This is a genomic window from Nostoc sp. 'Peltigera membranacea cyanobiont' 213 (assembly GCF_002245975.1).
GTDB lineage: Bacteria > Cyanobacteriota > Cyanobacteriia > Cyanobacteriales > Nostocaceae > Nostoc.
This window is the reverse complement of the sequence record NZ_NOLI01000053.1, coordinates 1-46,484: the sequence shown is the minus strand read 5'-3', so window position 1 is coordinate 46,484 and position 46,484 is coordinate 1. Positions and strand designations below refer to the sequence as shown.

Genomic DNA, 46,484 nt, shown 5'->3' with positions numbered 1-46,484 from the left:
TGGAGGTGTTTTCGTCGTCGTCCGGCTATCCATCCCCGCCCTGTAGAGGGACGGGGAATTCCGCCGAATCAGTTAAATTCCTGAAGCGCAAAACCCCTATAGAAGTTCCTCAAAGTTGAAAAACCTCTATACCTTTGGGATTTGCAAAAAATAAGTTATTAGAACTTCAGAGCATCTTGCTCGCGTCTTTGATTACAGGCAAAGGAGACGCTGGCGATACTAACGCCGCAAAAGAACCTCCCAGGTAGAGCCACCAACTACACCGTCAGCTTCTAAACCATAGCGCTTTTGTGCAGCTTTCACAGCTGTCTCGGTTGTCTCGCCAAAGTCTCCATCGGCATCGCCTTTCAAAAAACCAAGCTTTTTCAGTTGTTGTTGCAACTTCACAACTTCAGAACCACGTAATCCTATACGCAAAATTGGCATTCCTTCGGAGGTGTATTGAATACCAGGGGTTCGCTTAGTACTTGTGTTTGATGTGTTTGACTGACTTCGAGTAGTTGATGTAGTGCGATTCGGTTTTTTCTGTGTGTTTGAAGTTGTAGTTTTTCTTGGGGTAGCAGGTCTTGGTTCAGGGTTGCTTGCAACTTGTGTTGCAGCTTTCTTTGGACTAGTAGGTTTTGTCGCAACTTGTGTTACGGCTTGTCTGGGGGGGTTGGGGCTGGGATTTGCAACGTTGGTGAGGTTGCTAGCCTGGGTTGGAACAGGAAAATTCGTAGCTGAGTTAAATCTTGGCTGGGATGAAGGAACAGTTGATGCTGCTACTGGTTGATTAGGGAAAAGTCTTTGCCAAGTGCTGGCATCAACAACGCCATCTGGGTTTAAGCCAGCTGCTTGTTTAAACCGGGAAACAGCACTAGCTGTATTCTGACTATATATACCATCTACTGCACCAGAATAAAAACCCAAAAGTTTCAGAGCTGCCTGAAGTTCAGATACGCGTTCGCCTTGGCTACCAACTTTAAGGTTAGGGCGGTTGATGCTATCTCCAGGATTTACTTGAGCAATTTTTTGTGGTGCTGCTATTGATACTACAGATGTTGAGGCAATAAGCAGAGGCGTAGCAGAGTACAAGAGTATTCCAATGGCTGATAAAAATTTAGACCTCTTTGGGCACCAACCCTTTTGCCGTTTTTCCACTTTACAGCGATTTACAGTTGGATCTAGTAATTTTAAGTAACTCAAAATACTTGCTGTCAGGCTGCTTTGCATGGAATTTACTCCCAGAATATTCTCATGCTAATGGTACAGCCGCTTGGTCTAAAAAACAGCTGCTCCATTTACGATCGCACATAATCAATTGCGATCGCGCCTTCGAGAGCAAGACTATGCGATCGCTCGATTAATTGCTTCTTCTTGACCAACTAAAGATAGGTAAGGCTCTTTTAAATATTTACGAGCAGCAGCGATCGCATCTTTGGCACTCACCGCCGCAATCAATTCTTGAAATTTGGTGTCAAAATCAATTCCTAAGCCCAAGATTTCATACCAGCCGTATATCTGAGCAATTTGCCCATTTGTTTGTTTACCCAAGGCGTACTGCCCCAGAATTTTATTTTTAGCAGCTTGGAGGGCGCTTTCAGATACTTCTGTGGTACACAATAAATCTACTTCTGTCCGCAGTCCTTCTAGGGCAATGCTGGTATTTTCGGGTGCTGTACCCATATAAACCACAAATGAAGCCGGAAATAGCCTTGTTGAGTAAAAGGCAGATACTTCGTAAGCTAAACCGCGCTTTTCCCGTAATTCAACAAACAAGCGACTAGAAAGCCCATTTCCCAAGTAGGTACACAGCAATTTCAGTGGGGCGTAGTCAACAGAACTCACCGATGTTCCTAAATAACCGAGCATCACGATTGATTGTTGTGTCTGTACTGGCTTAATTCTTACCTGCGGTTCCACCCTAATTTCAGGTAAATTTAGTATTGGCAGTGCTTGGGCTGGCGCTTGCCAATCAGCAAAAACTTCTTCTACCAACGCGACTGCATCCGTGGATGTGATTCTACCAGCAATACTAATTACTACATTATCTGGACGGAAATAAGTTTGGTGATACTCCACTAAATCCTCACGAGTCAAGCGGCTCATGGTGCTTTCATCTCCCAGCACTGACATGGAGTATGGGTGATTTTGGTACATTACCTGCCGCATTTGCTCAAAAGCAACATTGAACGGTTGCTCTTTTTGGGAACGAATATCTTGGAGTGCTAACCGCCGTTCTAGTTCCACTTGAGTTTCAGGAAAAGTAGGCGATCGCAAAATTCGCCCTGCCAATGCTAAAATTTCCCCAAAATCCGATGTTACCGTCTTGAAAGACAGCAAAAAATAATCAGTGCCAGCATCCGCACTCAAACTTGCCCCTACAGACTCGACAATTTCTGCAATTTCCAAACTAGAAAGTCCATCGCATCCCTTTGTCATCACTGCTGATAGCAAATGTGCTAACCCTGCTTGCTCGCGGTTTTCGTTACAACTACCAGCCCGCACAAAGATTCGCACTGCAATAATGTCCGCAGCCGGATTTTCTGATGCCAACACGACAATCCCATTATTCAATCCGGTGCGATGGATAGGCGATTTTTGCAGCAAGGTTGTCATTTGTTCTTTGTCATTTGTCATTTGTCCTTTGTCCTTTGTCAAAAACTAACAGGGTTTTAAGACAGTAACGGCATAATTTTGTGGTGAGAGATACTGTTTAGCTAATTTTTGCAGTTCTTGGGCATCGAAAGACTGAATCTGCTGGGGATATGTCACAGCTAATTCAGCTTGGGCGATGGTATTGTAATAGCCATAAAGCCCTGTAAGCTGATTTGGTGTTTCGGTAGAAAAGGCATACTCGTTACACAGCAGTCTACGGGCACGGGCAAGTTCTTGTTCGCTAATTCCTTTAGTTTGCAAATCATCCAAATGAGCGCAAATCAAGGATTCAACTTCCTCCAGATTTTCTGGTTCTAACCAGGCAGTAATTGTAAATAAACTTGATTCTCTTTGGAGAGAAAAACTACTGCAAATTCCTTGTACCAATTGCAAATCTTCTCGCAAATCGCGAATTAAACGCGAAGTCCGCCCTTCTGCCAATAACACCGACAATAAATCTAAACCATAGCCAGTACGGATTTGCTCTACTCCTGGTACCAGCCATGCCATCAACAATCGCGCTTGCTCTATACGTGGTAAACACAGTTCTTGACGGTGAATTCCTGCGATCGCTGGCTTTGGCACTTTCTCAAACTGCGGACAATTGGAGCGATCGGCAAAATCAGTAAATGAATGATTTACCATTTCCCAAGCTGGTTGCTGGGCTATACCACCAGCAATTACCACCGTCATGTTTTCCGGCTGATAGTGGGCGTGGTGAAAACAACGCATTGCTTCTGGTGACTGCTGCATCAGTTCTTGCTCAGTACCCAGCACGGAACGTCCGTAAGGGTGATGCGGATAGATGCTTTGAATCAGGGTTTGGAATCCTATCCAGTCGGAATCGTCCTGACAAGAGCGAATTTCCTCTAGCACCACATCCCGTTCGCGGCTAAATTCATCTTCTGGAATTGCCGCATTCAGCAGCAGTTCTCCCAAGTAGGGGAGAGTATCTTTTAAATAAGGAGCAGCTGTGGTGAGTGAATAATGAGCGTAATCATAGCTTGTCGCCGCATTACTCACGCCACCCCGGTTTTCAACTTTGGCATCGAACATTCCAGGCGGTAGCGTCGCCGTACCTTTAAAAATCATGTGTTCTAAAAAGTGCGCCATGCCAAACCACGGTTTTGGCTCTAGGCTGGCTCCAGCACGCACCCAAACATCTGCCACAACAACGGGAGTTGTGGGAATTTCTTGATGAATAAAAGTTAAACCGCTCTCTAGTCGGAAGACTGAGGCTGGAAATAGGGTATTAGTTAGTTTTTGTGACAATTTTTTGTAGCTTTAACCACAATTTAATGCAATTTTGTCATCTTAACTCTGAACGATACCTAATTTAGAATCAAGTTATACAGATTTGTAGAATTATGCTATTGTTGTTCTCCGCACTACTGAAAAGTTAGAAGTGTTATGCATTGAGAGGAAAATCGCAAATTAGTTAAAATACTGGAATCTCAATCACAAATTCTGTTCCTTGACCAACGACAGAATTGCAACTCAACCGTCCATTATGGGTTTCTTCGACGATTTGACTAGCGATCGCTAATCCTAATCCCGTTCCTTTCCCAACCTCTTTTGTTGTAAATAGGTGGTCAAATATCCGCGTTCTAACCTCCTCTGGCATCCCCTGGCCGTTATCTTTGATGCGAATTACCACCATATTTTGCTCGCTAGATACTTCGGTGTGAATCAGTATTTGGTGATGATTGGCTTGGGCTTGGGCAAAAGAAAGCCCCTCGCAGGAAGTATCTAAGGCATCAATTGCGTTAGCGAGGATGTTCATAAATACTTGATTTAGTTGTCCTAAAAAGCACTTAACTGGTGGCAATTTCCCGTATTCGGTGATGACTTCAATTGCTGGACGTTTTTCGTTAGCTTTGAGGCGATACTTCAAAATCAACAGAGTACTCTCAATCCCTTCATGGAGGTTACAAGCAACTTTTTCGGTTGTATCGGCTCTGGAGAAGGTGCGGAGACTGATGCTAATATCTTTGATCCTTTCTGAAGCCACCTTCATTGAGCCTACTAGCTTTGGTAAGTCTTCAGTCAAGAATTCTAGGTCAATTTCTTCGCCATGCTCAATGACTGCGATCGCAGAATTGGGATGATGTTGTTGGTAGCATTGGATATGAGCGAGTAAGTCTTGGATATAATCTTCGGCATTGTTGAGACTGCCTTTGAGAAATCCAATCGGATTATTAATTTCATGTGCCACCCCAGCAACCAAATTACCCAAGGTTGCCATTTTTTCATTTTGCACCATTTGTAATTGGGTATGCTCAAGTTCTTGTAGCGATCGCTCTAGTTGATGGGCATAATTTTGAGATTCTTGATAAAGACGGGCATTTTCTAGAGAGATGGCAGCTTGAGCGCATAACAGTTGGATAACTTCAGTGCGATCGCTTGTAAATGCACCGATTGTCAGCGGATTTTCTAGATATAGCAGCCCAATAAGTTTACCCTGATTTAACATCGGCGTACACAACACACTCTTAGGTTGTTGCTGCATGAAATATGAGTCGCCAATAAAATCTGTTTGTGCTGTTGCATCATCCAGCACAACAGTTTTTAAGCTGCGTTTGACATAGTTTACCAGGGTAATGGGAATGCCTTCGCTGGTTGACAATGGTATAGATACCAGAGTGACTCCTTCGTTGATGCTGGCTATAGCTTCAACCACTAAGTCGCCCTGTTGAAGTACAAGTAAAGCAGCTTTTTGTGCCCCAGCATTTTCCATCACCACTTGCAAAAGGGTAGTGAGCAATTGCTCTAATTTAATTTCACTGGAGAGAACTTGTGAGGCTTTAAAAATGGTGGCAAAATCGAGGGCTTCCGAAATACTGCTGCTAGAAAGGTTTGTGTGGATGGTTTGATGTGGAAATAATGATGCTTCGACGGTTGAACTCAGTTGCAAGCGATGATGCTGTCCTTGTAAGATGGGAGCCAAAAGTTGGGGATAGCGTTTTTCCAAATCCTCAGTTTTGGCTTTAGCACCCCAACGAGCATAGCAGTAATAAGCCTCTTGCATATAAACTTGGGCGATTTTTTCTTTACCCCAGTCGAGGTAGAACTTGGCAGCTAGTTCATTACTTAGGGCTTCTTCTTGGATATATTGGTTTTCTTTCGCCAGATAAATGGCGCGATCGTACAATTCTATTGCTGCTATTTTTTCGCCCAAAACTCGATACCGTTCTGCTTCCACCAAATCAAATTTGTGTTGGAAATTCATCGGTGCAAATTTGGCTCGAAACTGCAATTTTTCCTGATTTTCGCCAACCTTTAAGAGTAATTGTTCCTGTTGAGATGGTTCAGCCGTTGGATAGACAGCCAGCCGAGACAGAGAATCATAGTAGTAGAAAACAGTCACAGATAACATTCCTGCGCCACCGTTGAGGTATTGCTCTCCCTGATTTGCATTCTCAACTGCCGCCGGAAAATTCTCAAACAAATAACTGAGTGTTAACTTACTTAAGAAAAATATATGGAGTGTTAATTCGTCCTTTTCTTGGAGGAGCGCAGATAAGAGTTCTTCTTCTTGACAATCTTCACCAATCAGGGAGTCTGGATAGTCGCTATATTCGGTGATATTTTTAATGGTTTGAGAGACGATATTAGACCAACTTAATAAGCGCTGATTTTGGGCATAATTAGACTCGTAGGCTTTGATATCTGCTAAGAGAATTTCCAAAACTTCTGTGCCACTTAAATAGACATAGAATAACTTAAAAATCATCGATGCCAGCACATGAAAAAAATCGCCTGTTTCTAATCCAAGACTATGGGATTCCTGTAATAACCTAATTGAGGTGCAAATATGTTGTTTATTAAATTGATTCAATGCACCCACCTTAAATAGAGTCATGCTTTGAACAGATTTTGCTTGAAGTCTATCCACAAGCATTAAACCTAGCTGGCCAAATTCGTAGCCTGACTCGAGTTGGTTACAAATATTAAGTACAATTCCAAAATCTGCATATCCTGTTGCAGAAAGTGGTGCATTACCGTATTTAAGAGATAAATTTACCTCTTCGCAGGCAATAATTGGGAACAGATAAGGGGCAGTTTGGTGGATGGCGGGAGCGATGCTAGCCATAATCCGCAAAGCAACCAAAGCTTTGGGATCGTTCATCAATGGCAAATCAACTAAGCCCTCAATACTTCTGCCAGCCAAGGTGGAGAGCGTGTTGACTACAGATTGCTGAATGTCTGGAGGTGTTACTGATTCAGGTAATGTTACCCCAAGTTGAGCGAGAAGTTCGCGCCCAATTGCGATCGCTTTGAATGATTGATTCCGCACCTGATCGGCTTGGAGTTGAACTTCATAAACTTTCACCCGATCCAGTAAGGTGGTTGTTTTTTCAATGACGATCTGGATCAAAGATTCCATCTGGTCAAACTCGTTATTGAGAAAAGCAGCTTCGGCTGCTTCTTCGTATAAACTTCGAGTCAGTTCGTAGGCGATTTCCCAACTATTAATCGGTAGCAACTGCATTCCAGAATAGAAGTAATGAAGTGCAGCACCATAAGCGGTAGCTTCTTTCGCTTTTCGACCAGCGTTCAGATTTAATTGAGCTAATTGTTGACGTTCAGCCAGTTGGGTAATTAGCAATATTCCCCGATTTAACTGACTGACAAGCTCAAAAATTCGCTCCTCTTGCTGTGACTCAGAGGTATTTTGCAAGAGTAATTGACCAATTTTAAGATGGGTAAATTGTTTCTGCTCACCTAGAATCAGAGAGTAAGCCGCTTGTTGCACCCGGTCATGTAAAAATTTATAGATGGGAACTTGGACATTGTAATTTAATGGATTTGAGTCATAATCATGCCCACTATCTTGAAAGAATTTATAAACTTCACTAGTAGGTATAACTAACCCTTCTTGCAAAGCTTTCCATAAAGATGCTGCTGTTTCGGTTTCAGATTGTTCAGAAACAATTGCTAAGGTTAGCAAATCAAACTGGTTGCCAATGCACGCAGCTAATTTCAACACATTTTGCGTTGCTGTTGGCAACTTCTGCAACTGTAACGCTACGAACTCTACCACATCATCAGTGAGAGCAAGTGCCTTTACAGCAGCAATATCACATTGCCAATACCCTCGCTCGAAATTAAAAGTAATCAATCTATCTTCATACAATGCTTTGATGAATTGCGTTGCAAAAAATGGATTTCCCTGAGTTTTTTGATAGACGAGTTGCGTTAGAGGTTGGGCAATTTTACTTGAACAATTTAAGATATCAACTACCAATTGATTTAAACTAGCTTTAGTTAAGGGAGCTAAATTAATGCTGTGAATTGTAGCATTGGCTTTGCGAATCTCCGCTAAAGTCAACATCAATGGATGCGCGGTAGAGACTTCATTATCTCGGTAAGCCCCAATTAAAAGTAAAGATCCATTTCCTGATTCACTCATCAACAACTGGATCAACTTGAGTGATGCAGAATCAGCCCACTGCAAATCATCGAGGAAAATTACCAATGGATGTTCTTTTGTAGTGAATACCTGAATGAACTTTTGGAAGAGTAAATTAAAGCGATTCTGTGCCGCACTTGGTGAAACTTCCGTTGCAGGTGGTTGTTGACCAATAATTTGTTCTAGTTCGGGAATTACCTCAAGAATGACTTGCCCTTGATCCCCCAGCACTTGTAAAATTTTATTTTTCCAAGTTGACAATTGAACATCACTTTCACTGAGCAATTGTCCCATTAAGTCTCGAAACGCCTGTACAAAAGCGGAGAAAGGAATATTCCGATTAAATTGGTCAAATTTTCCTTTGATAAAGTAGCCCCGTTGCCGGACAATGGGTTTGTGAACCTCGTTGATCAAAGCAGTTTTACCAATACCAGAAAAACCAGCCACTAACATTAGTTCCGTCTGATTGTTGCTAACGCGATCAAAGGCTTTTAGCAGAGTTTCAACTTCATGCTTGCGACCATAGAGTTTTTCTGGGATAATAAAGCGATCGCACACATCCCGTTGAGCAATTGGGAAACTTACAATTTTCCCCGTCTCCTTGAGTTGAGCCAAACAATTTTCTAAATCATATTTCAGCCCAAATGCACTCTGATAGCGGTCTTCGGCATTTTTCGCCATCAATTTGCTAACAATAGATGAGAGTACAGGCGCAATTTGCGGATTAATCTCATGTACTAAAAGCGGAAGTTTGGCAATATGACAATGTACCAATTCCATCGGGTCGTGTGATTTAAATGGTAATTCCCCTGTTAATAACTCGTAAAAAGTTACACCTAGAGAATAAAAATCAGTCCGATAGTCAATTCCCCGATTCATTCGTCCAGTTTGCTCTGGTGATAAATAGCCAAGTGTCCCCTCTAACACATTAGGACTCATCAAGATTTGAGTTTCTCGTGGCAACAGAGATGCAATACTAAAGTCTATTAACTTAATTTCTTTAGTTTGGGGATTAATTAAAATATTGGCGGGTTTAATATCTTTGTGAATGACCCGATGACGAATTAGAATATCTAATGTATTGCACAGTGCGATCGCTAAAAGTAAAAAATCTTGTAGAGATGCAATATATCGCGTCTGGTCAGAGGTTAAATAATCTTTGAGAGAAATTCCCCCAAAGTCTTCCATCACTAATGCATAGCCATTCTGATAAGGTTCTAGGCTGTAGGTTTGGATGATTCCAGGTAGATTCAAATTTTTGGCGATGGTGAATTGGTTGCGAAACTGTATCAATTCGCTGAAACTGGGATAAGCAGTTTTCATCAGCTTAATCACCACAGATTTTTGGTCAGTTTCTCGATTAGCGCGATAAACCAAGGTTCGAGAACCATTGTAGAGTTCTTTGCTAACGTGATATCCGGGAATGCTGACCATAGGGCTTAATTCTTGAGACTTTTATATCTAGGTTTCCCAAAAATATGGCAATCTTTACTGTCAGTTCGCTTATTTGAAACTAATCGAAATAATTAAAGCTCCCAAGTTCTAATTGACTTTGGGAGCTAATAATTTTAAGTTCACCGCGACGCCGTTTTACCTAAGTTTATGACCTGGGTTTATCCAGGTGGGAACCTAAATTCCTCGTTTAAAGTTTCCGGGTACATGCCCGGTTTACTGCCACGAGAACAGTTGACTCCCTTGTCATTAAAGGCATAGATCAAAAAACTTGATGGCAGTCACCAACGTCGTAGTGCAACTCACTCATTATAGCTTTTCAAAAGATGTTGTGTGTTCAATATCGAAACTTTCCGATCTATTTACCTGGGATACCAGATAGATTCTACTTTCTGAGCGATCGCATTTGCCGATTCTCGATTTTGATCGTCCAGCAAAACGGTAACATGTCCTAACTTTCGTCCAGGACGTGATTCTGTCTTCCCGTACCAGTGAACATGCGCCTGGGGAATTTCTGCTATTTTTTGACGCTGGCTGTGGTAATCGCTGTGAGAATTTTCATACCCCAGCAGATTAACCATCACAGCGCCAGCGCACTGCAAAGCTGGATTCCCTAAAGGTAAACCACAAACTGCTCTGAGGTGTTGCTCAAACTGAGAAGTTTCGCAAGCGTCAAGAGAAAAATGCCCAGAATTGTGGGTACGGGGCGCAATTTCATTTACCAAAACTTTGCCATCAGCTCTGAGAAATAGCTCAATTCCAAAGATTCCCACTACTTCTAGGCTATTTAATAGAGTATGTGCGATCGCTTGGATTTCTGCTACTTGATTAGGCGTAATATCAGCAGGCGCAATTACCCGCCGACATACTTGTTGTTCTTGTTGAGTTTCTACCACTGGGTAAGTGACAATTTCTCCCTCCACAGAACGCGCTGCAATTATTGCTAGTTCTCTTTCAAAAGGGACAAATTCTTCTAACAAAAAAAGTGATTTATTTAAAGGTTTTATTGTGGTTTCATAACTTAGTTTTTGCTCTAAATTAGCAAAATCCTGAATTATGAAAGTACCCTGACCATCATAGCCGTGGCGGCGGGCTTTGAGAACTGCTGGAAAACCGAGGTATTCTATTTTTGATTGGAGATGTTCTACCTCCTCAAGGGCGAAAAATTGAGGAACTGGTAATCCCAAATCGCGTAAGTAGCAGCGCTGATGATATTTATCTAAAAGAGGAGCTAAAGCTTCTAATCTGGGACGGAAACAAACGCCTTTTTCTGATAAAAGAGATAAAGCTTGCAGGTTAACAAATTCGTTTTCAAAGGTGATGACATCGCATTTTTGAGCTAATATTTCTGTAGCATTTGCGTCATCAACTGGGGCGAAAACAGTCTCTTGAGCGATTGACACGGCCGGATCGTGAACGCTTGGAGTTTGTACTACTAATTCTACTCCTAGCTTCTGTGCTGCATCCGCCATCATCCAGGCAAGTTGTCCGCCACCAATTACACCAACACGTTTCATTGACATCCTAAAGAATCACGAGTTTGCACGCCTGTTTTGGAATTCACACCACTGGCTTTTTGACACAGTTCTTTGATTTGTGCCCGATCCAAAATTGCATCTGTAAAATCTGCACCGTCTATATTTACATCATTAAATATGGCGCGGAGCAAAAGAGCTTCTTTGAAAACTGCATCACTCAAATCGGCCTTAGTCAAGTTTACCTGATCGACCATTGCATTAGTTAAATCCGCTCCGTGGAGATTTGCTTTTGTCATCACAGAAGCACTCATAACTGCTCCCCGCAAATCAGCATTTGAAAAATTAGCCAGTTCCATGTTGGCGTTAGAAAACTCCGCAGCTTGCAAACTTTCACCAGAAAAATCACGTCTTGACAACTCTGCATTACTAAATGACAGTGGATGAGTCCAGCTTACTGCTAGTGCAGGATTAGCCACGCACCATATAATAATTCCAAGTAGGAACGCCAACCATTGCCGCCAAAATATGCTGAGAGTCAATTTGGTGTTTAATTGCTGCATTTAATTACCATATTTGAATATTAGCAGGGCTGACTGATTCTAATTGAGACTCGCAGCCTTGCTACTGGACTTGAGGGATGTGCATTTCCCTTGCTTAATATTTTGTAACGCAAAAAGGACAGATGCGACTCTTAAAATCTCTGCGTTCTCTGTGCCTCTGCGGTTTCAAAGTATTTTATCGAACCACAGAGGCAATAGAGTTGCCAGTGCGTTGCGGGGGTTCCCCCCGTTGTAGCACCTGGCGCAACACAGACAAAAGAGGAATTATTTATGAGTTGTAATTTCTGATGGGAGAGTTATGACTGAATTATTGTATTTGAAGAATTACGAGTTAAAAGACCATCTTCCATTTCTACGATGCGATCGGCTATATCTAAAATGCGGTTGTCGTGTGTAACTAATAAGATCGTGGTTCCCTGATTTTTGGCTAGACTCTGCATTATTTCGACAACATCGCGTCCTGATTGTTTGTCTAATGCGGCTGTTGGTTCGTCTGCTAGTACTAGTGGAGGGCGATTCACTAGGGCGCGGGCGATCGCAATTCTTTGTTTTTGTCCACCAGAAAGATTGTCTGGGTAGTAATCAACTCGTTCTTCTAGACCAACTGACCCCAGCATGGCTTTTGATTTAGCTACTGCTTCTGTTTGAGAAATATTATTGTTCAACTCGACTGCCATTTGCACATTTTGCTTTGCGGTCAAGAACCCTAGCAAATTGTGAGCTTGGAAAATATAACCGATGTTGCGTCGCATCTGTACCAGTTTGTTTTGACTGACACCAACGAGTTCTTCACCTAAAAATTTCAAACTTCCTTCTTGTACAGACCGCAAACCACCAATTAAGCTCAGTAATGTGGTTTTACCTGAACCGGATGGCCCGGTCATAATTACAATTTCGCCTGAATAAATTTCTAGGTTGATGTCAAATAATATCTGTTTTTTCAGCGATCCTTTACCATAGTAGTGATTGAGATTTTTAATGGCAATTACAGGTTCTTTTTCCATCATATTTTTGTAAGTTATAAGTTAGAATTTCCAAAATTGAACTGGAGGTTGAATCAGAAATTAGGTTTTCTTAACCATCAATCATAAGTGGTATTTATTAATGGGAAATTTTAATTAAGATTAAATTAATTAAAAGATATCTGCTGGATCGGCGGAACGTAATTTGCGGACTGCGATCGCACCGGAAATAATACACATTAACATGGTTAAAATCAACACCATTACAGCACGATCGAAACTCATAAAAACTGGTAGTAGTGTTGCATCTCTCGCGCTACTATACATAAATAATGAAAAAATAATTCCAGGGAAATATCCTAAAACTGCTAATAGCAAAGCTTCTTGAAGAATAACCATTAACAAATAATTTTGTGTATAACCTATTGCCTTAAGAGTAGCGTACTCAGCTAAATGATCTGCAACTTCTGTATAAAGAATTTGATAAACAATCACAGTTCCTACAATGAAACCCATGACAGTCCCTAATGTGAAAATAAAGCCAATAGCTGTACTATTTGCCCAATAATTCCGCTCAAATTCAATAAACTCTTGTTTTGTCAAAACATTTACCTCTTTAGGTAAATATTTTCGTAACTCTTGGGTAACAACTTCAGCATCGGCTCCTGGTTTTAATCTAATCAGTCCAATATCAATTAATCCTGGTTGACGATTACTGAATATTCGCAGAAAGTTAACATCACTTGTAATCAAATTTCCATCTGCGCCGAATGATGCACCTAATGTAAATAATCCCCCTACTTTAATTTGCCGCCTTCGTACTTCTGCTGTTACGGTCTTTCCTTGGTCATAAGTAGCAGCAATGGGCCCATATTCTACCCTAGAAGAACGGTCAAATAGAACTACATCAGGCAGTTTAAGTTTATCTAAATTTTCCTGAACGCCAGGTAAGTTAACTATATTAGTTTCTGGGTTCATTCCAAATATCAGGATACTACGAGGACGACCTGTTATAGGATTCTTCCAGATTGTAAAGTCCAAATATATAGGATGTACTGATTGGACTGCGGGTAAATCTAAAGCTTTATATAACCGTCTTTGAGAAAAGCTCCTCATTGCCAAAACAGCACTAGATTGACTGTTAATTAAAACAATATCGCCCTGCAAGCTGCTATGAAATCGAACGTTACTATAATACAAAGCATCTCGAAAGCCGAGTTGCATAAACATCAAGATATCAGCAAAGGCAATTCCTGCCAAAGCTACAGCTAGTCGAGTTTTTTCTCTTGTTAGTTGTAGCCACGACAGAGGTATTTTTTGATTCATTTTATATGCATCCAAGCACAGTTAGAATAATTCGTAATTTGGTTTTGTAGCAGAGATTTAGAAAGAGCCGCAAGAATTGACGCTTCTATCAAATTTATAGAATGTTGAAAATGGATGAAACAGCCTAATTAAGAAGATTACCAATCCAAAATATCAAATCACAAATTGGTAATACTGTTCATCTATAACTTGGTTAATTATTAATTTCGACAACAACTTTAGCGTAAGTTAAACCAGAAACTTTCTGGCTATCTTCTGAAGGCAGAGCAATTTTCACTTCTACTACTCTGGCATCCACATCTGCTGCTGGATCTGTATTCAGCACGTCTTTTTTACCAATTTTTCTGCCAATTTCAGTGACAGTTCCCTTTAATTCGCCGCTAAATGCTCCATTATCGCTGTTGATAGTGGCGTTTTGACCAATCCGCACTTTACCAATACTGTCTTCAGGGACTTCAGCAATCACATACATTTGGCTGGTTTGTCCAATTTCAGCAATACCATTTGCACCTATGGCTTCGCCTGACTTGGTGTAAACCTTTAAAATCTCTCCAGCGATTGGTGCTTGAACGTAGCTTAACCTTAGTTCTGCTTCGGCTTTTCTGACATTTGCGATCGCATTACTAACTTGAGCTTGCGCTACTTGCACATCGGTAGGACTCACATCCATTATTCTGCTCAGTTTGGCCTTTTCTTCATCGATTTGTCTTTGCAAAGTTGCTAAAGTTTTGTCACGGTTAACTTTGGCTTCAATTAGCTGCTGTTGCAAAGTTGCTAAATTTTGTATTTGGTTAGCTCTAGCCTCAGCAAGTTGCTGTCGTACAGTTGCTAATGTCTGCTTGAGGGTAGCTTGGCTTTCAGCCACTTGCTGATTAGCAGTTACTGCACTCAAACGTCTACTATCCCGCTCTTGCTGAGAAATCGCACCTTCTTTGTATAAAAAATCATAGCGTCCAGCATCAACTTGGGCATTGCGCTGTTGGGCTTTAATCCGCGTAAGCGTTGCTCTCAGAGTTTCTCTTTGCCCGCTGAGTTCAGCTTCTAGGCGATTTACTGTAGCTTGTTGGACAAGTTTATCTCCACTTAACTGGGCTGCAATCCGCGCGATCGTTGCTTGTTGACCATCCCTTTCGCCAATAAACTGCGCTTGTAAGCGAGCAACAACTGCTCTTTGAGCTTGAATATCTCTTGGAGATCCAGCCCTGACTTGCGCTAAATTCGCACGAGATTCTTGCACTTTGGCTTTTGCCTCTTCTAGTCCGGCTATTTGGGTATCGCGGTTATCCAAAATTGCCACAATTTGGCCTTGCTTTACCTGTTCACCCTCTCTCACCAGAAGTTGCTGAATTCGTGATGATGGCGCTAATCCCGATGATGGGGCGGATAATTTAACAACTTCGCCTCGCGGTTCCAAACGCCCTACAGCACTAATGCTATTGGTAGATGGCATTACGGGTGCGGGTGTAGAGAGTTTTTTCAGCTGCTCAATTTTCGCTGTACCTAGTATCCCAGCAGCGATTACTACTGGCACAGCTACAGCGATACCCCACCAAATCTTAGGTTGTTCTTGATTAAGTGCCTGCTCAGTTGGCTTTGGCTTTTCAGTCACCCTTGACATAGTATGTTGCCCGTTTACCTGAATTGTGCTGATGGAAGTAAAATAAAAGGGTTTTTAATCAACAGCCAGCTGCTTTAGGACAAACAACAGTGGTTTAAAGCTGGGTATGGCTTAAAATCCATTGCCTAATGGAACGCTCAACACTATGGCTTTACAAAATGGTGTTTTCTATAGCATGTCTTCTTTTGTATGCAACACACTTACCTCTCTGCTTTTAGGAGAGAGGCTTTGAGGCTTACTCCCCAACGCTAGCAGGGAAAGGCTGGAGGGTTAGGTATGTATTGAAACCAAGAAGCGCTATAGTAGCTGGCTATTCAATAACTCTGAGTATTATTGAGACATGAGTGCAATGGGAATTAGCAGAATTCACAAGCACGATGAATCTAGATGTAGAGACGCTATGTATCACATTTCTACACAAAATTCCAAATTGGTATGATGCGGTACTGTACTGCTACATTCACTACGACTACAGTTAGTCACAAAATTGAAAAGAAACATCAAAAATAGACTGTTGCCTTTTTTGGATACAATCTTGTTACAAAAACTAGTCTTCCTTAAGTGAATGAATGATTAACTAACTAAAAAATGTCTGTCAACTTGAGCATTCCTAACATCAGAGTTTCCTTAACTTTCTGGTCAATGAATTAGCAGAGCTAGTTGCTTGCACCTACCAAGACAACAAACCATTTTGTGATATTTGCTTCAAAGACCTGACTATTTTCCCTGTTGCTGTTTTGGGACTCCATTAAACTCTCGTTGAATGAATTCTACATTTATCTGTTATGCGAAAACGTAACAGAACCTACAGATAGGTGAGATGGGAAGATGATTAAGTTGGGAGATCGAATAAAACTGTGGTCATATAATTTTCTGCCCAAGCTGGGCCAAAGGCTTTTTCTAGTACGCGACGGGTTTTATCGTTTTGCTGCTGTTTGGTGCAGTAGTTGTGTTGTCCGGCGAGATTTTGTGTAACTTGTTCAACTGAAACTGGATTAGAAGCGATCGCTTGGGTACAATGAATGTCTAAAAAGTCTCGCACCCGCGACAGAAACATTGCTTCTTCTTCTGGGGAACTAGGGCGCACAAATATGCAGAAATCCGAAAAAATATTTCCCCATTCTGGTAATTCACGGGGTTGGGAAAAGTTAAGCACTTTTAGCTGTGTCAGTGCTGTAGTATAAGATTCTGGTAAGGTGCGCTCTGCTTGGATAGGAGAAAGGTCTGCGATCGCTGCACTAATTTGACCTCTACCCCCTACTAAATCGCAACCAAACATCGGTAGGTTGTATTCTGGACGCGGAAACATGACACAGTGCAAAATATCCAGCATATTTCCGATTTTCGCCAGTTCCAAATGCATTTTCCGAAACTGGGGCGTTTGATAGCAACGGTTTTCAATCGTTAGTTTTTCGCCTTCTAGTCTACCTTCCACATACCCCAACTCATCAGGCAAATGGTAGGGCGATAGATCCAGGTGCTGATGCCAAGCTGCCTCAATACAATCAGCTAGCTGACGAATTAGGGGATGTTGTTGCTCACGCAGCGAGGGCATAGAAGTAAATGACATAAGCTAGTTGGGAATGCGATCTAATGCTCAGTCTACAACCTGTTGTTTGTCATTTGTCATTTGTCATTTGTCATTGGTTAATAACTTTAGACAAGGGACTATTGCCAGAAATCAGTGACATCGTATCCTAATTCTCCTAGCATCTGTCGCAGTAGGGGTAAACTGAGTCCGATTACGTTGCTGTGACAGCCTTCAATTTTTTCGACAAAGAAACTACCAAAACCTTCAATAGCAAAGGCTCCAGCACATTTGAGGGGTTCACCTGTGGCAACATAGGCTTTGATGGCGCGATCGCTCATTTGAGCAAAGTAAACTCTTGTAACTTGAGACTTGACTATTGTGCGGTTTTGGTATGGGTCAATTAAGGCGTGACCTGTGTACAAGTCACCAAAGCTACCTTGCATTATCTGCCAACGAGCGATCGCTTCCGAAATGTCTGCTGGCTTGCCATGAATTTCACCATTCATAAACAAAACTGAATCACAACCCATAATCAAAGCCGATTCAAACTGTGGGGCTACAGTTTCTGCCTTATATTGAGCAAGAGTTTTGACCAATTCTGCTGGTTCGCTTAATTGGATTTGCGACTCATCAAAATCACTAGCTCGAACTATCGGTTCAATACCAACAGTTTGCAGCAAGCGGCGACGGGCTGGCGAAGCTGAAGCAAGTACAAAAGGTGGAATTTTCATAAGTAAAATTTATAAAAAACTTGTTAATTGGGTATGGGGCATAGGTGATTAAATTTCTTCTCTATCCCCCACTCCCTATTCCCCAATTAATAAACAGAAAAAGAATTTACAACCTCATCAATCATTCCTTTAACTCTCTGCCAGCGTTTTTCAGGAATTGAGGCGTTGAGGGTAAAAAGTTTACCACGACTAACAGCGACGCTGGCGATGTTGTGCCGTTCCTGTTTATTGGCGAGTTTAACCTCATACTCTAAAAGGTAATATGTTTTACCGTCTACTTCTCGCTCTGCGGCATTGACTAATTCAGCCGAACGACCAGAGTCAGGAGGCGCAAGGGCAGCTTTTCCTAACTTATATCCTACTTCTGTTGGCGTTCCTAATTCTGACAAAGTTTTGCCTTCTGGAACTGGGCTAATCACAACAGAAACATTTTCAGACACCTCAATCAAATCGTGGAAAACCACATCTGGGCCGTTAGCAACTTTAACTTGCAGCCAGCCGTTAGGATATAAAAACTGATAGCCATCACTAGAGTCTATAAAGCTTTTGAGTCCCGCCGCCGCCGCTACATCAGAATTACTTAGGCTGAAACTCAACACCAATAGCAAAATTAATACAATTCGTTTCCACATTTATACAGATTCCTTTGGGCTGGAGACAACACCAGGCTTGGATAATTTATCGTTATTATTCTCCCACCAACAGGGACGCTTCGGATGAGCCATTAGATGTTGACTAGATGTTGACAAATACTCCCTGGTGTATGAACTTACTGATGAAGCGGTGTGAAATTATCTCCCTTGCCTCTTCTTCAATCCATCTTTCTTGGCTAGAAACTCACTCAGGGTTGCTTCTGTATACACGATAGGATTTAGCGACTTTTGCAAGAGGTCTATTTTCTCAAAAACAGATTTTGTATTGACTTTACTATCATCTTATTTGGGCGAGAAAAGAGAGATGATCGCTAATTGTCCCCAAATACGAAACTCAAATTTACGCTTATATTATTGGCAAAGTTTTCTATGTTTAAACTATTTAGACACATTAGTATTTTTCTGATTACCACCTGTTTACTATTTGCTTGTCACGCTTGGGCACCAACCGAATTCAAACATCCTCCCTTGAAAGTACAATTTGGATCTTTCATTGGGGAGTATCCAGGTATCATTGCTCAAGAGAAAGGATTCTTCAAAGCTCAAGGTGTAGATGTAGAAATGATTTATAAACTATACAACAAATTGGAACAAGCAAACTTCAGTGCAGGTAAGTATGACGGTATTTCATTATCTATAGGAAGTATTATCATCTTGAGTACCACAAATCCAGATATACAAGGTGTGCTAGTTATAGATGAATCAACAGGAGCAGATGTGGTAGTTGCCCAATCACAAATTAAAACCGTCACTGACTTGAAAGGGAAAAAACTAGGCGCAAATCTAGGCGGTTTTAGTGAAGTTTTCGTGACTGAGATGTTTAAAAGTGCCAACTTAACCAGCGATGATGTGAAGTTGGTTAAATTAGAGGCTTTAGAAATTCCTCAAGGACTGAAAAATAATGTTATTCAAGCCGGACACACTTGGGAACCTCATCTTTCTAAAGTTATTAAATTAGGAGGACATATCATATTTACCAGCAAACAAACTCCTGGCTTGATTGTAGATATGATTATTTTTCGCGGTGATACAGTCCGCGATCGCCCCGAAGACATTCGGGCATTTGTGCGAGGATGGCTGCAAGCCTCGGCGTACTGGAAGGCAAATGTTCAAGAAGGAAATGCGATCGTCAGCAAAGCGTTAAAAATTCCTACTAGTACACTTTCTTTAGATGGAGTAAACTTAACTAATTTAGGTGAAAATCAAAAATTATTTCAATCTAGTAACCCTAATTCCATTTACAAAACTGCCAAGATATATGCAGATTTTTTTATTCGTGCTGGAAACGTGACGCGCATTCCTGAGCTAAAAAGTTTGTTTAATTCTTCCTTCTTGAACTCTACTTCCTAATTTAATGCCATGCAGCAATCTCTTTTGGGTAGCATCCGTACAAAGTTGATCGCTTCATTTCTCATTGTTGCTTTGATTCCGTTGCTGTTATTGGCATTTATCAACAAACAGACAACTGAAAAAGCACTAACTGAGAACGCTCAACAAGCCCTATCTGCGGCGGCTAACGAAACCAGTAACAGAATAGATGCTTTTATTGATGCAAATCTCAATGCCGTGCGTGTAGAGGCGCTTTTACCAGGTTTGGCACGCTACCTCAGCCTCACTCCAAAACAGCGAGATGACAGCCCCGAAATGCAATTGGCGATGGAAACATTAATTCGTCTCAGTCGCAAAGATATGCTGAATATTATCTCTTATGCTTTGCTCGACTTAAAGGGGAAAAATGTATTAGATACACGTACACTTGACATTAGCAAAGATGAATCAGTTCAAGATTATTTTAAGAAACCACTGCAAACTCAGTTCTCCTTTGTTTCTAGCATGAAGCGAGCGCCGAAAATTACTGACCTTGTTACTCTCTGTTTTAGCAGTCCGGTTCGCAATGCCAAAGGAGATATATTAGGTGTATTGCGTGTCTCATACAATGCTACTGTTGTTCAACAGTTAGTAAATCGAGAAACTGAACGGTCTGGAAAAAAATCTTTTGCTATTCTTTTAGATGAAAATAATATTTATCTAGCCCATAGTATTGCACCAAAACTGCTTTTTAAATCCATTACGCCTCTGCCTTTGCATGTGGTAACTCAATTACAAAGGGAAGGGCGTTTGTCTAATTCTCCTATCAAGGAATTGGCAACTAATGAGTTAAAACTTCAGCAAGCATTGGATAATGATCAATCGTCTTTAATTGCACCTTTATCAGGAACAGGTAATCAGGTTAATCTGATTGCGATCGCTCGTTTAAAATATCAACCTTGGTCTGTGTTGTTTGCACAGCCTCTTGCTATTGCTTTAGCACCTGTAGAAAAGCAAATTCGTGATGCAATGTTTCTATTTGCATTTATCGCTTCAGCAGTGACAATCATCGCTTTTGCTATTGGGGAACTGCTAACAAAACCAATAATTTATCTTACCAATATAGTTTTCCAGTTTACCGGAGGTAACTTAGATATCCGCGCCAAAATAAGCTCAAAAGACGAAATAGGTCAACTGGCGAAATCGTTTAACAACATGGCACTTCAGTTACAAACATCTTTTGAAACTTTGGAACAACGGGTACAAGAGAGAACAGCAGAGTTAGTAATTGCTAAAGAAAAAGTAGAAGATGCAAATCAGAAATTAGAACAACTGGTAAATCTAGATGGTTTGACTAAGGTGGCTAACCGTCGCTGCTTCGATGCACGACTGCAAGCAGAATGGAAACGCCTTGCACGAGAGCAAAAACCCCTATCACTGATTTTATGCGATGTTGATAAATTCAAACTTTACAACGACTACTATGGACATCTTGGAGGCGATGATTGTCTAATTACGATCGCGCAAACAATGCAAGAGATGGTTCGTCGTCCTGCTGATTTAGTAGCGCGTTACGGAGGAGAAGAATTTTCAGTACTCCTCCCCAATACTGACTTAGTAGGAGCGATCGCAGTAGCAGAAAGTATTCAACAAGCAATTCACAATAAAGCTATTCCCCATGCAAACTCTGATATTAACGATATTGTCACACTTAGTTTAGGTATTAGTTCTATTATACCCACTTGCAACATCAAGCCACATACACTCATCCTTTCCGCCGATCAAGCCCTATACAATGCCAAACATAAGGGGCGCGATCGCTATTGTACTGACTAAATGTATCAAAAAAATAAATTATCCCAATTTCTAGACTTAACACGATTATTCCTCCCCCTGCTCCCTGCCTACAAAGCGATGGGATATTTTTTTAGTTGGAAGTCCCTGAGAAGCTAGCTACTAGATCGCTAAAGTCTTTACAATTCCTTTGTTAGCTCAAAAAGTATTTCTCGACCTATGACGAATCAAGCTCCTATCCCGGTTATTGTCAACGGTGCTGCTGGTAAAATGGGCCGTGAGGTGATTAAGGCGGTGGCACAAGCGCCTGACTTAAACCTAGTGGGTGCAATTGACCACAGTTTGGAACATCAAGATAAAGACGCTGGAGAGTTAGCGGGTTTAAGCGAACCTCTGGAAGTGCCAATTACCAATCAATTGGAACCAATGTTAGGGTATGTAGCTGGCGACAGACACTCTCCTCCAGGGGTGATTGTAGACTTTACTCACCCAGATTCCGTTTATGACAATATTCGTAGTGCGATCGCTTACGGTATTCGTCCAGTAGTTGGCACCACTGGGTTAAGTCCAGAACAAATTCAAGATTTGGCAGACTTTGCCGACAAAGCTAGCACAGGTTGTCTAATTATTCCGAACTTCTCCATTGGCATGGTACTGTTGCAACAAGCCGCGATCGCAGCCTCAAAGTATTTTGACCACGTGGAAATTATCGAACTGCATCACAACCAAAAAGCTGATGCTCCCAGTGGTACTGCCATTCAAACGGCGCAGTTACTAGGAGAATTGGGTAAAACTTTTAACCCTGCTCTTGTAGAAGAAACGGAAAAATTAGCAGGAGCAAGAGGAAGTGTAGCAAATGAAGGGATTAGAATCCATAGCGTGCGCTTGCCAGGATTGATTGCCCATCAAGAAGTTATTTTTGGCGCAGCCGGACAGATTTATACTTTACGACATGATACGAGCGATCGCGCTTGCTATATGCCAGGAGTGCTACTAGCGATTCGCAAAGTCTTAGCGCTAAAGTCGTTAGTATATGGATTAGAAAAGATACTTTAAACATCACTATTCAGCATTCATCACTCAGCACTCATGTTAGTACCACTGACTCGCCAGAAATTTGAACAAGTTATCCCCCTGATTGCCACTGGTTTGCAGTACAAGTACTACTGGGGGAAATTCTCAAATTTTTTGCAACGGCTGTTAATTTCGGTAGTTGCCGTAGTTGCCATCTTGCTTTTAACAGTCGTTTTTAAGCTTCCTTTTGCTTCAATAGTATTTGTGCTGGGCATAGTTAGCGCTTTTTTTTGGTTGTGGTATCCAGTGTTTCAAGCAAGTATGCGGAATTTGCAATGCCGCCGTTACAAGTATGGCGGCTTTTTCCGGGGTCGAGTTCTAGATTGGTGGATTACAGACCAATTGATGGGTAAAACCGAAACAGTCAACAACAAAGGCGAATTGGTGATTATAGAAAACCGAGAAAAACAGATTAACTTAGAGGTGGGTGATGAAACAGGGTTTAGCATTGAATTTGTAGCACCATTACGTCCTGCCCACAAAGTTATTACTCGCGGTCAAATTGCCGAAATGGTAGTGCTGTCAAATCGCGCAGATTTGAGCAGCATTGAACAATTCAGCGATATATACATTCCCAGTCGTGATTTGTGGATTAGCGATTATCCTTATCTGCGGCGGGATTTCTTTAATGAAGTCGGTCGCCGCTTGCGTGAAGACCAACAACAAAAGCCGCGTCGCCGGCGGCGGAGAGTAGAGGAGTAAAAGATTCCCACCTACCCTACCTCACGACTGGGGTGGGAACTTAGTAGTTTTCCTTTACATGAAGTACAAAGTTAAGGGTTTTGAGGCAGATGATAGAAACTTTTTATCTGTGATTTTGAGTCCTACGTTTTGTACCCATTTAAAAACCAAACTGCTGTATGGATAGTTGACCAAACGATGTCCGTATTTTACAGAGAGCATCCCACCTTTATAAGCTTCCCTTTCAAACGATAGGTGACTGTCCCGCAAACAAAACCTGCTGACTTCGGCTCTACATACATCCGTGTTGGCGGGTTTTGTTTATCTAGCCGCGATTTCCAATCGCGAGATGTTTTCTCTAGAGTGGGATACTTTTTTAAGAAATTGGAATCTGCAACAATATCGTGAGGCCCTTTAACACTTATCTTAGAAGTATTGATATAGATATTATAGTCATAAACAACATTTTGATTTTTAGTGTTAACGTTAATATCCTTACCAGGAAAAGCATAGAGAATATTATTTAGAATTCTGACATCAGATGAGGTATGGGCAAATATCTGTCCTCCCTTAATTTCTGGACTCTGATTATTTAAAACAGCCGTGTTATTTACAATATCAATACGATCGCTTAAAAATGAATGAATGCCTGAACCACCATTATTAAATGCAAGATTGTTTTTAACTAAAGTACGCCCTATATATGCATCCAACTTTGAGTCTTGTCGCTCATTCCTGGAACCATCGATAATAATGCCATTACCATCTGTGATCCTACCGACTTCAATCCAAGGGATGTACATGCGATTGTTATAGGTCTTGTTGTTGGTAACAAACATCTTGTATCCCCGGTTGCTGTCAGAATTCCAATTGTGCAACATTGAGATACCACTACCACCATAAACACCATACCAGGCATTATCGAATACAGTATTCTTATCCACCTTCACATAATCAGCCTCAATTACTGCGATACCTGTTCCTCCACAGCCATGCACTTTGTTGTTCACAATATTTATGTGATGAACATGACCATTGGTTCGTCCGTCAATGTTTATGCAGTTTCCGCTTGTAAACCGATTCGATCTATTAGTCTTCTGACTTAATGCATAATCAAGGGTGATGTTGGCATTGTTCCCTATCACCTCCAGCCCATTGAGTTCGATATATGAAGCTCCCTTTGAAATCAGAATACCGTTCCATGTATTATGTTGAATTTTTGGAAAATGACCAGGATATGCTTTATACCTAATCCATGATTTTGCAGTTCCAGAACGTTGAATAGTTACTGCACTCCCAGCTTGAGCGGAATTTGTGTATACTCCGTTCATAATCAATACTGTATCGCCAGGGTTAGTCAGATTTGCTGCCCTTTGAATTGTCCTAAAAGCGGATGAAGTGGAGAGTCCGCTATTTTTGTCGTTTCCATTACCACTAACATAGTATGTTTTCGGACTCGTCTTAGTGCTGATTAGCTCACGACTGGGTAGGATAATTTCCTTGTTAGTGGATACCTGGCGAAGGTTTTCAATTGAAGATACTTTTATCTTGTCTCCCTCAACCAAAAAACTCAACACCACGGGAATTGCAAGATATGCGCTTAATCTGAAACCTTGAATTACCACAAGAAAAGGCTCCTTTCTCGGCACTACTTAACAAAAATATCAGGATCTTCAGTAATTTTAAATACTATTTTCCATAAAGAGTACAATATAATCGACTTTCCTAATTTCCCCGATTTCTATCTTGTCCATAGGCTTGCCAAGCCAAGTCTACCAATCCATCAACGATCGCAGCTGCTACAACTGCATTACCTTTGCGACTCTCAATGGTAATATGAGGCACTAGGGAGTCTTGTAAACGCCCCTTCGCTTCATCAACATCAACAAATCCCACTGGAGTCGCAATTATCAAAGCAGGTCTAATTTCTTCAGCTTCAATTAAATCTACTAGTGCTGTTAGTGCTGTTTGCGCTTGACCTACTACAAAAATGCCCTCTGGATAACGCTTTGCTAAGGTTTCGATTCCCCAAGCTGCCCGAGTTTTTTCTTTTTGAGGTCGTGTCAAAGCTTCCATGCTGCAATACACCGGATTAGCAAAGGTGTTTTGAATTTCGTAGGCAATACCTACTTGTACCATCGGCACATCTACCACAATCGTGGTACGGGCGGCTAGTGCTGCCGCTCCTGCTTGCAAGGCACGCTCAGAGAAACGAATCAAAGACTTATACTCAAAGTCAGCTGTAGAGTATATTACCCGACGCACAATCTCGTATTCTGCGGGTGAAAGAACATGATTTTCAATTTCATTATCAATGATTGCTAAACTTTGAGCATCAGTTACGTGCCATTCCATTTTTGTTGAGCTTCTTAAATATTAGCTTTCAGCTTATCAGCTTCAGGCATTTAGGAGTTAGGAGTTATAAGTTAATTAAAAACTCATAACTTCTAACTCAGCACTCATAACTCATTACTAGAAGAAGGCCGACTGAAAATAGGAGATAGGTAGGCAACCAAAACACCGATAATAAAGCCAGAGATATTGCGAACTAGAGGTAGCCAGTCGCTTGTGCGCGTCACCACTGGCCCAATACCAAAGGCGATAAATAGGATTCCCCACAAAGGTGAGAAAATTAAAGCCCATTGCCAAGCAAAAACTTGTCCTTTCTCGCGGGGTTGGGCTGCAAATCCACAGATTATCCCACCAATGACTGAGGTAATCAAGGTGAGAATCCATTGCTCTCGTGGCAATCCGGGAACAACATTGCAACCACCTTTGAGCAAACAGCCTTTAACGGATTCTAAAGCTTGCAGAATCGCTTGGTCTTCGCCTTGTTCGCGGACAAAGTACAAATTACCGAAGCGGGTTTGCAGTTCTATCCAGAATGTTCTGGGTAAAAATTTATAAACAGCATCACCGACGCTAAAACTGAGGATGTTACCGCCACGAGAATCGGCAACTAGTAGAATGCTTTTGTCATCCAAACCCCAATATTTTATAACTGCCCGACCTGGGGTGCGGTCATACTGGGTCAATACTCGCAGTTTCCAGCCCGTATCGGCTTCAAACTGTTCTAAATCTTTGACAAGCTTTTCTTCTTGCAGCACAGGCAGAGATTTAGCTAAGTCTACAACTGGAGTAAAGGTGTCAGGGAGTAACTCAGGATTGTCATAAGCCAGTGCTGGCGGAGAATGCATCACCCAAATTGACCCAGCCAGGAAAAATACTGCAATAGATACGAGAATTCTTCGCCAAAAACAAGATTGCATGGACGTTTTTATACAAATATCAACGGTAGAAGCGAACAAGTTGTTGTAAAAGAGTACGGGAAAAATGATAGTTCTTTACACTTGTTTACTTTACTCTAATGTAAGGGATCAAAGCAAAGCGTTTTTGGTAATCGGGCATTGGGGATCGCTTATTTCTCCTCGATCTTCCCATTCCCAATGAATTCAATCTTCGTCATCAAAATTGCTTTCCCAGTTAGCAGCGTCGTTGTAACCCTCATGAGTGCGATATAGTTCCGTTTTTATCCGGCGATTTTCTTGCCTGAGCATTTCTCGTTCTCGCAACGTTAGTGGTGGTTGTTCATTGTTTGGCAAGCGATCGCTATTTCGCCTCGTGGGTTTCTGGCGGGTGAAGTTTCTCCAAGCAGCTTTTGCGCCAACAAAGATACTACGTGTGCCTACTTGCAGATTTTGAGCCTGAATCCTTGCACTATCAAGACTTTGATCGACTTGTTTAGCTACTTGACTGGCACTTTTTACACCTTCACTGACATCATCAGTTAAGTCAGTGATTTCCAAACCAGTCACACGAATAGCTTCTAGAGTGGGCGGTAACTCCCGTGAGAGGGTATCAAATAGCTTTTCTGCACTGCGAGCCGCGCGTGCTAACTCTTGCAAAGCCGGTATTGCCGCCACTAAAACCGCAGTCAAGCTTGTGGCGACTAAAAGTAAGGAGAGTCCCAACCAAAACAGGGGGTCAATCACGATAATGTCATTTATGAGCGTTCTAATTGCTGGGGAAGATAATCTGAGTTTTCAGCAGATGTTTGCCGCTTTAAGATTTGGCTTTCCTTCTGAGTGGCATCTACACCTGCTGCGATCGCTTCCCGTAATCGATCTAAAGTCTCATCCCAATTCCTTAGTGCGCTGGCAGAAAGACGATCTGCTTGGATTTGCACACTCGTTGATAAATCTTCTGCTAATTCTGGGATAGCATCAGCAGATTTTTTCAAAATTTTACGCGTTTCGCGCCCTGTGCGTGGAGCCACGAGCAAACCGGTTAACGCACCGATGGTAGCTCCCAGCATAAAACCGCCAATAAATACTCCAGAACGGTTATTAGACATGTTGTTGTTTCTCTCCTTACACCTATTTTAGGTGGGTTTTCTCTCCTTGCAAGACTCCACCGATTTTATTCAGTTAATCTATCGTGACAAAATATCAGCCAAAAATGTTGCTTTTATTCATTAAATATTAAAACCATTAGTTACTTATAATTAAAAACTTCCTGCTTCCCTCCCTATGCCACCCGATCTTTACGCCCTCGTGTCAGACCTAATTATAAATGTTCATGTGAACTTGATATAACTCATTTTGCAACAGTTCTTTTCCCGGATATTAACTGTCGCCTCCGAAAATAACGCTGCCAGATTTGCTGCCCTTGCAAAAGTAGACTGATAATTTGCCGCACTTGTTGGATTTGTATTTGTAGCCCTTGATTTTTCTGCCGGAACTGATAAATATTCTCCTGGCTGAGATAAATATTTTCGGGTGCTTGATTCAAGGCTCTATGGGTACAAATTTCATAGACAGTTAATCTATCTGCTATGTATGCTAGCTGCTGCTTAAGTTGCCACATCCGCCAAGCCACATAGAGTAGTATTAGCGAAATGAGGGTATTAACGAGGATAACTAAAATCACCATTGTTTATCTTCACCAATATCAGCTTTGAGGAATTTTTCTATATACTTGACTACGAATTTTATATTTTAGATTTTTTGGGCATGAATCAAAAAATCGCCAATTCGCAAATTTTGTAACAACTATATGCTCACACCTCACAAAACCACAGCTACAATTGCCTTAGATTCACGACTCGGTTTGCGAAATCAACCCGTATGCTCAATAAGCCCCAGCGTTACTACATTCCATACATTAACTTGATAATCCCAGTCAATTTGCGATCTTTGCGGCAGTAAGCGCAATGGCACAGCCCCTTTAATTTCGGTGAGAGAACAACATTCCACTCCTTACCGGAGGCTTCCCAGCATCGCTTTTATTATTGTGCTATTAGCTCTACCAGTTTTCCAGTCTGTCGCGTGAAATTAACTAACATTTTGCCTATCAAACCGCACTATTGCTTCACTAAGCACAAATTGCTGAATGTGCGCTGGGTAAAAAGAAAGTGTGAAAGGAGAGAGTCTATTAATTCCTCTTCACCTTATACAATTTTCCTAGCCGAAAGCTTGCCCCTCTTGCCTTAAACTTTAACTTCTTCCTTGTTGAAGGCTTACCCCTGATATTTCACTAATCTGTTACTGATAATGATTATTTTTTTATATATCCAGTATGAGGTGAGGATGTCAAAAAAATTACTATCAACTAATTCCTTCAGAGTCATTTTTCTTGCTTTGACGATTGGATTTTTTGGGTGTGGAAATCAAGCTGCAAGAACTACATTTACTCAAACTGATACCCAGGTAAATGAGAATCTTCCCAAAGTCGTAGCAACAACAAGTATATTATGTGACTTAACCAGACAAGTTGCGGGGAATACAGTTAACCTCACCTGCTTAATTGATCCTAGTGCCGATCCTCATGTTTATAAACCAAAGCCGGAAGATCGTAGAGCCATTGAGCAAGCTAATCTTATTCTCTATAGTGGCTATAATTTAGAACCAAATCTCATCAAATTAATTAAAGCGACTAAAAACCCTGTACCCAAAATAGCTGTTGGTCAACTTGCAATGTCTAAACCACAACAATTTCAAAAAGGTATCAAGAATGTAATTGAACCTCATGTTTGGCATAATACCAAGAATGCTATCAGGATGGTAGAGGTAATTAATAGTAACCTGAAAAAACTAGAATCTAGAGATGCTGATACTTATACTAGCAATACTAAAAAAGTCACAAATGAACTAACTCAATTAGATAGTTGGATTAAGTCAAGAATTGCCAGTATTCCTCCCAAAGAACGCAAGTTAGCTACAACCTCTGATGCACTGATTTATTACGCCAAGGCATACGGTATTCCCTTAACAGGGGGATTACAAGGTATTAGTACTGGCGAAAACCTAACAGGTGTAAAAGAGAAAAATTTGGTTACAAATATTCAACAATCTAAAGTCTCAACAATTTTTACTGAAGCAGCAATTCACCCAAATTCACTTAAATCTGTAGCCAGAGAAGCTTCAGTAAAAATTTCTGCTAGAAAGTTATACACTGAGGGACTTGGTGAACCAGGAAGCGAAGCTGAAACTTATCAGAAAATGATGATTGCCAATACACGCACAATTGTAGAAGGGTTAGGAGGGACGTATTTAATGTTTCAAGTGAAAGCGGCTAAGTAGTTATAATCTGCATTGATTCATCTGATAAACCGAAGCCTTTTAGATAACGGAAAATTCGGTTTATCAGTATTTTTTATGAAGACAAAAACTAGAATGCTATTTGTCTTTTAATCTGATATCAATAACAGTTGCATTGAAGTTGTAATTAAAACCTTCTAACTCAAATGGCATTCCAATTTTAACTTTACTGTTACCTATAACTGGGCCATTGTCGGTAAGCTGGGCTTTGCCATCTAAAGTCAAAATAAAATCTGCACTAAAATTATTGATTTTGGGATCTGGTAATTCTTTCACAGTGCCATCAGGTTGGGAAACATTCACTGTTCTAGGTAGCTGTTGAATGGATTTAATTTCAATTTCTCCGTGGGGTTGATTGCGGATAATTACATTAGTTTTTCCGCCTTTTTTTAATCCATTCTTGAATAATTGTTCGGGGTCGCGAACATTCAAACCACGAACTACTAAGTCTACTTCTATGGGTACTGTTTTCGCGCCAACTTGGGCAACAGAACCAGAAGTACCAGGAAAGATAAAGATGCCAAATATAACTAGCAAAATTACTAGTGCAGCACCTAAATCTAGGAGATTAATTTTGCCGAACAAACGACCTTTTGAATCTAAAATAGCCATAAAAAGTTTTCCGAGGTAATAGCGAAGTAATTGATTGTAGCAAGAAGCCTTTCGATGGGAATGGCAATTTTCCCTATCTGGTAATAACTCAAAGCGGCTGCGCGTTTCGATTATGCGACAGTTTATCACGAGTTTCGTAAGTTCGCAGGGGTGGCAGCTAACCCTCAAACTTTTGCCCGTTCAGACTGATGCACCCAGAAAGTAATATCTAGTGTTTAAGCCTATCTCTAGAGGGAATCTCTAGCCGCCCACAATTCGGTAGATTTGCTTAAGCATTGGTTGTATCGCAACTTATTTGCTTTTGAGTTAAGAATGCAACTTAGAATACTCTAAATCCGTCTCATAATTTGTCCGATTATTTTATGTCCTCCCAAAATAATATTCAGAGCTTATTATGTTCAATTGGAAAATTTTTGTTGCAAATTACCGGATGTGGCGGCGTAGCTGGTTTTATCCTTTAATTTCAGTGGTAGTTGCCCTGAGCCTGTGCCTGAGTACACCCATGCCTGGAAGAGCTTTAGATTTTTTGCCTCTTCTACTCCAAGGATTTCAGGCATTTCAGCTTTCTAATATATCCCCTAACCAAGAAGTCGATCTTGGTAAGCAGATTAATCAGGAATTAGTTGGCAGTCAAGTCCGACTTAACCGCAATCCTGAAGTTAATCGCTATGTGGAACAAGTTGGCCGGCGTTTAGCAGCCAATAGCGATCGCCCCAATCTTCCTTATACTTTCCAAATAGTTGAGGATGACAGCATTAATGCTTTTGCTACCTTGGGTGGCTATGTCTATGTCCACACTGGTTTGTTGAAAACCGCAGATAATGAAGCGGAACTAGCTAGCGTCCTCGCCCACGAAATTGGTCATATTGGCGGGAAACACGTAGTCAAACAGATGCAGCAAAAAGCCCTGGAAAGTGGTCTATTAACAGCAGCAGGCTTAGACAGGAGTACGGCGGTTCAAATTGGTGTCCAGTTAGCGCGAGACTTGCCCCGCAGTCGTAACAATGAATTTGAAGCCGATCAAAGAGGACTACGAACTTTGACACGGACTGGTTACGCCCAGTCTGCAATGGTTTCGTTTATGAAAAAGCTGCTGAATAAGGGTGGTTCTGCACCGACATTTTTGAGTACCCACCCCGGAACTAGCGATCGCATTAATGCCCTCAGAAGTGCAATTAACTCTCAACCTAGTAATGGAACTTATGGCTTGGATAATGCTAGTTATAAAGCTAATATTCGACCATTAGCAAGGTCTTGAGGGAATTAGGAATTGGGAATTGGGCATTGCTTATTCCCTTGTCTCCTTCATCTTCCACATTTTCCCTCCGCCTCATCTCGAATATTATTCAATTCCGATTGCGGCGATCGACTTTGATTTTGGCTGGATTAACGGTAATTACAACTTCTTCTAAAGGGAGGGTACGGATATAGTCTTTAAAAATGTTTACTTGATAAACCAGGTTATTTGTCACATCCAGTCCAGTCAACCAGCCACTCCGGGGATGATAAGCGCCAGTATCTATGTCTAGCCATCCCTGTCCTTGTGCCAATTTACCAGGAGAAACACCTGGCAGAGTAAAGGTAATGGTGTGACCGATGATAATGAGCTTATCTGGAAAGTAGGGTTTTTCAATACTGTGAAATTCCTCTCGTATCCAGCAGAGTTCCTCGGCAGTTTGTTCTGTAACCGACTTAGAAGGGTCAACACCAGCATGAGTTAACCAAATATCGCCCAAGTCGAGATATGTTGGCAAACTCTTGAACCAATCCAGATGATCGTCAGGGATTGAAGCCTCGTGATAACTGGCTACGGTAGCTTGCCCCCCACTGTACAACCACGCTTGCATCGTCGGGGAGGAAGTTCTTTCATTAGTCAGAATGTTTAATAACATCTGCTCATGATTTCCCAGCAAACATGGGTAGTTATGTCGTTTGACAAAATTAACTACTTGTGAGCTATGAGGCCCGCGATCGATTAAGTCTCCCAAAAAATAGATTTGATCCTCTGACGTAGGAGCGATCGCCTCCAACAAAGTCATCAAACCTTCATAGTGTCCATGTACATCCCCAATAACAATTCGTCTGGGGCTAGTTTCGCTCATTGTCTCTTAGCTTCAATAGTTTGGCTAATACTTCTGCTACAGTTTAAGCTGTCTGGTTTCCGTAATAGAAGGTAAAAATACTGAACTAAGTTTTATTTTAATTTAATTATTATTCCAGAAATAAATATTATTGATAATGAACATAGAGGAATACGCATAGTTCTTACTGCTCAGAAAGAAAATTAGCAAATTTCACCCGCCTTAGCTTAGAATCTAAGCTATTGCTATATTTCTAACTTTTTACCTCAACAATGTCTAACGATTTCTCTGCTGAGATTAGTTCGCGCATCTGCCAGCACATGAATGACGATCATGCTGATGCCGTAGTGGTTTATGCTAAAGCTTTTGGTGGTATAACAAATGCGAGTGCAGCACAAATGCTGTCAATTGATGCACAAGGTATGGATTTAACAGCGCAAGTTAATGGGGAAGCTGTGCCAGTTCGTATTCAGTTCGATCGTGTTTTAGCAGATGCAGAAGATGCTCATCAAACTCTAATTGCGATGGTGAAGCAAGCACGGGTGAAGGCAAAGTAGAAATTGGGATAATTGTATAACTAATGGTAAGGCGTAGACGCGTAGCGCAAAGCTGGAGACGTTTACTTCGGTCTTGTCGTCAAACATCGCCTAAGTCTAAGCCCTCATTAGTGAAATAATCAAACGCCCGAACCCTCCCAAACCCAAGCCAAAAATTGCAGTTCCCACCAAAATTAGCACAGTATGAAACTGGTTAAAAGACAAAAGTAATTGATTTCTTGCTCCAAGCAAACTCCAAGCACCAGACCAAGCTATACCCACTACTATTGCCCAAATTACAGTCAAGGTTATTCCCCCACCCATAACTAAACCCAAACCTAAACCTACACCGCAACTTAAGATCCAAGCCCAACCAAAACCTTCAGCCCAACTCATAACATCAACCTGATTCCAAGCCAAACTCCAAGTCAAAGTTAGAGCCAAAACTATCAAACTAGCTCTCGATAAAGCTAAAGCTTTGCCATTAGCTAGAGCCGCATTCATCCCAAAAGCGTCAGCCCAAAGTGGAGTCAAGGCAAATAAGAAGCCAACTAGTACATAACAAAAGAAACTAAACATCAATCTCGCCCAAAGAAGAGTGTTACTGTTCATAAGTATAAATATAGCGATCGCTTCCATTTGTTAAGGTTGTGATAGGTTCTCACAATCTTTATTTTCTAAAGCAATTTTACTTATCAGAGCAACAACCAAATCTTAAAGATTGGATGCCTTAAATCAATCGTGGGTATAAGCCCCGACTGCATTCGTCTCCCTTACCTCTTCCTTGACTACTGCGGCATAAGGCTTGGTTTGAATAATTTCAAACTTCCAGTCTGAAGAATAATCAGGCAACTCATAGCCAACACTCTTAACATGAGCCAGCATCAACTCATCCCGTTGATGCCAAACTGCAAATATTTTCTCCCTGCCATCGTAAAGCGTTTCTAGGTCAATTTGATAAACCTCATTTACCCGCTTAAGTTTCAAGCCCAACAAATTTAAGAGTCGGCTGAGTATTTTTATTGCCGAAACCTGCTCTTTGTCCCCGACTAAGTTAATACCAAGCGCTCTTTTAATATGCTTACTATGCTGAAAAACAATATTTTTAAGCGTTATTAAATCTGGATTCCTCTCGGTAAACTCTCGTTCTGGTTCGAGAAACTGAAGCATTCCCAAAGCTCTCATCGCTTCAACTTTAAGCGTGTAAGTTTTTATATCTGGTAGAAAAACTTTCCCTTCACCCCAAGACAATTGCTGATGCCATTCTTGCTGATCTCTGACATGAAAATACTCGCTTTCATGAGTTAGATAATAATGAATTAACAGTTGACGATAATATCCTTGGTCATCTTGCAATTTCAGCCAAGGAGTGACTTCTACACCATACCTTTGTCTGAGAACATATTTATTAATTTGGTTACGCTCTGCATCAGTTAGAGAATGCTTTACTAATAGCTGCTCATATTCTACATAATCGATATCTTTAGCATTAGCTACAGCCATTGCTACTGATAATTGATTTTGCTGTTTAATATCCTTAATTTTACGCTTAATCTCTTTAGCCTTTTGGCGACTGTGCGCCCAATCTTTTTGAACTTTGACAATTTCTAAAATTAATCTTCTGCGGGTAGCTAAATCATCGGCATCAGTTGCCAAAAATGCCAGACGTAAATCTCGAATAATATTATTGTGAACAGCATTACTTCGCATCTGAATTTGATGTCCATCGGCAATTAAACCATCTTGCATCGATTGACGATAGAGCCGGATAGAAGCATTTACCCGTGCAGATAACTTAGCCCAAGTTCGCAAATGAATCGGATCGTGAACTAAAGGTAAATCCACATCTATTTTATGTAGTGGACTAAGCAAAGCTAAGTTTTCTTTTTGGTTTTCTTGATACCAATCAGATAGCAAGCGATAATTTGTACTACCGCTACCAATTAAGCCAATACCTCGTTTCGCACACCAGACAACACGCGGTACATCATCGCGTACTCTTGCTAATGCTTGTCTTGCTTCCGAGTCAGGAATTACGCCTTGAAAAATGCCATAAACTCGGTCGAAATGTTGGACATCAATACTAATTCCCGTACCAAGGCTAGGGGTAACAAAAACGCCATCATATTCAGAGATTTTTTGATTAATTGCTGCAATAAAATCAACGGCTGCATGGCCAGGTGTGTTTGTCGTGTGGCTACTAACTACCAAGGTTTTAGGAAATTGCCGTCGTAATTTTTGTAAGCGTTCTTTGAGATAACGTTCGATTGTTTCACAACTGTAACGTCCAGCCCGGCTATCGGTAGTGACATAACATTTACGTCCAGCAAGTAAATCTAATTCTAGTTGGTGAATTAGCGGTGTTGGGTTCGGCGAATCATAAAAAGTTACGTCCCAACCATGCTGAGGTTTCCACTGGTTGAGAACTACCCAAGGCGTTAATTTAATTCCTGCTAATCCCTGTAAATATTCAAGCGATACATCTGATAAATCAGCATCTTGGGCAATGACTAATCCACCAGTTGTTAAAACTGTGGAAATTAGTTCCTGGAATAATTTTAATATTTTTACACGTTTATGTTTACAAGTATTACTGTTTAGTAGATGCCACAAAGATTGTTCTACTTCATCTAAAATGACTATTGCCCCGTGCCAATTTTCCGGGTTAAGTTTCCAAATTGAATCAACGCACAATCCAAGGGATTGCTGAGGAGAAAGTGAGCGGAGGATGGGAGGAGCGGGAGTAAGTGTTTTATCAATCCTTTTGTCTCCATCTTCTTTATGCGTTCCCCATTGAATACCAATTTTTTCACACAAAAATCGTCCGAGTAAAATTCTGTGAGTAATTAATAAAACGGGTTGATTTCTATTTTTCGCTTGCTGAACAACGCTTTGGAGTGCTGTAGTTTTACCTGTTCCTTTTGCAGACTTGACTCCTACTAATCCAGAAGTAGGGAAAGGAATTTCACCTATATAAGGGCGATTCAAGGTGAGAGCAGCAGGAATGGTTAACTCGGTGTGGGGTTTGGTTTGAGCAAGATAAATTTCTAAATCAACACTTTGGCGATAAACTTTCTCGAAACTGTTTGCACCTTTGGCAACGACAAACTCATCAACCCCTTTTTCGATTCCTGGAAGTTCGATGACTTTAACAGAGCAATTTTCTTGCTGAAATAAACAACCAAGTTGAGAAATAGCATTATTTACAGCAGCAATTGTTTTAGGTTGAGTTTCAAAATCAAAACAAATATAAAAGCTACGCTTTGTAATTGCAAATGCTGCTAAGTCGGGAATCAACTGACGACGGGTAACTTTACCAAATTCGTCTTTTACAACCCGATAACCACTAGTAATTCCAGGAATGGCAATAGCTGCATATCCTTGTGTCAACAGCGTTGCTGCTTTCTTTACACCCTCGCAAAGAATTAGGGGAATGTTATGTTGCATCACCCATTGCCAAAAGCCTCTAGCTTCACCATCAGCAGTAATGGTGATATTGTCAGGCATAACCAGATTGTAACGTCCAGCAACTTGCTGCCATAGTTGCAGCGTTACCCGCAAACAAAATACCCGCGTTGGTGTACTAGGGGGATGCTCGTATTTGATGGATTTAGCATTGTGATTCTGTCGGGGTTGGTTTGGCTTAAAGCATCCCCATTCCATCATCTGCCAATTATTCAAAGGGTCTAGCCCCGAACACCACCAACCACCTTCAGTAATATGAGCATAACGCTGCAACCATCCAGCTTTCACCATTCCGGTATTGGTGCGGGGGAGTAGCTCAGAAATCAATAGGTACTCATAAGCGTTTACGCCTTGGAGTGACCTAAAATTGAGTTGTACAAGGTGTAAGTCTATACCACTACTCTTGACTAATTCCTCAAGGTGTTGGGGGTGTAAATAGTGCAGATGCATAGGGAAAGACCCGAAGGAAAGACGATGAGATTAAAAGATTAGCACGCATCTGCTTTTTTTCTATAAGAGATATTGCGAGGCTTTTATGATGCTTTTTTTACTTCGTTATGGGAGACACATCGGTTCGCTCTCTAGTGGGTTATTCTGCCTATTAGATCCCCGAAGTAATAATTTTGTATTGTGATATTTATTCGATTTTAATTTTGATTTATCAGTAAATCTCTGCGTTACGGAGTGCGATCGCTTGAGGGGTTGCAGCAGCGATCGCTATAGGGTAACATCTTGGAAGAGAAGCTTTGTCAGGAATCGTAGACGCACACTGGCTTGTAGCTATGAACCTTATGATTGGCAACTCGGCGAACTAGATAAGGGTTTACCTATTAAGTATGTTCCTGGGATGGGAGTAGTAATTTTTGAAGAATGACAACTCGTTCTTTAAGTTTGGGAGTGTTATAAATCTAACAAAATAACATATAAACTTACACGTTTCAATTTAACTGCTTTCTAATAGTTCCTGATTGATGTTTAATATTTATATACCAATTGTTAAAAGTAGTATTATTTTTGCTAACTGATTTCTTATATATATCCATTTCTCCGATAAATATAAGCTTTTTTCTACAATCACGATCTATTTCAACATCTTTCACATTCCTTCCAAACTTTTTCACAAACTGCTTAAGACTAGATGTGTCTAATGAAGGTTTATTGCAATACTCTATTAAATTTGTACCCCATATTAGTTTTATATAATCGTCATCACTACATACCATTATTTTATCAAGTTGGATTTTTCGATTTAAAAAAAATTGATTGTATGAGAGAAATAATTCTGTCAGAAAAATTTTTTCATTAGAAGATGTCAGGATTATATCTATCTGAAATTCTGCATAATCATTGTTTTTATTAACTAATAAGTATTTTTCTATATCAATAGATAGTCTTGGTTTTTTAAAAAAATTTCTTATTACTGGTAGTAAAATATTTACTATCAAAAAACTTAGTAGAGCTATTACTGCACTCACAATAGAAGCAATTGGTGCAAGATGGGAAATACTTTCGACATCTAAGTTCATGTTTTTACAAATTACAAGAATTAAAAATCTACTATTTACGGCGATTTATACCTATTCTTATTTTTTTTAAAATATATTCGTTAATACAGGCAGAAATAAATACTAACATTATCAATCCAAAAAACAACAATATAGTCCATGAAGTTACTAAATCAAAAGCGCTTTCAGAAGTTAATGCTTTTGGAAACCATGAGATAAATGGTGATATTAATTTATAAATAATTTCAAAGACTCCAAGTATTAAGTTCCAGATAATTTGAAGCAGGAAAAAAAATGTCTGAAAAAAGAAAAGCAAACAAAGTATTATTATTAAAATTGCGATTAATTGTATCATAATTAAAATATAATACAGAATTACATATCCGTCTTATCACACTGAAAACATAGAGTCAAGATTCAAGATTAACTCGTTCACAATCTATGATGGTAAATGCATATTCCAAGTAAAAACAAACAAAACGGGGTATCCTATGGATACCCTGTTTTAATTAGCTAATCCTCAATCTACGCGCCTACAGCTTCCTTCGCGGCGTACAATACCTCAGCGTTGATTTCTTTGAAACCGCGATCGCAATTAAATTTATTGGTGCTGCACTAGATTTATATTCTGTTAGGTGAAATCATTGCTGAATAGAACGTAAAACTTCTAATTCACTAGCATGAGTTAAAACTTTGCCTAATGGCTCACTGAAATAAACAACTTGATAATTAGGTGCAAGTTCTGTTTGCAATTCCTTCCAAAGACTAATTCCTTCTTCTTCAAAAGCCGCTTCAGCCTCTGCACTCAAATCTGGAGAGTTAGCAGGATCTTGCCAATTTAATGTTGCATTGTAAGCAGATGCCCATTTTCTCAGATGGCTAATGGTTTCTTGACTGAGGGGCAGTTTTGCTGGGTCGATATTACCAACTTTATCAGTATCTGCCCACCATAAAGGGTCGCACCCATAATCAGCCATTAGTTTTATCTTTACTGTCATAGCTATTCAGGTGAAATTATGGTAAAGAGGCGGGATTAGCTCCGACTATATAACCATTATCGCCCATACTCACTGCTATGTATTGTGTTTGTCCATTAAAAATTACTTCATAGATTTCCCGGCGAGGTTCTATTGTTCCTTGATAACCAAGAAACTTTCCTCTTGTCACAGCAGCCATAATAGCATCCGGGATTTCATTTTCGGAGATTCCACGTCTGGCAAAGTCCTCTTGATGTCTCTCTAAGATGTGTGCTAGTCCTCTTCCTCTTCTACCAGCTTTACCCTCCTCTAAAAATACGATTTTGCCATCAGCTTGCTTGGCAATCCGCACAACTTTTTCTGGACTGTGCTTAATACCAGCCTGACACAGTGCCGCAAATAATGCCGCTTTGTCATCGTTCATATTTAATTTAGTTATTTTAAATAGTTATTGAAAAAATATATAGAAATTAATATTAAATCTATAATATCTCATAATTTAATTTTTATCACTAAAGCAAAAAAATGGGGTAAAGAGTATACATAACTCCTCACCCCTTAATCTTCTCGATTAACCCCCAATCTACGCCCCAACAGCTTCCTTCGCGGCGTACAATACCTCAGCGTTGATTTCTTTGAAACCGCGATCGCGGGCAAATTTCTCAGTATTTCGCTTCACTTTACCGCGAACAAATCCCGGAATCTTATTCAATTCTGCTTGACCATCTTTTGTCCAATTCAAATCAGAATCAGCAGAAATTCCCCTAGTAATAACTTCTTTGGTATCATGACCGCCGAAGATTTCTAACAGGTGATCTTCCATTCCCAAAGTGAAGGAATTATAGATCAAATCTGTAATCTGATTCGTGCCTTCGTAACCCATAAATGGTTTGTAACCAATGGGGAAGTTTTGGACGTGGATTGGTGCAGCAATTACGCCGCAGGGAATATCCAAGCGCTTACCAACGTGGCGTTCCATTTGGGTGCCGAAAATGGCAGAGGGTTCGACACGAGCGATCGCATCCCCAATTTCACCATGATCTTCGGAGATTAGCACTTCATCGCAATACTCGCTCACCTGTTCGCGGAACCAGTCTGCATCATATTTGCAGTAGGTTCCAGCCCAAACAACATGAATCCCCATTTCTCGCGCCAGAATCTTGGTAATGGCGGCGGCGTGGGTATTGTCACCAAAGACCACAGCTTTTTTGCCAGTCAAGTTTTGACAGTCAATGGAACGGGAGAACCAAGCAGCCTGAGATACGTGCAAGGTTTGCTCATTAATGAAGTTTTCATAGTCAACTTCTGCACCTTGAGCATTAATTACCTGCTGAATCTTGCGAATACAACGGGCAGTTTCCACTACACCCATCGGAGTAATGTCTATGTAAGGTGTGCCAAATTGTTCTTCTAGGTAACGAGCGGTGGTTAAACCAAGTTCGCGGTAAGGTACGAGGTTAAACCAGGCTTTCGGCATCTTCTTCAAGTCATTCACCGAAGCACCTTCAGGAATTAAGGTATTTACCTCAATTCCCAAGTCAGCCATCAGCCGTTTCAGTTCGGTGCAGTCGTGATTATTGTGGAAACCAAGGGTGGTAGTACCGATAATGTTAACCGAGGGCTTCGCAGTTTTACCCTCTGCTAATTCGCCCCGCTTCCGCGCTTTTTCAATGTAATATTGGACAATTTGATCCAAAGTGCGATCGGCGGCTTGGAGTTCGTTGTAGCGGTAGTGGTTCACATCCGCCAGCATTACGTCTCCTTTGGCTTCCAACTGCGCCCGTTCTACAAAGTTGTGCAGGTCTTCTTGCAAAATGCTGGAGGTGCAAGTGGGAGTTAACACAATCAGATCGGGGTGTTCCTCAGCATCCTTGCGGACAATGTTATCTACCACCTTCTCTTGGGAACCACGCGCCAAAACGTTGCGGTCAACAACACTGGTTGTCACTGGAGTGAAATCCCTCTCCCGCGATAGCATGGAGCGCATGACGTTAAAGTAGTCATCGCCAATGGGGGCGTGCATGATCGCATGGACATTTTTAAAAGAGCTAGCGATTCGCAGAGTGCCGATGTGGGCTGGGCCTGCATACATCCAGTAAGCCAATTTCATGTTTGTGTTCTCCCTTTTCAACAGAAATAACACGGAGTCCGATAAAAGTGGACTATAAGTGCTTGATTATTATTAAATCGTTTCTGATTGTCTCAAAACTTGTATCCCTAATGAAGTGAAGAGTTGTAAGGTTTTATCTGGAGTGCATCGGTGTAGGTATCGCTCAAACCCGCTTACTGATTGGGATCTGGCTGCTGATTTTAACAACTTGGTTGTTGTTTTATTTAAATAAATCTTAATTTTTCGGCAAATTTGTTTTCAATTTGGGTAATTAGATTAATTTATGCTATTCTAAAAAAGCTTTTAGTACGTATGAACTAACATTAAAATAATTTACTATATCTGTACAGGTTAAGCTAATGGTTCTGACTCTCTCAACGATTCCAACAGTTCCAAAGCCTTTTTTGAAATGGGCTGGTGGTAAAAGCCAGTTAATCGAGCAAATCAATAATTTTTTTCCAAATGAATTATTTAACGGCTCAATCAAAAGGTATATCGAACCTTTTATAGGAGGTGGCGCAGTGTTTTTTTACGTAGCACATAAATATGATATTCAAGAATTATTTATTTCTGATATAAATGCAGAATTAGTCATAGCATACAAGACGATTCAATATCATGTAGATGATTTGATTGAAATTTTAGATAAAATTACAACAAAATATTTGTCTTTTGATGAAAGTGAAAAAAGCAAATATTATTATCAAACAAGAACACATTTTAACAGTCGAAAAAAATCTCTTAACTTAGATAATTACCATTTTGAATGGCTAGAAAGAACTGCCCAAATTATTTTTTTGAACAAAACTTGTTTTAATGGGCTTTTTCGTGTCAATTCTAAAGGTGATTTTAATGTTCCAGCAGGCACATATAAAAAGCAGAGTATTTACGATCCTAAAAGCTTGAAATCTGTTGCTAAAATTCTACAGAATACTAAAATTTGTCATGGAGATTTTACTGAATGTGAAAGCTTTATTGACGATCAAACATTCGTTTATTTTGACCCTCCTTATAGACCAATTAGTAACACATCTAAGTTTACATCTTATTCACAGCAGTCATTTAATGATTCTGAACAATTAAGGTTACGAGATTATTTTAATAAGCTAGATAATAAGGGTGCATTAATCATGCTTAGTAACTCCGATCCTAAAAATGAAAATATAAACGATAATTTTTTTGAGGATGCTTATGGTGGTTATAAAATAGAAAGGGTTAGAGCCACACGCAATATTAATAGCAATGCGTTAAAGCGAAACTCAATTAATGAATTATTAATTATGAATTATTAGATAATAACTTAAATAACATTATGAGATTTAATTCCATTTTCCAAACATATTTTAATTGTTCAAATGAAACTGAAGTTTTCCAATATTTTCAAAATACACTGACAGATTCTATAAGTGTCTGGAACTATTTTGTTGACTGGGAAAAAGTTTTAAGAAAATTTAATGATGTAGAAATTAATTTAAATATACTTAACTATCTAGTTGGAAAGAATGATATAGAAAATGAATTTGGGCTGCTTTTACAACAACATCCTCAAATTGTCAGCGCTATCCCAATTTTAATAGCTTGCCGTACTACAAATTTTCAAATATTAACTGATTATACAAGTGGTGATTTTGTATATAAATCTTTTAATTTTAAAAGAAAAGATTCATTATCTCAACTAGAGATTAATGATATTTTAGAGTTTACTAAAAACACAGGAGTTTTAGAATTATTCAAAAATAAAAATATCAAAAGCATACCAGATTATGTTCTGGGTATAGAGGTTGGCTTAGATAGTAATGGTAGAAAAAACCGTGGTGGAATGACGATGGAGATAATATTAGGAAACTTGATTAGGACAATATGTCAACAAAATAATTTTTTATTGATTCCACAAGCTACATCTCAAAAAATACAGGCTCAATGGAATATTAATGTTCAAGTAGATAAATCAAACCGTCGTTTTGATTTTGCAGTTAAAAATCAAAATAATCTTTATCTAATAGAAGCTAATTTTTATAGCGGAGGCGGTTCTAAACTTAAATCTACGGCCGGAGAATACAAAACACTATTTGATTTTGTATCAAGGCAAGGTCATAAATTTATTTGGGTAACGGATGGACTTGGTTGGAAAACCACTTTACACCCTTTAGAAGAGACTTTTAAATATATTGATTACACTTTAAATCTCAATATGGTTGTCAGTGGATTACTTGGTTAACTCATAACACAAAATCTGTAAATTGTTTTCTTTATTTAAGTAGCAGATTAGTAGAAGGAGTTTATAAGAGGTACATTTTTTGTCACTGGAAGCCCAGCATCTAATCAGCCATTCCCATGCAGAGCATGGGAACGAGAGAATAATGGGAAAATTCGGGAGAGTATGAATTAACCTAGACAGGTGTTAATTACTGCCGAAAAATTTCTACTTTTTGTAACACCACTTCTTGATTCGGACGATCTCTAGTCGTAGGCACATTAGCGATCTTGTTGACTATATCTAGACCTTGGACAACTTCACCAAAAACACTGTGTTTGTTGTCAAGGTGAGGTGTTGGCCCTTCTGTAATGAACCATTGCGAACCATTAGTACCGCGTCCGGCATTAGCCATTGACAGGATACCTGCACCAGTGTGTCTCAATTCAGGATGAAACTCATCCTCAAATTGATATCCCGGGCCACCAGTACCCCATCGGCTGGCTGTATCTAGATAACGACTCAGAGGATCGCCACACTGAATCATAAAATCAGGGATGACGCGGTGAAAGCGAACCCCATCGTAAGCTGGAGTTCCCTTACCAGATTCACCAGTTTTAGGGTCTTTCCAGTCGATTGTTCCGGTTGCTAGACCGACAAAATTTTTGACGGTGTTGGGGGTTCGCTCTTCTTCCAAACGAACTACAATTTCACCCAAGGAAGTAATTAAACGAGCGTGCAGCTTGCCATTACCGGGAATATTAATTTCTGGAAAGTTCATTAGATATCCTACTTTAACAAGTGCCAGTATTTGATCTATACAAGTTTATCAGCATTCAAGTTACCGCCTTTAGACATGACAAAAAACCTGAAGGAAGGAAACTTAAGCCAACAAATATTTTACTCAGGTAAATTTATGGCTGGATTCCGGCTAAAGAATCCTCTAGGGACTAGCTTAAAGCCAACTGGGTGAACAGGCATCACAGGCCAATCCTCCGATCGCGGAATATGAGTTACGCCCATTGTGTACCACAGCACGATATCTTCACCCATCAAGGGTTCATCGTCGGCAATATATTTTGGTAAACCCTGTCCTGGTTGAGTTTGGTTTGGATAATCTCCCCCAGCATAGAGTTCACTAGGTTTATATTTTGTCACCCAGACGTGATGAGTCGCAAATTCTGCCTTTTGACGAATTTTCGAGCCTTCCACTGGGAAAAATACAGAATTTCCACCAGGCATCAGCATATATCCAGGTGCAACCCCTAGCGGATTTTTCTTATCTGCACTCACAATCATCCATTCCCGACTGCTTTTCATATCCAAATCGCGTACAGCAGCCGTTTCTTTTGTGAGTGGGGTTTCTGCAACTGCGATCGCATTTCCTAATGGATTTTTATCATCCATCGGCAAAGCTTTCACGTTCATTTCCATCACAGAATTAGCTTGACCATCGACATCAAAATCTAGGCGATAGTTGAAAAAGTGCTGGTGATTTACTCCAAAAATATTTTTAGCGATTAGCCGACCATAGGAATTATCCTCAGATTCCTTTTCTGCTGTCGTTCCTTGCCCCAGGACGATACCTGTTAGTTCATTTTGGACTTCCAAAGTCCCATCTTGGTGAAAAATCCAATTAAGGCTGTAATCATAGTTGTCAACAGCCGCAGTCATCGATATGACTAATTCTCGACTGCGACGAACATCATTACGCTGAGTATTGTAATCGTAGTGTTTCCACAGCATTCCGCGATCGCGTTCATAAATACCAACAACCCCTGGTATCTTATAAGGTTCTCCCTGCTCATTCGCAAATACAGCATCCAGCAACAAACCGTTTTCAGGAATTTCCTTACCTAACTCCATCGTATTTGCTAGCAAACCAAGATTATATTCCCCAACATCAAATGCATTCCTAAACGACCAAGTGGGATTTGGATCGCCGTAAGGGACTACCATCTCCGATAGGCTAGCGCGGTATAAAACTGGTCTGACATTTTTCCCGTCATCGTATGTCACTTGATACAATGCCAATCCACTACGGGGATGCATTAAATACCGAAACTTCCAACCTTGCCAGCTAATTTGATTGTCTTCGATCTCAAAACTTTTACCATTAGGTTGGAGAAGTTTTAATGCTTTAGGCGCTGAAAGTAATTTGCCCAAAGATTTTATATCATAGTTCCAGTTTTCTTTAGAGAAAGGTACATTTTCCTTATCAATGAAACTGACAATTTTACCTGTATTCAAATTGACAGTTGCCACCACTCCTTCAATAGGACTACCGTAATAGTTCCAGTTTTGTCCCTGGTAGTAAGATAAGCTGCGGCAAAGACGATTACCTGCTGTTTCTTCCTGTTTAGTCAAGATTCCTGGGGACCATGAACTAATTTTGACTCGATCGAAATCGGTAATTCCCCGCCTTAGCATCGCTTTTTGCCATCGAGGATCGGCTTTAACTACCTGAGTAGCCAGTTCATATTCTGGATTGACGATCGCAGGTTGAACAGAGGGTAGTTCTTTCCAGGAATTTAAGGTTTTGCTTGTGAGATCGACAATTCCCTCAAAGGTTTTGTTTTGCGATCGCTCATAGATTACCAAAAAAGCTTTTCGTCCGAAAGTCTTGCCAGGTTTAAATTTCAGAACTTCTTCTTTATCTGGTTCTTGTAAAGCAATCAGTGGAAAAGCTGCCATTTCGCTCAAAGTTTTTTCTCTTTGAATGACCGAAACAGCTGTATTAATTTCTGCCTCTGTTAGCGAAGTGAGAGGATGGAGAATTGCAGGCTGTTGAGCCGTCAATATTTCTATTAGTCCCAGTGAGATAGAAATGACGATAATGATGGGAATAGCTAGCCACAAAAAACGCTTTAGCCGCTTAATCATCTTTTAGATTCTTACAAAAGACGTATAGTTATCTATTTCTAAGCCGAAGCCTGAAACCCGATAACAATTCAAAAATTCTTACAGCGTTTTTCAGGTAAATGAAGTACATAGGTAAGGGCACAGCAATGCTGTGCCCTTAAAATCATCTGTATCTTACCAAGTTGCAATCTGCTCTAAGTAGGTTGGCTCAAATAAATCTAACTATGTAACGAAATGTAAAATAGTCAAAACCCTTGTGATTGCTTCACTTCGCTTTGCTACGTTCGCAATGACATAGTTATAAATTTTCCCACCCACCTACTTA

39 protein-coding genes and 1 other RNA gene are annotated in these 46,484 nt (G+C 40.4%); 11 read left to right on the top strand and 29 right to left on the bottom strand.

The genetic code is table 11. The features are described 5' to 3' along the window. Positions 1 to 219: 219 nt before the first annotated feature. The gene (locus CDG77_RS16435; protein ID WP_094330420.1) at positions 220 to 1,212 is read right to left on the bottom strand and encodes a peptidoglycan-binding domain-containing protein; all 993 of its coding nucleotides are present in this window, start codon (positions 1,210 to 1,212) and stop codon (positions 220 to 222) included. On the opposite strand from CDG77_RS16435, the gene CDG77_RS36550 reads away from it, so the two are divergent. Next, on the top strand, positions 1,110 to 1,346 hold the full coding sequence (locus tag CDG77_RS36550) for a hypothetical protein (RefSeq protein ID WP_181154548.1): 237 nt from the start codon (positions 1,110 to 1,112) through the stop codon (positions 1,344 to 1,346). The genes CDG77_RS16435 and CDG77_RS36550 overlap by 103 nt on opposite strands. Here the strand turns inward: CDG77_RS36550 and CDG77_RS16430 are convergent. The 12 genes from CDG77_RS16430 to psbP all read right to left on the bottom strand — a co-directional run bounded on the left by CDG77_RS16430 (position 1,327) and on the right by psbP (position 18,340). Continuing rightward, complete coding sequence (locus CDG77_RS16430) at positions 1,327 to 2,598, bottom strand: M16 family metallopeptidase (RefSeq protein ID WP_094330423.1); 1,272 nt, start codon at positions 2,596 to 2,598, stop codon at positions 1,327 to 1,329. The two genes, CDG77_RS36550 and CDG77_RS16430, sit on opposite strands and share 20 nt — an antisense overlap. 45 nt (positions 2,599 to 2,643) lie before the next feature. Then, complete coding sequence (locus CDG77_RS16425; protein ID WP_094330419.1) at positions 2,644 to 3,909, bottom strand: M16 family metallopeptidase; 1,266 nt, start codon at positions 3,907 to 3,909, stop codon at positions 2,644 to 2,646. A gap of 166 nt (positions 3,910 to 4,075) precedes the next feature. Next, positions 4,076 to 9,484 carry a trifunctional serine/threonine-protein kinase/ATP-binding protein/sensor histidine kinase gene (locus tag CDG77_RS16420; RefSeq protein WP_094330418.1) on the bottom strand — a complete coding sequence of 1,803 codons (5,409 nt, stop codon included), beginning with the start codon at positions 9,482 to 9,484 and terminating at the stop codon, positions 4,076 to 4,078. A gap of 136 nt (positions 9,485 to 9,620) precedes the next feature. Further along, positions 9,621 to 9,804, bottom strand: a non-coding RNA gene (gene ssrS / locus CDG77_RS16415) — 6S RNA. A 60-nt stretch (positions 9,805 to 9,864) separates the two neighbouring features. Continuing rightward, positions 9,865 to 11,019, bottom strand: coding sequence for a 5-(carboxyamino)imidazole ribonucleotide synthase (locus CDG77_RS16410; RefSeq protein WP_094330417.1), 1,155 nt, complete (start codon positions 11,017 to 11,019; stop codon positions 9,865 to 9,867). Then, positions 11,016 to 11,540: a pentapeptide repeat-containing protein gene (locus tag CDG77_RS16405; RefSeq protein WP_223269833.1), complete on the bottom strand. Its 525-nt coding sequence runs from the start codon at positions 11,538 to 11,540 to the stop codon at positions 11,016 to 11,018. Before CDG77_RS16405 ends, CDG77_RS16410 begins: the two co-directional genes overlap by 4 nt. 296 nt (positions 11,541 to 11,836) lie before the next feature. Continuing rightward, on the bottom strand, positions 11,837 to 12,547 hold the full coding sequence (locus CDG77_RS16400; protein ID WP_181154314.1) for a DevA family ABC transporter ATP-binding protein: 711 nt from the start codon (positions 12,545 to 12,547) through the stop codon (positions 11,837 to 11,839). 126 nt (positions 12,548 to 12,673) lie between these two features. After that, positions 12,674 to 13,828, bottom strand: coding sequence for an ABC transporter permease DevC (devC, locus tag CDG77_RS16395; RefSeq protein WP_094330415.1), 1,155 nt, complete (start codon positions 13,826 to 13,828; stop codon positions 12,674 to 12,676). A 193-nt stretch (positions 13,829 to 14,021) separates the two neighbouring features. Continuing rightward, the gene (locus CDG77_RS16390; protein WP_094330414.1) at positions 14,022 to 15,446 is read right to left on the bottom strand and encodes an HlyD family efflux transporter periplasmic adaptor subunit; all 1,425 of its coding nucleotides are present in this window, start codon (positions 15,444 to 15,446) and stop codon (positions 14,022 to 14,024) included. An 832-nt stretch (positions 15,447 to 16,278) separates the two neighbouring features. Next, a complete protein-coding gene (locus CDG77_RS16385; RefSeq protein ID WP_094330413.1) occupies positions 16,279 to 17,016 on the bottom strand; it encodes a phycocyanobilin:ferredoxin oxidoreductase in 738 nt (245 codons plus the stop codon). A 98-nt stretch (positions 17,017 to 17,114) separates the two neighbouring features. Next, positions 17,115 to 17,708, bottom strand: coding sequence for a Maf family protein (locus CDG77_RS16380; RefSeq protein ID WP_094330412.1), 594 nt, complete (start codon positions 17,706 to 17,708; stop codon positions 17,115 to 17,117). A gap of 86 nt (positions 17,709 to 17,794) precedes the next feature. Further along, a complete protein-coding gene (gene psbP / locus CDG77_RS16375) occupies positions 17,795 to 18,340 on the bottom strand; it encodes a photosystem II reaction center PsbP (protein WP_094330411.1) in 546 nt (181 codons plus the stop codon). 390 nt (positions 18,341 to 18,730) lie between these two features. On the opposite strand from psbP, the gene CDG77_RS16370 reads away from it, so the two are divergent. From CDG77_RS16370 to CDG77_RS16355, 4 genes are all read left to right on the top strand, one after another. Continuing rightward, entirely contained in the window at positions 18,731 to 19,711 is a 981-nt protein-coding gene (locus tag CDG77_RS16370) for an ABC transporter substrate-binding protein (protein ID WP_190233985.1), read from the top strand. Positions 19,712 to 19,720: 9 nt separating this feature from the next. Then, positions 19,721 to 21,505 carry a diguanylate cyclase domain-containing protein gene (locus CDG77_RS16365; protein WP_094330410.1) on the top strand — a complete coding sequence of 595 codons (1,785 nt, stop codon included), beginning with the start codon at positions 19,721 to 19,723 and terminating at the stop codon, positions 21,503 to 21,505. Positions 21,506 to 21,682: 177 nt separating this feature from the next. Beyond that, a complete protein-coding gene (gene dapB, locus CDG77_RS16360; RefSeq protein WP_094330409.1) occupies positions 21,683 to 22,519 on the top strand; it encodes a 4-hydroxy-tetrahydrodipicolinate reductase in 837 nt (278 codons plus the stop codon). 33 nt (positions 22,520 to 22,552) lie between these two features. Continuing rightward, entirely contained in the window at positions 22,553 to 23,239 is a 687-nt protein-coding gene (locus CDG77_RS16355) for a phosphate ABC transporter permease (protein WP_094330408.1), read from the top strand. Positions 23,240 to 23,427: 188 nt separating this feature from the next. On the opposite strand, the gene CDG77_RS16350 is transcribed toward CDG77_RS16355, so the two are convergent. The 6 genes from CDG77_RS16350 to CDG77_RS16325 all read right to left on the bottom strand — a co-directional run bounded on the left by CDG77_RS16350 (position 23,428) and on the right by CDG77_RS16325 (position 28,150). Then, positions 23,428 to 24,843 carry a right-handed parallel beta-helix repeat-containing protein gene (locus CDG77_RS16350; protein ID WP_094330407.1) on the bottom strand — a complete coding sequence of 472 codons (1,416 nt, stop codon included), beginning with the start codon at positions 24,841 to 24,843 and terminating at the stop codon, positions 23,428 to 23,430. Positions 24,844 to 24,943: 100 nt separating this feature from the next. Beyond that, the gene (locus CDG77_RS16345) at positions 24,944 to 25,573 is read right to left on the bottom strand and encodes a precorrin-8X methylmutase (protein WP_094330406.1); all 630 of its coding nucleotides are present in this window, start codon (positions 25,571 to 25,573) and stop codon (positions 24,944 to 24,946) included. A 104-nt stretch (positions 25,574 to 25,677) separates the two neighbouring features. Then, positions 25,678 to 26,487: a TPM domain-containing protein gene (locus CDG77_RS16340; RefSeq protein ID WP_094330405.1), complete on the bottom strand. Its 810-nt coding sequence runs from the start codon at positions 26,485 to 26,487 to the stop codon at positions 25,678 to 25,680. A gap of 183 nt (positions 26,488 to 26,670) precedes the next feature. Next, on the bottom strand, positions 26,671 to 27,210 hold the full coding sequence (locus CDG77_RS16335; protein WP_094330404.1) for a hypothetical protein: 540 nt from the start codon (positions 27,208 to 27,210) through the stop codon (positions 26,671 to 26,673). Between the two features lie 11 nt (positions 27,211 to 27,221). Continuing rightward, positions 27,222 to 27,572 (bottom strand): YtxH domain-containing protein, encoded by a 351-nt coding sequence (locus CDG77_RS16330; RefSeq protein ID WP_094330403.1) that lies wholly within the window; start codon positions 27,570 to 27,572, stop codon positions 27,222 to 27,224. Positions 27,573 to 27,814: 242 nt separating this feature from the next. Further along, a complete protein-coding gene (locus tag CDG77_RS16325; RefSeq protein WP_094330402.1) occupies positions 27,815 to 28,150 on the bottom strand; it encodes a hypothetical protein in 336 nt (111 codons plus the stop codon). A 656-nt stretch (positions 28,151 to 28,806) separates the two neighbouring features. On the opposite strand from CDG77_RS16325, the gene CDG77_RS16320 reads away from it, so the two are divergent. Further along, positions 28,807 to 29,799, top strand: a complete 993-nt coding sequence (locus CDG77_RS16320) for a metal ABC transporter solute-binding protein, Zn/Mn family (RefSeq protein WP_094330401.1) — start codon at positions 28,807 to 28,809, stop codon at positions 29,797 to 29,799. A 96-nt stretch (positions 29,800 to 29,895) separates the two neighbouring features. Here CDG77_RS16320 and CDG77_RS16315 read toward each other — a convergent pair whose 3' ends face one another. Further along, positions 29,896 to 30,429, bottom strand: a complete 534-nt coding sequence (locus tag CDG77_RS16315) for a DUF4330 domain-containing protein (RefSeq protein WP_094330400.1) — start codon at positions 30,427 to 30,429, stop codon at positions 29,896 to 29,898. Positions 30,430 to 30,823: 394 nt separating this feature from the next. On the opposite strand from CDG77_RS16315, the gene CDG77_RS16310 reads away from it, so the two are divergent. Continuing rightward, a complete protein-coding gene (locus CDG77_RS16310; RefSeq protein ID WP_094330399.1) occupies positions 30,824 to 31,687 on the top strand; it encodes a M48 family metallopeptidase in 864 nt (287 codons plus the stop codon). Between the two features lie 88 nt (positions 31,688 to 31,775). On the opposite strand, the gene CDG77_RS16305 is transcribed toward CDG77_RS16310, so the two are convergent. Continuing rightward, a complete protein-coding gene (locus CDG77_RS16305) occupies positions 31,776 to 32,531 on the bottom strand; it encodes a metallophosphoesterase family protein (protein WP_094330398.1) in 756 nt (251 codons plus the stop codon). A 251-nt stretch (positions 32,532 to 32,782) separates the two neighbouring features. Here CDG77_RS16305 and CDG77_RS16300 point away from each other — a divergent pair, with 251 nt between their 5' ends. Further along, positions 32,783 to 33,067: a DUF2470 domain-containing protein gene (locus CDG77_RS16300; protein ID WP_094330397.1), complete on the top strand. Its 285-nt coding sequence runs from the start codon at positions 32,783 to 32,785 to the stop codon at positions 33,065 to 33,067. Between the two features lie 96 nt (positions 33,068 to 33,163). Here the strand turns inward: CDG77_RS16300 and CDG77_RS16295 are convergent, their stop codons facing one another. Continuing rightward, positions 33,164 to 33,658, bottom strand: coding sequence for a hypothetical protein (locus CDG77_RS16295; RefSeq protein WP_143857039.1), 495 nt, complete (start codon positions 33,656 to 33,658; stop codon positions 33,164 to 33,166). 123 nt (positions 33,659 to 33,781) lie between these two features. Continuing rightward, the gene (locus CDG77_RS16290; RefSeq protein ID WP_094330395.1) at positions 33,782 to 36,961 is read right to left on the bottom strand and encodes a plasmid replication protein, CyRepA1 family; all 3,180 of its coding nucleotides are present in this window, start codon (positions 36,959 to 36,961) and stop codon (positions 33,782 to 33,784) included. A 244-nt stretch (positions 36,962 to 37,205) separates the two neighbouring features. On the opposite strand from CDG77_RS16290, the gene CDG77_RS35510 reads away from it, so the two are divergent. Beyond that, entirely contained in the window at positions 37,206 to 37,385 is a 180-nt protein-coding gene (locus CDG77_RS35510) for a hypothetical protein (protein WP_143857038.1), read from the top strand. 64 nt (positions 37,386 to 37,449) lie between these two features. On the opposite strand, the gene CDG77_RS16285 is transcribed toward CDG77_RS35510, so the two are convergent. From CDG77_RS16285 to bchB, 4 genes are all read right to left on the bottom strand, one after another. Beyond that, positions 37,450 to 38,037, bottom strand: coding sequence for a hypothetical protein (locus CDG77_RS16285; protein WP_094330394.1), 588 nt, complete (start codon positions 38,035 to 38,037; stop codon positions 37,450 to 37,452). A gap of 620 nt (positions 38,038 to 38,657) precedes the next feature. Continuing rightward, positions 38,658 to 39,014, bottom strand: a complete 357-nt coding sequence (locus CDG77_RS16280) for a hypothetical protein (protein ID WP_094330393.1) — start codon at positions 39,012 to 39,014, stop codon at positions 38,658 to 38,660. A gap of 16 nt (positions 39,015 to 39,030) precedes the next feature. Next, positions 39,031 to 39,417 carry a hypothetical protein gene (locus CDG77_RS16275; protein WP_094330392.1) on the bottom strand — a complete coding sequence of 129 codons (387 nt, stop codon included), beginning with the start codon at positions 39,415 to 39,417 and terminating at the stop codon, positions 39,031 to 39,033. A 159-nt stretch (positions 39,418 to 39,576) separates the two neighbouring features. After that, positions 39,577 to 41,103 carry a ferredoxin:protochlorophyllide reductase (ATP-dependent) subunit B gene (bchB, locus tag CDG77_RS16270; protein WP_094330391.1) on the bottom strand — a complete coding sequence of 509 codons (1,527 nt, stop codon included), beginning with the start codon at positions 41,101 to 41,103 and terminating at the stop codon, positions 39,577 to 39,579. Positions 41,104 to 41,462: 359 nt separating this feature from the next. Between bchB and CDG77_RS16265 the strand changes: the two genes are divergently transcribed. Further along, positions 41,463 to 42,395, top strand: a complete 933-nt coding sequence (locus tag CDG77_RS16265) for a DNA adenine methylase (RefSeq protein ID WP_094330390.1) — start codon at positions 41,463 to 41,465, stop codon at positions 42,393 to 42,395. A gap of 20 nt (positions 42,396 to 42,415) precedes the next feature. Further along, entirely contained in the window at positions 42,416 to 43,321 is a 906-nt protein-coding gene (locus CDG77_RS16260; protein ID WP_094330389.1) for a type II restriction endonuclease, read from the top strand. Positions 43,322 to 43,508: 187 nt separating this feature from the next. On the opposite strand, the gene CDG77_RS16255 is transcribed toward CDG77_RS16260, so the two are convergent. Both CDG77_RS16255 and CDG77_RS16250 read right to left on the bottom strand, forming a co-directional pair. After that, positions 43,509 to 44,078 carry a peptidylprolyl isomerase gene (locus tag CDG77_RS16255; protein ID WP_094330388.1) on the bottom strand — a complete coding sequence of 190 codons (570 nt, stop codon included), beginning with the start codon at positions 44,076 to 44,078 and terminating at the stop codon, positions 43,509 to 43,511. 119 nt (positions 44,079 to 44,197) lie between these two features. Continuing rightward, entirely contained in the window at positions 44,198 to 46,180 is a 1,983-nt protein-coding gene (locus CDG77_RS16250; protein WP_094330387.1) for a primary-amine oxidase, read from the bottom strand. Positions 46,181 to 46,484: the final 304 nt, after the last annotated feature.

Excerpts from the sequence above, each read along its gene's own strand:
- devC (WP_094330415.1), bottom strand. The coding sequence starts at position 13,828 with ATGAATCAAAAAATACCTCTGTCGTGGCTACAACTAACAAGAGAAAAA.
- CDG77_RS16275 (WP_094330392.1), bottom strand. The coding sequence starts at position 39,417 with ATGAACGATGACAAAGCGGCATTATTTGCGGCACTGTGTCAGGCTGGT.
- CDG77_RS16250 (WP_094330387.1), bottom strand. The coding sequence starts at position 46,180 with ATGATTAAGCGGCTAAAGCGTTTTTTGTGGCTAGCTATTCCCATCATT.
- CDG77_RS16340 (WP_094330405.1), bottom strand. The coding sequence starts at position 26,487 with ATGCAATCTTGTTTTTGGCGAAGAATTCTCGTATCTATTGCAGTATTT.
- CDG77_RS16385 (WP_094330413.1), bottom strand. The coding sequence starts at position 17,016 with ATGTCATTTACTTCTATGCCCTCGCTGCGTGAGCAACAACATCCCCTA.
- CDG77_RS16260 (WP_094330389.1), top strand. The coding sequence starts at position 42,416 with ATGAGATTTAATTCCATTTTCCAAACATATTTTAATTGTTCAAATGAA.
- CDG77_RS16370 (WP_190233985.1), top strand. The coding sequence starts at position 18,731 with ATGTTTAAACTATTTAGACACATTAGTATTTTTCTGATTACCACCTGT.
- CDG77_RS16345 (WP_094330406.1), bottom strand. The coding sequence starts at position 25,573 with ATGGAATGGCACGTAACTGATGCTCAAAGTTTAGCAATCATTGATAAT.
- CDG77_RS16305 (WP_094330398.1), bottom strand. The coding sequence starts at position 32,531 with ATGAGCGAAACTAGCCCCAGACGAATTGTTATTGGGGATGTACATGGA.
- CDG77_RS16310 (WP_094330399.1), top strand. The coding sequence starts at position 30,824 with ATGTTCAATTGGAAAATTTTTGTTGCAAATTACCGGATGTGGCGGCGT.
- CDG77_RS16420 (WP_094330418.1), bottom strand. The coding sequence starts at position 9,484 with ATGGTCAGCATTCCCGGATATCACGTTAGCAAAGAACTCTACAATGGT.
- CDG77_RS16320 (WP_094330401.1), top strand. The coding sequence starts at position 28,807 with ATGTCAAAAAAATTACTATCAACTAATTCCTTCAGAGTCATTTTTCTT.
- CDG77_RS16300 (WP_094330397.1), top strand. The coding sequence starts at position 32,783 with ATGTCTAACGATTTCTCTGCTGAGATTAGTTCGCGCATCTGCCAGCAC.
- CDG77_RS16265 (WP_094330390.1), top strand. The coding sequence starts at position 41,463 with ATGGTTCTGACTCTCTCAACGATTCCAACAGTTCCAAAGCCTTTTTTG.
- CDG77_RS16295 (WP_143857039.1), bottom strand. The coding sequence starts at position 33,658 with ATGAACAGTAACACTCTTCTTTGGGCGAGATTGATGTTTAGTTTCTTT.
- CDG77_RS16405 (WP_223269833.1), bottom strand. The coding sequence starts at position 11,540 with ATGCAGCAATTAAACACCAAATTGACTCTCAGCATATTTTGGCGGCAA.
- CDG77_RS16280 (WP_094330393.1), bottom strand. The coding sequence starts at position 39,014 with ATGACAGTAAAGATAAAACTAATGGCTGATTATGGGTGCGACCCTTTA.
- CDG77_RS16315 (WP_094330400.1), bottom strand. The coding sequence starts at position 30,429 with ATGGCTATTTTAGATTCAAAAGGTCGTTTGTTCGGCAAAATTAATCTC.
- CDG77_RS16285 (WP_094330394.1), bottom strand. The coding sequence starts at position 38,037 with ATGAACTTAGATGTCGAAAGTATTTCCCATCTTGCACCAATTGCTTCT.
- CDG77_RS16390 (WP_094330414.1), bottom strand. The coding sequence starts at position 15,446 with ATGTCAAGGGTGACTGAAAAGCCAAAGCCAACTGAGCAGGCACTTAAT.
- CDG77_RS16400 (WP_181154314.1), bottom strand. The coding sequence starts at position 12,547 with ATGATGGAAAAAGAACCTGTAATTGCCATTAAAAATCTCAATCACTAC.
- CDG77_RS16255 (WP_094330388.1), bottom strand. The coding sequence starts at position 44,078 with ATGAACTTTCCAGAAATTAATATTCCCGGTAATGGCAAGCTGCACGCT.
- CDG77_RS16290 (WP_094330395.1), bottom strand. The coding sequence starts at position 36,961 with ATGCATCTGCACTATTTACACCCCCAACACCTTGAGGAATTAGTCAAG.
- CDG77_RS16355 (WP_094330408.1), top strand. The coding sequence starts at position 22,553 with ATGTTAGTACCACTGACTCGCCAGAAATTTGAACAAGTTATCCCCCTG.
- CDG77_RS16380 (WP_094330412.1), bottom strand. The coding sequence starts at position 17,708 with ATGAAAATTCCACCTTTTGTACTTGCTTCAGCTTCGCCAGCCCGTCGC.
- CDG77_RS16435 (WP_094330420.1), bottom strand. The coding sequence starts at position 1,212 with ATGCAAAGCAGCCTGACAGCAAGTATTTTGAGTTACTTAAAATTACTA.
- CDG77_RS16365 (WP_094330410.1), top strand. The coding sequence starts at position 19,721 with ATGCAGCAATCTCTTTTGGGTAGCATCCGTACAAAGTTGATCGCTTCA.
- CDG77_RS16430 (WP_094330423.1), bottom strand. The coding sequence starts at position 2,598 with ATGACAACCTTGCTGCAAAAATCGCCTATCCATCGCACCGGATTGAAT.
- CDG77_RS16330 (WP_094330403.1), bottom strand. The coding sequence starts at position 27,572 with ATGTCTAATAACCGTTCTGGAGTATTTATTGGCGGTTTTATGCTGGGA.
- CDG77_RS16325 (WP_094330402.1), bottom strand. The coding sequence starts at position 28,150 with ATGGTGATTTTAGTTATCCTCGTTAATACCCTCATTTCGCTAATACTA.
- dapB (WP_094330409.1), top strand. The coding sequence starts at position 21,683 with ATGACGAATCAAGCTCCTATCCCGGTTATTGTCAACGGTGCTGCTGGT.
- bchB (WP_094330391.1), bottom strand. The coding sequence starts at position 41,103 with ATGAAATTGGCTTACTGGATGTATGCAGGCCCAGCCCACATCGGCACT.
- psbP (WP_094330411.1), bottom strand. The coding sequence starts at position 18,340 with ATGTGGAAACGAATTGTATTAATTTTGCTATTGGTGTTGAGTTTCAGC.
- CDG77_RS16410 (WP_094330417.1), bottom strand. The coding sequence starts at position 11,019 with ATGAAACGTGTTGGTGTAATTGGTGGCGGACAACTTGCCTGGATGATG.